Annotated in this window: 41 protein-coding genes (2 of these 41 running past the window's edge); 28 read left to right on the top strand and 13 right to left on the bottom strand. The window is 54.0% G+C overall.

All coding sequences use genetic code 11. From position 1 onward, the window contains the following. The 20 genes from O1Q74_RS16440 to O1Q74_RS16345 form a co-directional block, all read left to right on the top strand. Window positions 1-841, top strand: the 3' portion of a protein-coding gene (locus O1Q74_RS16440; RefSeq protein ID WP_271874677.1) for a sensor histidine kinase. 674 nt of this gene lie to the left of the window's left edge; only the last 841 of its 1515 coding nucleotides appear in the window; its start codon lies off the left edge, out of view; it ends in the stop codon at window positions 839-841. 312 nt (window positions 842-1153) lie between these two features. Next, window positions 1154-1375, top strand: coding sequence for a Flp family type IVb pilin (locus tag O1Q74_RS16435; protein ID WP_010285252.1), 222 nt, complete (start codon window positions 1154-1156; stop codon window positions 1373-1375). 7 nt (window positions 1376-1382) lie between these two features. After that, window positions 1383-1934 carry an A24 family peptidase gene (locus O1Q74_RS16430; protein WP_334311414.1) on the top strand — a complete coding sequence of 184 codons (552 nt, stop codon included), beginning with the start codon at window positions 1383-1385 and terminating at the stop codon, window positions 1932-1934. A 46-nt stretch (window positions 1935-1980) separates the two neighbouring features. Beyond that, a complete protein-coding gene (gene cpaB, locus O1Q74_RS16425; protein ID WP_271874675.1) occupies window positions 1981-2925 on the top strand; it encodes a Flp pilus assembly protein CpaB in 945 nt (314 codons plus the stop codon). 80 nt (window positions 2926-3005) lie between these two features. Further along, entirely contained in the window at window positions 3006-4445 is a 1440-nt protein-coding gene (locus tag O1Q74_RS16420) for a type II and III secretion system protein family protein (RefSeq protein ID WP_271874674.1), read from the top strand. A gap of 20 nt (window positions 4446-4465) precedes the next feature. Then, entirely contained in the window at window positions 4466-5152 is a 687-nt protein-coding gene (locus O1Q74_RS16415) for a CpaD family pilus assembly protein (RefSeq protein ID WP_271874673.1), read from the top strand. Between the two features lie 14 nt (window positions 5153-5166). Continuing rightward, a complete protein-coding gene (locus O1Q74_RS16410) occupies window positions 5167-6366 on the top strand; it encodes an AAA family ATPase (RefSeq protein WP_271874672.1) in 1200 nt (399 codons plus the stop codon). Window positions 6367-6444: 78 nt separating this feature from the next. Next, window positions 6445-7848, top strand: a complete 1404-nt coding sequence (locus O1Q74_RS16405) for a CpaF family protein (RefSeq protein ID WP_271874671.1) — start codon at window positions 6445-6447, stop codon at window positions 7846-7848. An 18-nt stretch (window positions 7849-7866) separates the two neighbouring features. Beyond that, window positions 7867-8847 carry a type II secretion system F family protein gene (locus O1Q74_RS16400; protein ID WP_271874670.1) on the top strand — a complete coding sequence of 327 codons (981 nt, stop codon included), beginning with the start codon at window positions 7867-7869 and terminating at the stop codon, window positions 8845-8847. Window positions 8848-8861: 14 nt separating this feature from the next. Next, a complete protein-coding gene (locus tag O1Q74_RS16395) occupies window positions 8862-9821 on the top strand; it encodes a type II secretion system F family protein (protein WP_271874669.1) in 960 nt (319 codons plus the stop codon). A 115-nt stretch (window positions 9822-9936) separates the two neighbouring features. Continuing rightward, window positions 9937-10788: a tetratricopeptide repeat protein gene (locus O1Q74_RS16390; RefSeq protein WP_271874668.1), complete on the top strand. Its 852-nt coding sequence runs from the start codon at window positions 9937-9939 to the stop codon at window positions 10786-10788. After that, on the top strand, window positions 10788-11348 hold the full coding sequence (locus O1Q74_RS16385; protein WP_271874667.1) for a hypothetical protein: 561 nt from the start codon (window positions 10788-10790) through the stop codon (window positions 11346-11348). Before O1Q74_RS16390 ends, O1Q74_RS16385 begins: the two co-directional genes overlap by 1 nt. Beyond that, a complete protein-coding gene (locus O1Q74_RS16380; RefSeq protein ID WP_271874666.1) occupies window positions 11341-11973 on the top strand; it encodes a TadE/TadG family type IV pilus assembly protein in 633 nt (210 codons plus the stop codon). The genes O1Q74_RS16385 and O1Q74_RS16380 overlap by 8 nt, the downstream gene beginning before the upstream one ends. Before the next feature lie 178 nt (window positions 11974-12151). Then, window positions 12152-13783 carry a Tad domain-containing protein gene (locus O1Q74_RS16375; RefSeq protein WP_271874665.1) on the top strand — a complete coding sequence of 544 codons (1632 nt, stop codon included), beginning with the start codon at window positions 12152-12154 and terminating at the stop codon, window positions 13781-13783. A 58-nt stretch (window positions 13784-13841) separates the two neighbouring features. Then, complete coding sequence (locus O1Q74_RS16370) at window positions 13842-19253, top strand: beta-propeller fold lactonase family protein (RefSeq protein WP_271874664.1); 5412 nt, start codon at window positions 13842-13844, stop codon at window positions 19251-19253. Window positions 19254-19367: 114 nt separating this feature from the next. Then, entirely contained in the window at window positions 19368-21131 is a 1764-nt protein-coding gene (locus O1Q74_RS16365) for a TolC family protein (RefSeq protein ID WP_271874663.1), read from the top strand. After that, on the top strand, window positions 21131-21886 hold the full coding sequence (locus tag O1Q74_RS16360; RefSeq protein WP_271874662.1) for an efflux RND transporter periplasmic adaptor subunit: 756 nt from the start codon (window positions 21131-21133) through the stop codon (window positions 21884-21886). The genes O1Q74_RS16365 and O1Q74_RS16360 overlap by 1 nt, the downstream gene beginning before the upstream one ends. Next, window positions 21883-23238 (top strand): efflux RND transporter periplasmic adaptor subunit, encoded by a 1356-nt coding sequence (locus tag O1Q74_RS16355; protein WP_271874661.1) that lies wholly within the window; start codon window positions 21883-21885, stop codon window positions 23236-23238. The genes O1Q74_RS16360 and O1Q74_RS16355 overlap by 4 nt, the downstream gene beginning before the upstream one ends. Then, the gene (locus tag O1Q74_RS16350; RefSeq protein WP_271874660.1) at window positions 23238-25355 is read left to right on the top strand and encodes an HlyD family efflux transporter periplasmic adaptor subunit; all 2118 of its coding nucleotides are present in this window, start codon (window positions 23238-23240) and stop codon (window positions 25353-25355) included. The genes O1Q74_RS16355 and O1Q74_RS16350 overlap by 1 nt, the downstream gene beginning before the upstream one ends. A gap of 329 nt (window positions 25356-25684) precedes the next feature. Then, complete coding sequence (locus tag O1Q74_RS16345; RefSeq protein WP_271874659.1) at window positions 25685-27415, top strand: polysaccharide lyase family protein; 1731 nt, start codon at window positions 25685-25687, stop codon at window positions 27413-27415. Between the two features lie 217 nt (window positions 27416-27632). Here O1Q74_RS16345 and O1Q74_RS16340 read toward each other — a convergent pair whose 3' ends face one another. The 4 genes from O1Q74_RS16340 to acs all read right to left on the bottom strand — a co-directional run bounded on the left by O1Q74_RS16340 (window position 27633) and on the right by acs (window position 32761). Further along, window positions 27633-28541 carry an Rpn family recombination-promoting nuclease/putative transposase gene (locus O1Q74_RS16340; protein ID WP_271874658.1) on the bottom strand — a complete coding sequence of 303 codons (909 nt, stop codon included), beginning with the start codon at window positions 28539-28541 and terminating at the stop codon, window positions 27633-27635. Between the two features lie 166 nt (window positions 28542-28707). Continuing rightward, window positions 28708-30366 carry a cation/acetate symporter ActP gene (gene actP / locus O1Q74_RS16335; protein ID WP_271874657.1) on the bottom strand — a complete coding sequence of 553 codons (1659 nt, stop codon included), beginning with the start codon at window positions 30364-30366 and terminating at the stop codon, window positions 28708-28710. Further along, entirely contained in the window at window positions 30363-30674 is a 312-nt protein-coding gene (locus tag O1Q74_RS16330) for a DUF485 domain-containing protein (protein ID WP_271874656.1), read from the bottom strand. Before O1Q74_RS16330 ends, actP begins: the two co-directional genes overlap by 4 nt. Before the next feature lie 125 nt (window positions 30675-30799). Further along, window positions 30800-32761 (bottom strand): acetate--CoA ligase, encoded by a 1962-nt coding sequence (gene acs / locus O1Q74_RS16325; protein WP_271874655.1) that lies wholly within the window; start codon window positions 32759-32761, stop codon window positions 30800-30802. Between the two features lie 902 nt (window positions 32762-33663). Between acs and O1Q74_RS16320 the strand changes: the two genes are divergently transcribed. From O1Q74_RS16320 to O1Q74_RS16300, 5 genes are all read left to right on the top strand, one after another. After that, complete coding sequence (locus O1Q74_RS16320) at window positions 33664-34056, top strand: transcriptional regulator (RefSeq protein ID WP_271874654.1); 393 nt, start codon at window positions 33664-33666, stop codon at window positions 34054-34056. A 728-nt stretch (window positions 34057-34784) separates the two neighbouring features. Then, window positions 34785-37178, top strand: a complete 2394-nt coding sequence (locus tag O1Q74_RS16315; RefSeq protein ID WP_271874653.1) for a TonB-dependent siderophore receptor — start codon at window positions 34785-34787, stop codon at window positions 37176-37178. A gap of 353 nt (window positions 37179-37531) precedes the next feature. Beyond that, on the top strand, window positions 37532-38053 hold the full coding sequence (locus O1Q74_RS16310) for a sigma-70 family RNA polymerase sigma factor (protein WP_271874652.1): 522 nt from the start codon (window positions 37532-37534) through the stop codon (window positions 38051-38053). After that, the gene (locus tag O1Q74_RS16305) at window positions 38050-39000 is read left to right on the top strand and encodes a DUF4880 domain-containing protein (protein ID WP_271874651.1); all 951 of its coding nucleotides are present in this window, start codon (window positions 38050-38052) and stop codon (window positions 38998-39000) included. The genes O1Q74_RS16310 and O1Q74_RS16305 overlap by 4 nt, the downstream gene beginning before the upstream one ends. A 182-nt stretch (window positions 39001-39182) precedes the next feature. Next, window positions 39183-40193 (top strand): AI-2E family transporter, encoded by a 1011-nt coding sequence (locus O1Q74_RS16300; protein WP_271874650.1) that lies wholly within the window; start codon window positions 39183-39185, stop codon window positions 40191-40193. Between the two features lie 360 nt (window positions 40194-40553). Here the strand turns inward: O1Q74_RS16300 and O1Q74_RS16295 are convergent, their stop codons facing one another. Further along, window positions 40554-42080, bottom strand: coding sequence for an MFS transporter (locus O1Q74_RS16295; protein ID WP_271874649.1), 1527 nt, complete (start codon window positions 42078-42080; stop codon window positions 40554-40556). Window positions 42081-42463: 383 nt separating this feature from the next. Between O1Q74_RS16295 and O1Q74_RS16290 the strand changes: the two genes are divergently transcribed. Continuing rightward, window positions 42464-42838, top strand: coding sequence for a hypothetical protein (locus tag O1Q74_RS16290; protein WP_271874648.1), 375 nt, complete (start codon window positions 42464-42466; stop codon window positions 42836-42838). Here the strand turns inward: O1Q74_RS16290 and O1Q74_RS16285 are convergent. Further along, on the bottom strand, window positions 42831-44318 hold the full coding sequence (locus O1Q74_RS16285) for a mannitol dehydrogenase family protein (RefSeq protein ID WP_271874647.1): 1488 nt from the start codon (window positions 44316-44318) through the stop codon (window positions 42831-42833). The genes O1Q74_RS16290 and O1Q74_RS16285 overlap by 8 nt on opposite strands. Window positions 44319-44640: 322 nt before the next feature. Between O1Q74_RS16285 and O1Q74_RS16280 the strand changes: the two genes are divergently transcribed. Further along, window positions 44641-45918, top strand: a complete 1278-nt coding sequence (locus O1Q74_RS16280) for an O-acetylhomoserine aminocarboxypropyltransferase/cysteine synthase family protein (RefSeq protein WP_271874646.1) — start codon at window positions 44641-44643, stop codon at window positions 45916-45918. A 75-nt stretch (window positions 45919-45993) separates the two neighbouring features. On the opposite strand, the gene O1Q74_RS16275 is transcribed toward O1Q74_RS16280, so the two are convergent. The 4 genes from O1Q74_RS16275 to nifJ form a co-directional block, all read right to left on the bottom strand. Further along, on the bottom strand, window positions 45994-47064 hold the full coding sequence (locus tag O1Q74_RS16275; RefSeq protein WP_271874645.1) for a L,D-transpeptidase family protein: 1071 nt from the start codon (window positions 47062-47064) through the stop codon (window positions 45994-45996). A 184-nt stretch (window positions 47065-47248) separates the two neighbouring features. Beyond that, window positions 47249-48046, bottom strand: a complete 798-nt coding sequence (locus O1Q74_RS16270) for a deaminated glutathione amidase (RefSeq protein ID WP_271874644.1) — start codon at window positions 48044-48046, stop codon at window positions 47249-47251. Between the two features lie 25 nt (window positions 48047-48071). Beyond that, complete coding sequence (gene cybB, locus O1Q74_RS16265; RefSeq protein WP_271874643.1) at window positions 48072-48608, bottom strand: cytochrome b561; 537 nt, start codon at window positions 48606-48608, stop codon at window positions 48072-48074. A 287-nt stretch (window positions 48609-48895) separates the two neighbouring features. Beyond that, the gene (gene nifJ / locus O1Q74_RS16260; RefSeq protein ID WP_271874642.1) at window positions 48896-52429 is read right to left on the bottom strand and encodes a pyruvate:ferredoxin (flavodoxin) oxidoreductase; all 3534 of its coding nucleotides are present in this window, start codon (window positions 52427-52429) and stop codon (window positions 48896-48898) included. Window positions 52430-52943: 514 nt separating this feature from the next. Here nifJ and O1Q74_RS16255 point away from each other — a divergent pair. Continuing rightward, window positions 52944-53369 (top strand): hypothetical protein, encoded by a 426-nt coding sequence (locus O1Q74_RS16255; RefSeq protein ID WP_271874641.1) that lies wholly within the window; start codon window positions 52944-52946, stop codon window positions 53367-53369. A gap of 105 nt (window positions 53370-53474) precedes the next feature. Here O1Q74_RS16255 and O1Q74_RS16250 read toward each other — a convergent pair whose 3' ends face one another. The 3 genes from O1Q74_RS16250 to O1Q74_RS16240 form a co-directional block, all read right to left on the bottom strand. Beyond that, a complete protein-coding gene (locus tag O1Q74_RS16250) occupies window positions 53475-55043 on the bottom strand; it encodes a glycoside hydrolase family 43 protein (protein ID WP_271874640.1) in 1569 nt (522 codons plus the stop codon). A gap of 52 nt (window positions 55044-55095) precedes the next feature. Further along, a complete protein-coding gene (locus O1Q74_RS16245; protein WP_271874639.1) occupies window positions 55096-56532 on the bottom strand; it encodes a glycoside-pentoside-hexuronide (GPH):cation symporter in 1437 nt (478 codons plus the stop codon). Between the two features lie 357 nt (window positions 56533-56889). Then, window positions 56890-57671 carry the 3' portion of a LysR substrate-binding domain-containing protein gene (locus O1Q74_RS16240; protein WP_271874638.1) on the bottom strand. Its footprint extends 151 nt past the window's final position, so 782 of the gene's 933 nt are visible here — the last part of the coding sequence; the start codon falls outside the window, past its right edge; the stop codon is at window positions 56890-56892.

Below are 57671 nucleotides of genomic sequence, written 5' to 3'. Positions count from 1 at the left end.
CGTCAGCCGCCATTTCAGCTTACGCAGTTTACGCAGCGTGGAGAAAATCCGTGCGGCGCTGCATCGCTACAGCAGCGGCGAGCAACAGGTGCGTATGCCACTGTCGCCTTATGACGATGATTTTGACAGCCTGAGCGCTGACATTAATCAGAATCTGGAACGGATTGAGCGCCTGATGGAGCAGGTGCGTAATACATCAAGCCACGTCGCGCATGAGCTGCGTACGCCGTTGACGCATCTGCAAAACCGATTGTTCAACCTGACGGAGCGGGCAGGGTTGGATAACGACGTTCGTGATGAGTTGAATCTGGCGGTGGACGAGGTGCACAAAATTCTCGGGCTGTTCCGTACCGTGATGCGCATCGGCGAAATCGAAAGCGGGCGCTGCGTGCACCAGTTTGAGAATATTGAGGCACGCCAACTGCTGGAAGAAATTGCCGAGTATTATCAGCCGCTGGCGGAAGAACGCGGCTGTCGCTTGAAGATTGAAATCAAAGCCGGTATCCAGCTTTTTGGCGACCGGGCGCTGCTGTTTCAGGCGCTGGCCAATCTGGTGGAGAACGCGCTGAAATACGCGGCACAGGGTAAATATATTACCTTGAGCGTGACGCTCTATCGCGGCTGGATCGCGCTGAGCGTTGCTGACCGTGGTCCGGGTATTCCGCCCGCACTTCATGCCAAGGCGCTACAGCGTTTTCAGCGGTTGGATACCTGGTTTCAGTCCGGCTATGGGCTGGGGCTGTCTTTGGTACAGGCGATTACCGACCTGCACGGCGGCAAGCTCTATCTGGACTCCTCTGAGCCGGGCCTGAATGTCTACCTGTGCCTTAATCGCTGTTAATACGCTTTTCTTACGATGAACAGACGCGTGGCGAGCGATTTTCCCCCAGCTTGCCACGACACGCCTCTCTCGATTTCTTATGAATATCCCTTCAAAAAATATGAATATCTATTAATTTTCACTGTAACGGAATTTGTGTTAATTATTGATTTATATTGATAATTTTTTGCATGGAAAGATTAACGAATATTAATGTTCTGCTGCTTGCGACGCTTGATAATAAGTCTCATTATTAATCTTATTATCATCATGGCGCCCCCGAATTCCCGAGTAGGCCATGATTTCTTTGGCTGCGAATTAGAGGCTCTTCCCATGAAAAACATGAAAGCAAAATTACGTTCTTTCCTGCGTGACGAAAGCGGTGTAACGGCAATCGAATACGGCATTCTTGCAGCGGCAATGGCGGCTGCAATTGGCGCTATTTTTGGCGGCGACGGTATCTTCGTGAAAGCGCTGAATGAGAAATTCAGCCAAATCGCCGATCAAATTACCGGCACGGGCACCAGCGGCGGTACCTCCGGCGCAGCGAAATAAGCACACGATGGCGGATTATGTGCACTGGCCGCAGACGGCGCTGCTGATGGGCTGCCTGCTGTGGTGTATCAGTACCGACCTGTTAGTACGCAAAATTACCAATCGGGCGGTACTGATTTTATTGCTGGGCTGGCTGTTCTTCAGCGCTTCACACGTCCTGCAATCCGGTGCGGTAGATATGTTGGCACTACGAAAAACGCTTTGGGCGCTGCCTGGTGCGGCGGCAGTACTGGTTGTGGGGTTTTTGCTTTTCCTCACCGGCAGACTAGGTGCCGGGGATGTGAAACTGATGAGCGTGCTGTGCCTGTGGGTTGGGCAAGGGCACCAGATCGTTTTCGTCATGGTGACGGCGCTGGCTGGCGGTGTTTTGGCGCTTAGCCTGCCGCTGCTCAATACCGTACCCACAGCGGTGGCGATGGGCATTCAAACCACCAACCGGATATTCAAGAGTCGGTTGCCTATGCCACCCGCGTTGCCCGCCGATCTTTCTCAAGGCATACCTTACGGCGTCGCCATTGCGTTTGGTGCGATGTATGTCCTGATTTTTCCCTTGTTTTAATTCTGTCGCAGCTTTAAGACACACACGCTAGGGTAGGCAAGTTGAAATGAAAGTGAACTCTACATACGTACTGTCAGGCGCGCTCGTTCTGGCAGGCATTGTTGCGCTGGTGGTACGTAGCCATCTCTCTTCGGAACCTCCAGCGCCGCCTCCTGTAGTGGTTAAAGTACCGGAAAAAACCGCTATTTTAGTGGCGGCTAAAAACCTGCATCCCGGTGATTTTCTTGACTCCTCCTCTCTGCGTTGGCAGGAGACAGATGAGTCGGTTTCTCGTTCCTTTAACTTTGTTCGCGGTAAAGACAGCCAGTCGCTCCTGTTCGGCGCAACGCTGCGTGAAACCGTCGCGGAAGGTGCACCGTTGACCAGTAACGTATTGGTTAAGCCTAATGAACCGGGCTTTGTTGCCGCTGTGCTACATAAAGGGATGCGGGCTATCTCCGTTCCCACTAGCGCCATTGCGAGCAATGCAGGGCTAGTATCAGCAGGTGATCGTGTTGATGTGATCCTCAGCATGAGACGAGACGATCAGTCGGAGTTACCCGCAAGCCGTAACCAACCTGTCGTGATGCCATTGCTGGCGTCACAAACCATTGTTCGCGATTTACGCGTATTGGCACTGAATGACAGAACCGGTACGCCGGTATACCCACGTTTGGATGCGATGGAAGATGGCGCGGCGCTTGATGCCACGGCCAAAAGCCGTGAGCCCGCCGTGCGCTCCCGTCCTGCCACCTATCAAACTGTGACGCTGGAAGTCACGCCTCAGCAGGCTGAAGCGTTAGCCGTTGCCAAAGAACTGGGCATTCTGCATTTGGCGCTACGCAGTGCTGATTTGGATGATGTAGTCGATCCAGCGACAGGGCGACCCCATGTGACCACGGTTCCGCGCGCGACCGATATCTACGGGGTGCTATCAGCAGGATCCGGTGAACGCAAAGTGAAAATCTATCGCGCTGAGCAAAAAGACGTGGTGACGTTCCCCTCCCGATAAGACGAGTACGCCATCTGACAGCCTGCGGGGAGCCGCGAGTTGCTCATGGAAAAATGAAGCCCATTACGGAAATTAAGTAAATGACGATGTTTTCGCTGTTTTTGAAATCGGACTTTCGGGATACGTGCAAACGGTTGCTGATCGCTGGCCTGTTTAATGTGGTATTGCCTGTCACGCTGACGACGATGATGTTGCCTGCGACCACGCTGGCTGCTGGCGTCTCTGTTGCCCCTGTCACGGATGAAGTGCGCTTGACTGTGAATCAGGGACGGTTGTTACATCTCAATGCGCTGCCGGACAGCGTGCTGGTGGCCGATCCGAATATCGCCAGTTTTGAACTGCCTTCACCGGGTAACCTGTTTGTCTACGCCAAAAGTGTCGGTACCACCACGCTCTACGCGATGGATGAAAATGGCAATGTCATCAACGCGATTCGTTTGGTGTCCGAGCATGATTTGAAAGCGCTGGGTGAACGCATGAAGCGTGAATTCCCCGGTGCGGATATCCAACTGGAAGCCTCGATTCCCAGCGGTGTGATTGTACGCGGTAGCGTCGATACCCCGCAGGATGCCAAACGCGTTATCGACAGCGTGCAGGCTTACATCAGCGCGTCCTCAAACGGCGGGCAGGGCGGCGGTGGAGGTGGTGGCGAAAAACTGCCAGGCTCCAGCGAATCGTCCGGCAAGGTGATCAACCAACTCAAAATCAAAACGCCTTCGCAAATCAATATTCAGGTGCGTGTGGTGGAAGTGTCTCGCAAGCTGACCAGTGAACTGGGCTTCAACTGGGCGGCGTCATTGAGCACCGGCAGCGGCAACATGACCGCAGGCAGCGGATCGCGTCTAAACCTGTTTAATGCCACGACCGGAAGATTTTCTAACCCAACGGATGCGGGTTTCCTGAACTTCGGACGTTCCAGATTGAGCGGACTATTAACTGCTATGAACCAACAGGGCATGGCAACGGTATTGGCTGAACCTAATCTGACGGCGATGTCCGGGGAAACGGCGGCGTTTGCCGCGGGTGGTGAAGTCCCCATCGTTCTGGTCACCAATAACAGCGTCAGCATCGATTACAAATCCTACGGCGTGATACTGCGTATGACGCCGACGCTGCTGTCTGCCAATCGCATCAGCCTGCACATTGCGCCGGAAGTCAGCGAACTCACGGATGTGGGTTCCGTACAGTTGGAAGGCGGATCGCGCATTCCTGCCTTAACGGTACGTCGTGCGGATACCACGGTAGAGCTGGCTAGCGGGCAGAGCTTTGCGCTGGCGGGGATGCTGCGTAGTGCGGGTAGCCAGACGATCAACGGCGTGCCGGGGCTCAGTAGCGTCCCGATGTTTGGTCGCCTGTTTGAAAGCGAAGCCACCAGCCAGGAAGAAACGGAACTGGTGATTATCGCGACCGCCTATGTGGTTGAGCCAGTTAATGCGGGCGATCTTCAGACGCCGGGGCAAGGCGTGAAAATGCTGGATGCCTCCATGCCGCGCTCTGCATCTGTCGGCTATCTCTACTAAGTCCACGAGGGGCAATGAATATGACCACGATTAACAACAATCAGCCTCCGTTCCGCCCGCTGCACCTGCGGGCAGCGATGCTTACCGCCGTTTTTCTCCTGGCAGGATGCGGATGGAATAAGCCGATTAACGATGTACGTATGCAGCGCTTTGACCAGCCAGGGCTTCAGCCCATCGCCGTCCAGCCTTCATCGGTGTCCGTACCGTTATTGGCCGCGCCGAACGGACGGGGGTTCCTCCCTGAGTCGTTGAAGCAGCTCAATATCATGTTGAAGGATCAAGGGCGGCTATCGGCACAGACGCTGACGCTGATTCCGCACAGTGCGAGCGGTGAACAGATGGCCGGGCGATTGGCGACCGTGCTGAAAAATGCCGGCGCGAATCCACAGAATGTGAAACAGATGCGCCGCTCTACCGCGAGCGGTCAGAACGGTGATCTGGAAGTGATCTCCGAGGCTTTGGTGGTCAAAACCACCCGCTGCACGATCAATGACCCCAATCAGCTAATGGTGAAGCCCTATGAAGCCATTGGTTCTCTCGGCTGCGCCACGCAAAACAATCTGGCGATGATGGTGTCTGAACCACGCGATCTGATTCAGGCGAAAGCGCTGGACGATGCGGATGGTGTCGCGGCGGTCAATAGCATCGAACGCTATCACAAGGGTGAAGTGAAAGAGCTCATCGACATTAACTTTGAAGAAGATTAAGGGCGTGACATTCCATGAGTGAAATTACCCCTAACGACGGTGAAGAACTGGCGCTACCGCTGGTGGCGTTTGCCAATGACGCGCGCGATGTGGCCGATATCAGCGATCTCTTCACCCGTCTGAAACAGCCCGATGTTCCGGTGATGTCCGGTGGTATTACTGCCGCTCGTCAATGGTGCGAACTGAACGTCCCTCCACGTATTTTACTGGTGGATCTGGAGGCAGAGCACTGGCCGCTTCCCGCACTGGAAGAGCTGCTGAGCGTCTGCGGCCCCACCAGCCAGGTGATTGCTATCGGCAAAGAGCAGGATGTCGGCTTATACCGCGCGCTGCTTCAGGCTGGCGTGGTGGACTATCTGGTGAAGCCGTTCACGCTGGATCTGCTGGCGGCAACGTTGGCGAAGTGTGAAGGCCAACAGGCTGGGCCGGAATATGCCCGTATGGGCAGGACGATTGCGGTTGTCGGTGCCAGCGGCGGCAGTGGGGCAAGCACCGTGGCGATGGGGCTAAGCCGCCTGCTGTCCGGCGAGCGTCATTTGCCTGTCGCGCTGGTGGATTTTGACCGCCGTAACGGCGACCAACTGCTGCTGCAAGGGCAAACCGATGACGCGGGGCTGGCGGCGGTGTTGGGGACACAGGAGCTGGATACCCGACTATTACAGCGCGCCATGCTGCGCGTGGATACCCGCCTGCACCTGCTGGCGCAGAAGCCAGAGCTGGGCGAGTTGAGCCCGGTTGAGGTAGATAACGTACTGAACCTCGGTGGTGCGCTGTGCCGTATGTTCAATCAGGTGATCTGGGATCTGCCCAGCAGCTACCCGACCGGGGCGCTGGACGTGCTGACTTACGCGGATCTGCGCATCATCGTGACGGAGTTGACGCTTCAGGACGCGCGTAATGTACGGCGTGTGCTGAATGAGATCGGCGACGAAAGCGAAGGGCAACGCCTGTTGCTGGTGCATAACCAGAGCCGTTTTGCCACAGCCGCGCCGCTCAGTCGCGATCAGTTCGAACAATTTACTGGCCGGAAAATTGATGTCGTATTACCGAATGCGGGTCAGGCGTTGGCGCAGAGCCTGACGCTCGGCGCACTGAATCTGTCTGCGGCACCTGCTTTCCAGCAGGGCTTGCGCCAGTTGGTCGATCTGGCCTGCGGCGTGCGCGCCAGACCGGCGGAAAAACGCTGGTTCTCACGTTGGTTAAAACGCGCCTGATGATGTTCAGCGTGCGCCGTTTTTCAAAGATGAACGGATTATTTTAGGGTTACGGACTGTTTTTTGAGGTTCAGGATTATGTTGATTCGCAAGAATAACCTGCAAAAAAGCGAAGCAGGAAAAAGCACGCCTCAGCCTGCGCCTGCTGCCAACGTGGCAGAACTGAAAACGCGTCCGGCTGCGGAGAATCGCACACAGCCTGCGGCGAATGGGGCTTCGGGCACCGCTCCGGCTGCCCGCCAGACGGATAATCGGACCAGCCAGCGCCGGATTATCCGCGCACAGCTCTACGATCAGATCGATGCCGGTAAAGCGGCGATGATGGGGCGTGACAAGCTGCTGGTGCAGATCGAAACGGTGATCCGCCGCATCTGTGATGAGCAGCGTTTGCAGCTTTCCCGGCAGGAAGAGGAAGCCATCGCCGCCGAAATGCTGGATGAAATGACCGGGATCGGGCCGATCCAGCCGCTGCTGTCGGATGACACGGTCAACGATATTCTGGTCAACGGCGCCGGTCAGGTGTTTGTCGAGCGTTTTGGCAAACTGGAGCTGTCGTCGATTACCTTCATTGATGAAGAGCATGTCTTTAACACCGCGCAGCGTATTGCCGCGGCGGTGGGGCGCCGTATCGACGAAGCCAGCCCGATGGTGGATGCGCGTCTGCCGGACGGCAGCCGCGTCAACGTCATCACGTATCCGCTGGCGATCGACGGCACCACGATTTCGATCCGTAAATTTATGCGCCGCAACCTGTCGCTGGAAATGCTGGCAGAGCGTCGCTGCATGTCCTACGCGATGGCGGATGTCCTGAACAAAGCGATGCAGGCGCGCGTCAACGTCATTGTCTCGGGTGGAACGGGCGCGGGGAAAACCACCTTGCTGAATGCGCTGTCGCAGAAGATCGGCAGTACCGACCGCATTATCACTATCGAAGATGCCGCCGAACTGCAATTGCAGCAGGAGCATGTGGTCAGGCTGGAAACCCGTCCTGTCAGCGCCGAAGGTACTGGCCGCGTCGATCAGCGCGATCTGATGCGTAACGCCCTGCGTATGCGCCCTGACCGCATCATTCTGGGTGAGGTGCGCGGCGGCGAGAGCTTTGACATGTTGCAGGCGATGAACACGGGCCACGACGGGTCGCTGTGTACGGTACACGCCAATACCTCGCGCGATGCGATACAGCGTCTGGAAAACATGGTGATGATGGCGAACATGCAGTTACCGCTGATGGCGATCCGCCGTCAGATCGCCAGCGCGGTGCACCTGATCGTGCAGATCGAACGTATGCGCGACGGCATGCGCCGCGTGGTGTCCATTACCGAAGTGTGCGGCATGGAGAACGAAGTGATCCAGCTTCAGGATCTGTTCAGCTTCAACATTCAGGGGATGGATGGACAGGGCCTGTTGACGGGGGAATATGTGCAGCACATCCAGCGTCCGCAGTTCTACAGCGACAAATCGCACCTGTTTGATGCGCCGTGACGGACGAAGGAGACGCCGATGAGTGACGCACGTCTGAACCTGATTACGCTGCTGGTGTTTTGCAGCGTGCTGATGCTGCTTCTGGCGGTCAACGCCTGGAGAAAATCACGGCAGCAGCGCACGCAGCGTGAACAGCGCTGGCAGCAGATTTTGAACGAGGTCAGCCCGTCGGCTGCGGCGGTGGCGTCTGATTCGATCCTGCGTGATGAGATCAAAACGCCGCTGATGGGCATTCCTGTCATTGGGCGCTGGCTGGCGATCCTCTGGGCGCAGATGGCGTTCATCGGCTGGAAAAAGAACCTGCTTCAGCGTTCTCTGGCGCTGGCGGCGGTCTGCCTGATCCTCGGCATGATTCTGGGACAGCGTACGTTGCTGCCGCTCACGATGGGTCTGGTATTTACGCTGCTGCTGTTTATCAGCATCGGCCTGCTGCTGTTCCGTTCGACGTTGCAGAAACACCTGAAAGCGCTGCGCGAGAGCCTGCCGGAAGCGATTGATGCCATTACCCGTAGCTGTCGTGCCGGTGTGCCGGTGGCGAATACGTTTGCAATTGTTGCTGAACATCTGGCTGGGCCGCTGGCAAATGAATTCAAGACGATCGATCACTGGCTGCGGCTGGGTATTCCGTTGCGTCAGGTGATTCAGGCCTCGGCTACGCGGGTACCGATGTCCGAATACCGTTTCTTCGTGGTGATTCTGATCATCAATCAGGAAGCCGGTGGGCGACTGGGCGAAACGCTGGAGCGTCTGTCTGCCACGCTGCGTGAACGTCGTGAGCTGCAACTCAAAGTGCAATCCAAGACGTCCGAGGCGCGGGCATCCGCCAAGATTGTCGCCGCGCTGTTCCCCGGCTGTCTGGCCTATCTGTACATGAAGTCACCGGAAGATTTCAGTTTCTTGTTCTCCGATCCAGTGGGAACGTCGGTGCTGATTTATGCCTTATGCAGCGTCTCGGTCGGCATGTTGATCACGCACGTTATGGTTAAGCGAATTGGGTAAAGGGAGAGCCATTCATGACTGTTTTTGACGATCCCTTACTGCTGCTGGCGCTCGTGCTAATGGTGGCGGGGATTTATCTGGCACGTATGCAGCATAAAACGCAGCAATACAAGCAACTGGAAATTCGCATGCGCGGGCATTTGCCCACGGCCTCTATAGAGGCGGCCTCTCAGGAAAACATCCTGAGAGGCCAGGGAACCACATTATCTCCCCTGTTGGAAAAGCTGTTGCAGCCGCTGGCCACACAGGGCGAGCGCCTGTCGGGATCGGAGCGCGATCGCCGCAATCTGCGCCGCCTGCTGGATCTGGCGGGGATCCGCCGCAACGAAGCGGTGGGCTGGTTAGTGATGGGGAAATTTGCCGCCGGAGCGCTGCTTGCTATCGCGCTGGTGTGGGGCTGGTTACCGCCCGCTGATCGTGCGGGGCTGACAGGTGTTGCTGCGGGATTGATTGGTTTCTTTGTCGGTACCATGGTGCCGGAGTGGTGGCTGAAATGGCGTGCGGCAAGCCGGGGCGAAAAGCTGGCGCGCGCGGTGCCGGATGCACTGGATTTGATGGTGGTCTGTGCCGAAGCCGGTCTGCCGATTGGGCGCGTGTTGCAGGTGGTATCGAAAGAGCTGGGACTGTCTTCACCGGAAATGGCGGATGAATTGCACTACACCGCCGCAGAATTGCAGATCCTGTCAGATCGTACGCTGGCGATGAAGCATCTGGCAGAGCGTACCCGCGTCAGTGAGATTGAAAGCATGGTGGCGACGCTGATTCAGGCAGAGCGCTACGGTACGCCGCTGTCTCAGGCACTGCGCACGATAGCGGATGAAAGCCGCAAGACGCTGATTCTGAGTCTGGAAGAGAAAGCAGGCAAGCTCCCTGCGCAGTTGAGCGTGCCGTTGATGGCGCTGATTCTGCCGCCGATTATCGCCATTATGGCGTCGCCTGCGCTGGTGCGGGTGGTTCGCCTGTTGGCGCAGTAGCTTGTTATTTTCAGGGCATTGATTTTGATGTTGTTTGAAAAATATCGATTTTAAAACATCGATTCCCGGTATGTACCGGGAATCACCAGGGTTACAACCGATGGAGTGAGCGAAAATGGTCGATCTGGTAGCAAAACTTAAGCGCGGTGCGTCCATGCTGGCACTGCTCATTGTCAGTACCGTGCTGGTGGGGTGCGGCAGCTCGATGGCGATTAAAGGCAGTAAGGATGAGGGGCTGCGTCTGGCACGCCTGCTGCGCGATCAGGGGCGTGTTGAAGCGGCAACGGAAGTGTATGCGCGTCTGGATAGCCGTGATGCATTGAAAGGTGCTGAGATACTGGAGTATGCCAGCGTGGCCGCTCTGGTTCGCTCGCCACAGCAAACGTTGGAGCTGTACGGACGAGCACGCCAGGCGTTGGGCGGCGATGCCAGCAAAATGACGCCAGAAGAAGCACTCGCGGTGTGTCTGGGCATGGGGCGCGCGCAACTGGCGTTAGGACGTAATGCGATGGCGCAAACCGACTTTTCCTGTGCGTTGAAAGCACAGCCGAACGACGCGGGCGCTCTCAATGGCATGGGCGTGGTGATGGATGCTTCCGGTAAGCACGCCGAAGCACGCCAGCTGTTTGAAAAAGCATTGCAGGTGAATCCTGCCGATGTGGCGGCACTCAATAATCTGGCGCTCTCCTGGTTGGCAAGCGGCAACGCGGACAACGCCATTTCTCTGCTGCGCTCGGTGGATGAGAGCAACGCGACCGGTCGGCTGAATCTGGCACTGGCCTACCTCTCCGAGGGCAGAGACACTGACGCGCGTGCGGCGCTGGCGACCATTGCCCAGCCACAGCGTATTGATGGTCTGATCGACGAACTGAACCAGCGTTTACAGCAGATGCAGCAGGATAAATCCCGTGGTGAAGCGCTGCTGTTATCCAGCCGTCAACGCCTGCAATTGAGTGCTCCTGAGTAATGGCGTGGCTTCGTAATCTCGGCCCGTGGCGTGATAGAGGCATCGTGCAAAGTATCGTACCGCGCCATGAACGCCACTGGCGCAGCACGTGCGGTGTGATCGCGACGGAAGTGGCGTTTCTGGTACCGGTGGTGCTGGTCGGGGTGATGATGCTGTTTGAACTGGCGCGCATCGGGCTGGTGATTGCCGCCGGAAGCGCCGCGCTGGATAAAGCCGTGCAGGCTTTCCGCCTCGATAATCTCGCGTCGGACAGCGCGGAGCAGATGAGTACCCGCCTAAAGGCGCGGATGGTTGAAGCGGGGTATGGCTACCTCAAGGAAGACGATTTAACCGTCAGCGTGTTGCACTTCGACAATCTGAGCCAGCTTGGCGGGCTGACCAACGGCAATAGCAGTCAGGACAATCCCAATGGCGAGGAAACGACGACGCTGCCAGTGTGGTCCGTGACGGTGCAGATTAAAAAGGCGTTTATCACGCCGCTGCCGGAAGTGTTAACGCTGGGAGACACGTTCCGCTACCAGTACAAACATGTGTTTGGGACGGAACTGCGCAATGACTGATGTTTTACTGAAAACCCGTCGTTCATGGAAACCCCGTCGTTTACTGAATGGGCTCCGCCGCTTCTGGTTTTCTCGCGGCGCATCTACCGCAGTAGAAACAGCGTTAGCGTTTCCTATTGTGTTGGCGATTGGGTCGCTATGTGCGGATCTCTATACCGTCGGGTTGGAGCGCACGCGCATGGAACAACGTGCGGGTGCCATCGCGTCAATAGTAGCGATGCAGCAGAAGCTCGATGAGAAAGGCTTGCAAGGGCTGCTCGATACGGTGTTGCCAACGGAAGGCGCAGGAAACTACCAACTGTTAATCAGCAACGTGCGCCAGACCGGTGAATTGTACTGGCAGTTGAGCAGGGGCACGGTAGAAGCGCTGTGTGCGGAAAGTGAAACGCTGTCGGGTGAAGAATATCTTCCTGAACTGCCGGAAAGAGACCGCGAAGAAGGCAGCAAAAATACCACTATGATCGTGGTTGAGATTTGCCGTCAGGGGAAAGATGTAAGCCTGCTGGGCGGCCTGTCGTTGGGTGGCCTGCTGCATGCCTCGTCAGTCAATCGGGTTGCTATCAACGCGGTGGAACTGGATGAGGTACTCCGAAAAGAGGCCGGTCTGGAAGAAGAAGATCAATAGTTACGGGCTTTATACAAGACACAGAAGCGGCAAATAGACCGTAAACGGCGGCGAAAGTCTTGTTGCCGGAATAACGAAACGATTAAGACAAATAACGTGTGAGCCATGTCGTTTTTATTTTCCCGTTTTATGGGTGGGTTAAGTTCGCGCTGAATCCAGGAATACAGGATAGGAAAGGATGAGAAAAACCTTACAGAACAGAAGAGTAAAAAAAGACGCTACCGGAATCACTCTGTTCTGGCATGAACGCCTGTCCGCTTTTATTCAGCAGGAAAATGGCGCAGGCACGGGGTTTTATGTGCTGGGTGCGATGGCGTTATTGGTGACGGCGGCTTTTATCGTGGATACCTCTACGGCCACCGGCGATGCGACACAAATCAAACGCGCGACGGATGCTGCCGCGTTGGCTGTCGGGCATCAGGCGACCATTAACGGTGAAGAGTACAGCCAGGAAGACACTACGAAGCTGGCGTATGAGTACGTTAAAAATAACCTAGGAATGAATAAGGCCCTGAGTGAAAAGCTGGTGGTCGGTGATGTGTCCGTCATGGAAGGGCAAAACAGCGCTACGCGTAAAACCTATACCGTCACCGTCGCCTTTGAAACTAAGCCCAGCCTGCTGAGCCTCGGCGCAAGGAAGCAGGAAGTGTATTCGACGTCAGAGATCGTCAACCGTCCGACGGAAGTGGCTTTTGTGATGCCAGTAACGGGGGATATGAGTGATGCCGATATCAGCTCGCTGAAAAGCGTTAGCCGCAGCTTCGTTGAGCGCATGCTAAGCAGCGCGGACGGTAAACGCGACAACCTGTGGCTGTCGCTGGTGCCGTACAGCCAGTCGGTGAACGTGTACGACGCGGAAGATGCCAACCGCATTCGTCGCTGGTCTACGCCGAGTGCGCTGAACCCGCCAGAGCTGCGTTCGCTGTTTGCCAGCGGTGTGGTGAGTAGTCTGGCTGACCGTCGTTTCCCCGATCGCCGGGCGAATTTGCTGTGCATGTACCGTGGGCTGGGACGGGAAGAAAATTTCTTCTGGGATGAGCCGCCCGCTGGGCAATTTCGCGTGTACTACCGCCACGATTTGCCGCAAAACGGTAGTCCCGGCGCGCCGCCGATTACCTGGCGTGGCCCCAACCCCGATCTCTACCCGTGGGATAACAACTCTGATGCTGTAGATACCCGCTTTATCGTCGCGGATAGAGGGTGCCCGAACGCGGCACTGATGCCGTTGACCAATGAAGAAAGCAAGCTGAATCAGCGCATTGGTCAGTTACAGCCACGTTTCAATACCAACTATGCCATCGCGATGGGGTGGGCAGGCGCGGCGCTGTCGCCCAATATGCGCGGTTCAGACGGCTGGGGAGATGCGACCCTGCCGCTGGACTTCAATCTGGATGGCAACGGTGACGGGCAAAAGGTGATCGTCATGATGGCGAATACCATCGGTAACTGGTTCGACACCGACAGCTACAACTTCAATCGTAACGAATTTCGAGGTTCGACCGGCTCGGATCCTGCCCGTTCCTTTGCCGCACAGCGTTTTCGCGATCTGTGCTCCAGCTTCCGCGCGCGCAACATCAAATTTTATTTTATCGGCATTCGTCCCGGCGACCCTGAAGACTTTGGCCGCAACCTGTTCGACAGAGAAGCGACGCCGGGTCTGCTGATCTGCACCGAGGGCGAAAAACGTATGAGCTTTATCGATGGTGCAGGCTTCAGCGCAGAGGGCGTTGAGGATCAGTTGATTCAACGGTTGGATCGTATCGCCGGCCAGATCGAAACCGAGGGCGGTTACGTGCGGCTGGTTGAATGACCGCGGAATGTAGCCAGGAATGACGCGATTTGCCCCTTTCATTACAGGACATGACACGATGACTTTTTCCCGCTCAAAATCTGGTTCAGGCTTAACGCGCGCGCCGCGTCAGGCGTGGGTATTGGAACCGCGCATGATGTTTGATGCTGCGGCTGTTTCCACGGCGGTGGATGTGGTTGCGCACGTTGCGGCAACAGACACAGTATCTGGTGATGATGCCACGATGTCTCAACTTGCTGTGGTTTCATCAGTGCCTGCGATCGCGGGGGAATCTTCAGCATTGGAAAAAGATCAGTCTTTACAAGAGAGGTACAGTGACGTTATTGGACGAGATGTGATGATAGGCGTGCGAGCTTCTGCCATTTCTGCTGATGGTCAGTACCTGTATGTTGTGAGTTCACTTGATGGTGGTTCATCGGCGTTAAGCATTTTTGTCCGTGATGCGTCAGATAAATTTACCCTGTCGAAAACGTTCACATCAGAATCCACAGATGAAAAAATAACGCCGATCAAGTCACTGGCGGGAGCGTCAGACGTGGCATTGTCCACTGATGGACAATATCTCTATGTGGTGGGCAGTGAAGGTAATGCCGTCACGATCTTCAGCGTGGGCAGCGAGGGGAAACTGACGCAAGCCGCTGTGCTTGATCAAGCCGCGCTGGGCGGTCATTCGCTGGACGTACGTTCCCATCTTGTTTCGCAGGGCGATTATCTTTACATGACTGCGGCTCAAACTGACAGTAATAATGACAGCCGCAGCGTACTGGTATTTAAACGCGGAACGGACGGTAGTCTGACGTCGGTGTCTCAGACCGATAATCTGATCGGCGCTAGCCGTCTTGTGCTGGATCCGACTGGGCGTTATCTGTTTGTGTCGGGTTTAGGCGATACGGTTGGTGTCACCGGGTTCAGCATTGATGCTGAGGGCAAGCTCACCCAGGTTTCCCAGATTCGTGCTGAAGGCGAAGACCTGTATTACATCAATTCACTTGCCTTATCCCCTGACGGCAAAACGCTGTATGCGATTCATGCCGATGTGGGCAATTACACGCTCAATACGATAACGGTAGGTGCCGATGGTGCGCTTACGCTGGTCTCGACAGTGCCGTTTGCCAATGATGGTGGCGATTCCGGCGAGGCACTGGCGACCGATCTGGTCGTTTCTGCCGATGGCACGGCCCTGTTTGTGATCGGTAAGAACATTTCAATCTTCTCCCGCGCAGAAGATGGCAGCCTGACGCTGAAATCCACCATCAGTGGTGACTGGAATAGCCCGATCGGCATTTCTTTCTCCGATCTGCAAAAGGTGGAACTGAGTGCTGATGGTAAGCAGCTTTACCTGATTGGTGGCGATAAAGTCCATGTTCTGAATATCGGCATCGCCGGTGCAAGCTATACCGAAGGTCGTGACGCCACGGTGCTGCTGCCGTCTGGTCGTCTGTCCGATCCGCAGCTTGATGCGTTAAATAATGGCGTGGGCAACTATAACGGTGCGAGCATCACCGTTAGTCGGGAAAAGGATGGGCTACCGGAAGACACCTTTGGCTTTAAGGCGGATAACGGCTTAACGTTGGACGGTAACACTCTCGTTAAAGACGGCACGGCGATCGCCACCTTTACGCAGGTGGAGGGCGTGCTGACAGTGACATTTACGGCGGCGGTGACCAAAGCCGATGCGCAGAATGTGCTGCGCCAGATCACCTACCACAACACCAGTCAGGATCCCGAACAGGCAGGATCGTCGCCGATATTCACCTTCAGGATTAATGACGGCGACAATAACATTGCTAGTATGGACATCACCGTTAATCTCGTTGGCGTGAACGATCCTGCGATATTGACGACGACGGTGCTGAATCCACAGATTCCGGGCAACAGCGAGTTCGTTAAGCTGTTTAAAGATACGCATATCGACACCATTGAGCGCGGACAAACCATCTGGCAGGTGGTACTGACATTTGATGTCTCAGGCCCTAACGAAGTTATTAGCGTTGATGGCAGCACGATTGTGCTCGAAAAATCCAGCGGTGTTCCCCGCACCGCCAGCGGCTTGCAATACTCTGTTGATGTGAAGGACGGTAAAGCGACGGTTCTCCTGTATGTCGCGAGAGACGCGAGTGGAACCGCCGCGATCATTGACAGCATTGGCTACAATTATCTGGGCAGCGAGTCCAGCGGTGAACGCCATGTCACCCTGATGATCAAGGAAAATAGTTATAACGGCAGCGCACCGGAAACCAAACTAGAACAGGCGATTACGCTAACGCTGGCACCGGCGGTAGAAACCAATACTGCGCCAGTTATCACGATTCCTGTCACCACGCCGACGTATACCGAACGTGCCGATCCTATCGTGTTGGCACCGGAGGCGACGGTGTCCGACGCGCAGATGGACAAACTCAACGGCGGCAAGAGCAACTATGACGGCGCGACGCTCAAGATTACACTGGGCGATGGCAAAACGGCGCTGGATAAGCTGGGCTTCAGTGCAGGCAATGGCCTGACGCTGTCGGGCGATACGCTTCAGAAAAACGGTGTCACCATTGGTCAAATCAGTAACCAAGACGGTGTGCTGACGATTCGCTTTAATGCGAATGCAGGCACGATTCCAACCACGGAAGATGTGCAGAATACGCTGCGCCAGATTACCTACGCCAGCGACAGCCATACGCCAGCCGCACAGGTTGTGGTGACGGTGACGCTGGCCGATCGCTATCTGGTTTCTCAGGATTCGGTTGTAACCATAGGCATCACACAGATTAATGATGTTCCAGTTATCAACAACGATCCTGTTCTGTCATTCGGCGATTTAGATCGGTTACAGACTCTGGAATTGTCGACATTTGGGCTGACTGGCTCAACGAGCAGCACGGTGTCTGCTGACGGTAGCCGCGTATATATTGCTGACCAGCAGGGTCACATTGCGTTATTTACTCGCAATGCCGATGGCACGTTGACGCACATGCGGACGAGCGCTATTGCCAGCGGTGTCATTCAACTCCAAATGACGTCTGATGGTGCGAATTTATACGCTCTGCAAAGAAATAGCAGCGAAGGGATTATTGTTACTTTCGCTCTTGATAGTGAAGGCAATCTGACAGAGCAAAGCTCTCTCAAACAGATCTGGGATGCGGCGCAGATTACGCTGTCGGATGATGGGAAAAACCTTTATCTGATGGATCGGACGACGATTATCGTTTATGGGCGAGATACCACGACTGGCGCACTGACCCATCTTCAAGATCTCCAGAGCGATATGTCATCACCGCCTTATTTGTGGTCTCCGACGGAAGTTGTCACGCAGGGAGATAAGGTTTATGTGGTGACCAACCCCAGCAATGGTTCATCACTCATTGTTTATCAACGTAATAGTGAAACAGGTCAGTTGACCCCGCTGACGTATCTCCATTCTGGGGAAGCAGACAGCACCGGCAAAGTCGTAGATCTACAATATGTGCAGCATTTATCAGTCAGCGCCGATGGAAAAACGATCTTTATCGCCAATAGCCGTACCAGTTCCTTTAACGGATGGACAGGGGAAAACACGGTAACTAACCACCCATTGAAAATAGATGCTTTCCGACTCAACGCTGCCGGGACATTAACGCATTTGGGCACGCTCAATGGCACCGCAACGGTGGAAGACATTTCACTGTCAGCAGATGATAAAACGCTGTACGTCGCCTTGTCCGATGGTTCTCTGGCTTATTATTCTGCGGACACGTTGGAACGTATTGATACCCAGAATAATCTGGCGGATGCCCAGAAAATTACGGTATCACCACGAGGTGAAATCATTATCCTTGCCGATGCGCTGGTGGTGATGCGCCAGACTCCGCTAAGTGCTTTCTATACCAATGGGGGATCTGCGGTTGCAGCGGTGCCGACATTGATACTCAGTGATGCGGAATTAGATGCTGCAAATGGCGGGGCAGGGGATTACCGTGGGGCATCTGTTGTGTTTCAGCGCAGTGAATCTCCGTCATCAAACGATCGTTTTGAGATGATTGCCGGCAACGGTTTTACCGTATCGGGTAACGTTATCAGTAAAGATGGGCAACCGGTGGCAACGTTGGATCAGGCTGATGGCCGGGCTTCTGTAACGTTTACCGCGAGCCTTTCCCGTGATGAGGCCACCGCTCTTGTGCGCCAGATGGGGTGGCGCAGCACAGTCGTGGTTAATGAAAGTTCTGTGGCACTCCGTGTGATACTGAATGACGGAGAGCAGGATTCCACGCCTTATGAGGCGACGGTGACGATTTCCGATAGTGTTAACCTGCCACCTGTTGGTCACGCTGAGTTGTTCACCCCGCCTACGGCTCAGGTTGGCTCTAACTGGTCTTATGCCTTGCCCACTGGTTTGTTTAGCGACCCAGAGAATGACACGCTAACGATAACCATTAACGCGGCACAGTTGCCTAACGGTGTGAGCTTTGATAGCGCAACCCGTACTCTCAGCGGCATGCTGTCAACGGCGGGAACGTTTAACGTAACGATTACCGCCACGGACAGCGCGGGGAACGCGACGGCGCTGACTGTGGCGCTGACGATTAATGCTGCCTCAACGCCAGTCGATCCTGTTACGCCGGTCGACCCCGGCACGCCGACGGAGCCGGCCAATCCTGATAACACCTCAACAGCGGCACCGGTGATTCTGGTGCAGCAGGGCGCAAGCCTGCCCGCGGATGCGGATGAAAGAGAACGCGAGCAGCCGTTAGGCGCGATTGTCGCCGATCTGTCTCGTCCAGACGCGCAACCACAATCGTTACCCACCAGCACCACCGCTGAACCTGCACGCCAGCGCGCTGCCGATACGACACGACCATCGGATGCGCCTTGGGTACTCGACCCCGTGATGTCACAGCTGATGCCGACGCTGGAGCAGGTCAACTTCTCTTCACGTGCTGAGGCGGCGATACGCGATAGCGCCGCCGTGCGCTCGACGGATTCCAACCTGTTCCTGAGCGTACGTGGTCAGACAACAGCGCTGGAATCGGCGTTCAGCAGCGTGCAAGGCGCGTTGCTGCCGGATGCCTCCGGCGAACTGGCCTTTAGCCTGCCGCAGCGCATGTTCAGCGTGCGTGAAGGCAACGCCATGCTGACGCTGCAACTGGCGAACGGGCGTCCGCTGCCTGCGTGGGTGCAGTTTGATGCTCGCAGCGGCGTGGTGCGCATTACCGATGCCAGTGCGGTGCAGGTTAACCAGATCCAACTGGCGTTGAAAGCGCAGGCCGCAGACGGTACTAGCCGGATCGTACCGATTACGCTGCAAACCGGGCAGGGCGCTGGTGCAGAAATGGCGACTGATCGTGGCGCAATGCAACGGTCTTCATTCCCGACGGAAAACCGGGAGGCAGAACGATTAGCACCAATGGGAAAAACCGCCTTTACTGAACAACTGCATCAGCACCAGCCTGAACAGGATGCGCTGCTGGCGGCGCTCAGTGAACTTAGCAGCCTGCGTGCGTAAGCACGCCGCAGATCGAGACGAGATTTTATTCCTTAACCACACACACCTAAGCGCTTGCAGGCCACCGCCTGCAAGCCGAAGGGAACAGACAAATAGAAGATGGGGAGAACCCGGGTGAATCAGCACATAGCGCATTTCTGGGATAGCCAGCAACACGACAGTCAGCAGCAGCACGTTCAACACGAGGCTACACCACGTACCGCAGGTTCCCGGGTGTTACGGATCGCCGTGACCCTTGCCTGTCTGGGGTTGGCGGGCTGTGCCGTCAAGCCTGAGCCGATTACGGTTGAGCAGCAGGTTGCCCAGGCGCTGAGCGACAGAACGCAGATGTTCGCCAATCAGGAACCGGTACGCGGTACGATCACGCTGGATGAAGCGATTGCCCGTGCGCTGAAATATAACCTGCAACAACGAGTCGCGCTGATGGAACAGGCGATGGAAGACGACCTGTTGGGCGTACAGAATCTGGATATGCTGTTACCGAAACTGACCGCGCGTGCCGGGCTGCAAACTCGCGATAACGTGGCCGGTTCCAGCAGCCAGTCGGTGACCACGGGAAGACAATCGCTGGAAGCGTCTACCAGTCAGGATCAAACCCAGCGCACCGCCGATCTGACGATGAGCTGGAACGTGCTGGACTTCGGTATCAGCTATTTCAACGCCAAAGTGCAGGCGAACAAATCGCTGGCGGCGGAAGAGCGTCGTCGTCGCGTCGTGGCGGATATTACCCGCCAGGTGCGGACGGCCTATTGGGAAGCGGCCACCGCACAACGTTTGCAGCCGGAAGTGACCACGGCGCTGACGCAGGCGCGTCAGGCGCTGGAATATGCGCGCCAGACCGAGCAACAGCGTTTGCTGGCACCGGTTGAGGCGCTGCGTTTCCAGAAAAATATGCTGGAGATGGTGCGCCAGTTGGAAATCGTTGACAGCGATCTGGTGGTAGCAAAATCCCGTCTGGCGGCGCTGATGAATCTGCCACCGTCGAGCAAATACGATGTCGTCGTGCCGAGCGAAAGCAGTCTGGTTGCGCCGAAGATGGCCTATTCGCTCGACGATCTGGAAAACTTCTCGATGGTGAAACGCCCGGAAGTGCGCGAAGAGAGCTATCTGGCACGCAACAGCGTACTGGAAACCCGTAAATCACTGCTGCGTCTGCTGCCGGGCGTGTCGTTGTTTGCTGGAATCAACGGTGACAGCAACAGCTATCTGGTCAATCACCAGTGGGCAAATGCCGGCGTTCAGGTCAGCGGTAACTTGCTGAACGTGCTGTCGTGGTCATCGGTGAAACGCGCCGGACAGGCGAATGAAGGTCTGGCGGAAGTCCGCCGTCAGGCGCTGCGTATGGCGGTACTGACGCAGGTAAACGTCGCCTGGCAGGAATACCAGCAGAGCACGCGGATGTTCGGTCGCTATCAGGAACTGGCGCGGATTCAGCGTGGCATCCTCAATCAGACCACGCTCAGTGTACAGCATCGTGCCGAAACGCAGATGGAACAGGTGCGTGTCAGCACGGAAACCATTCTGACCACCCGCGCGCGTGACCGCAGCTTTGCCGACGTGCAGAACGCGCTGGGGGCGGTGTATCAGGCTGCCGGACTGGATGTGCTGCCGGATAACGTGAGCGATGTCAGCTTGGCGGCGCTGAGCAGCTCGATTGCCCGCACCACGGGTAACCTTGAGAAAGGCGGCGTTGCTGTACCGCGTCTGTCCCTGTCAACACCGGCTGTGCCAGCTACGACAACGGTATCCGTTGCCCCAGTGGTGAAACCGGCAGCATCGTCTGTGGTCACACCGTCGACTAACGGCAAGCCTTACCGCGTGGTGAACACCGATATGTGGGATAACCTGCAATCTCTACAAGCGGGAGGTTCGCGTTAATGACCTTCGGCATCATGCGTCCGCTGTTGCTCGTGAGTTCGTTGAGTCTGCCCCTGTGGGGGCAGGCTGCGACAACCGGTGACATTCGCGTGCAGCTTAGCGCGCAGCGCTATACCGTGTTATCCAGCGAAATTGCCGCGAAAGTGACGGATATTGCGGTGAAAGAGGGCGAACAATTCAAGCAGGGCGATACGCTGATCACGTTTGACTGCACCGTGCTGCGCGAAAAGCTGAACTACTCAAACGCCGCGGAAAATGCCGCGCGTAAGAAGCTGGCGATTGCCGATCGGTTAGACAAGCTCAATTCGATCAGCCTGTCGGATGTCGATCAAGCGCGATCGTCGGTGTCGATGGCGCAGGCGGAAAGCGGCGTTAACCGCGCGATGTTGCAACGCTGTGCTATCAAAGCCCCGTTCTCCGGCCGCGTCACGGAAACCAAGGTGAAACGCTGGGAATCCGTGCCGGAAGGTAAAGAGCTGTTGGCGATTTATGATGACAGCGCGTTCGAGCTGGAAATGATCGTGCCGTCGCGCTGGCTGGTGTGGTTAAAGCAGGGCAGCGCTTTTCAGGTTACGCTGGATGAAACGGGCCTGAGCTATCCGGCGGAAATCAGCCGGCTTTCTTCGGCGATCGATCCGGTTAGCCAATCGGTAAAAGTCTTTGGCCGCATAACCCAATCCACCGCCGGATTACTGCCGGGCATGAGCGGCGTGGCGCAAATCGTGCCGCCTGATGCAGGCCGCGTGTCGCCATGACCGAACGGAACACGACAGCAGCACAAACTGAACAGGATACCCGGCTGGCGCTGCTGGCCGAGCTGTTACAACTGCAAAGCCGTGCCAGAGCGCGTGAAACGCTGGATGAGCTGGCGTTTTTTATCGTCAACGAGACGCACAACGTAGTGAAATATCGACAGGCGCTGCTGTGGGACTGCGATAAACAGCGCTTGCAGGTGGCTTCCGGGCTGGCCTCGCTCGATCACAATGCGCCGTTTTGTACCGAGTTTAGCCGCCTGTGCCGCCAGTGGCAGGCAGAGGGGCGACAAACGCAGGCGCTGCAATGCCGCGAGCTACCCGTCGATGATCAAATCCTGTGGCAGGAACATCTGCCGGCGTTTTTGCTCTGGCTACCGCTGCGTTTATCGCAGGGCGATACGCCACTGGTGCTGGTGTTAGCGCGGGACAGCGCGTGGCTTCCTGCCGAGATCGTGCTGCTGGAAAAGCTGGCAGAAGCGTATGCCCACGCGTGGGCGAGTTTGCAAAAACCACGTCGGCGGCAGACGAATACCAACCCGAAGAAACGCCGTTTGATTCTGGCAGGGATCGTGGCGCTGGTGCTGATCTTATTGATCCCCGTTCGCCAGTCGGTGCTGGCACCGGCAGAGATCGTCGCGCATCGTCCGGTGATGGTGCGCGCTCCGGTGGCGGGCGTGGTGGATGACATACTGGTACGCCCTAATCAGACCGTTAGCGCCAATCAGCCGCTGGTACGGCTGGATGTGCGCGAGCTGGAAAATCGGCTGGAGTCAGCGCGGCAGGCGTTTGCCACCGCCGATGCTCAGTATCGTCAGGCACAGCAGCAGGCGCTGTTCGATGCCAATAGCAAAGCCAGCCTGGCTGTGCTGCAAAGCCGCCGTGAGCAGGCGCAGAGCGACATGGATTTTCTACAACGCCAGCAGGAACGCATGCAGCTTGTTTCCCCGCGCGACGGCGTGGCGATTTTTGATGATAGCAACGACTGGATTGGGCGCTCGGTGGCGGTGGGGGAACGTATCATGATGATCGCCGATCCGCACGATGTTGAACTGGAGATCCAATTGCCTGCGGCGGACGCGATTGCACTGGAAAACGGCGCGGATGTGCGCCTGTTCCTCAATGTGGCACCGAATTCGGCACAGGACGCACGGCTTGAACAGATTGGCTATCGCGCTGCGCCGACGCCGGATAATGTGATGGCCTATCGGCTTCGGGCGCGCTTTACGCAAGATGACCCGCAGCTGCGCGTGGGCCTGAAAGGAACCGCTAAGCTGTACGGGAAACGCACGGTGCTGTTCGTTTACCTGCTGCGTAAACCGCTGGCTTCCCTGCGCGTCTGGCTGGGGGTGTAATGCCGTCGCCTGCCATACTCAGCCCGCTACGGGATGAACTGATCCTGCACGCCGGGCCGGCTAACCGCGACGGTTCGCCCAGTTGGACGCTGGAAGATCCGATACGTGGTCTCTATTTTCGTATCGGCTGGGCAGAAATGGCGATGCTCTCGCGCTGGTCGATCGGGGATGCTGCGCAGATCGTGGCCGAGGTTAACCAAACTTCTGCGCTCACGCTGGATGACAGCGATGTGCAGTATTTCAACCGCTTCTTGCAGGCCAACAGCCTGACGCGCGTGTCCGGCGATGACGCGCTGGCGCAGTTTTCTCGTCAGGTGGAACAGTCACGCGTTTCCATTTGGCGCAAACTGTTGAAGAACTATCTGTTTTTTCGCATCCCTTTATGGCATCCCGATCGTTTTCTGGGGGCGACGCTGCCGTGGGTCGCGCCGTTCTTCAGTCGGACTTTCCTCAAACTGACGCTGCTGGTGGCCGTGCTGGGGCTATTCCTCGCCGGACGCCAGTGGGAAACGTTCAAGCATACCTTTTTGCATTTCTTCACGCTGGAAGGTGCAGCGCTGGCAGGGCTGACGCTGTGCGTTACCAAGATCCTGCATGAATTTGGCCACGCCTACACCTGCAAGCGCTTTGGTGCGCGGGTCGCCACGATGGGCGTTGCGTTTCTGGTGATGATGCCGGTGTTGTATACCGATACGTCCGGTTCATGGAAGCTCACCCGTCGGCGGCAGCGGATGGCGATTGGTGCGGCAGGCATGGTGACCGAACTGGTACTGGCGGCATGGGCGACGCTGGCGTGGAGCTTTTTGCCGGACGGTATGCTGCGCAGCGCCGCATTTATGCTGGCGACGACCACCTGGATTATGACGCTGGCGATTAACCTCAGTCCGCTGATGCGCTTTGACGGCTATTTCCTGCTGTCCGATGGGCTACAGATGCCGAACCTGCAAAACCGCGGCTTTGCTATCGGCCGCTGGCAGATGAGGGAATGGCTGTTCGGCTTAGGGGATGCCCCGCCGGAGCGCTTCCCGCGCTGGCTGCAACGCACGCTGGTGGGCTATGCCTTTGCGGTGTGGATATATCGTTTTTTCCTGTTTACTGGTATCGCGATTCTGGTTTACCACATGGCGTTCAAGTTATTGGGGATGCTGCTTTTTGCCATTGAAATCGGCTACTTTGTCGTGATGCCGGTAGTGAATGAAGTACGTGAATGGAGTAAACGCCGTAAGGATTATCGTATGAACCGTAATATGACGACCACGCTAACGGTGAGCGCTGTACTTCTGCTTGTGTTGCTGATTCCCTGGAAGCGCAGCGTGTATGCACCCGCGCTTTTGCGTGCGGAACAGCAAAGCAGCCTGTATATGCCTGTGCCCGCGATGATTCAGCACATTGAGGTTCAGGTCGGTCAGCCGGTGCGCGCTGGGCAAACGCTATTTACCCTGTCGTCTGACGCGCTGGCGCATGAACGGCAGCAGTTGGAGCGACAGATCGCGACGCTGAAGTGGCAAAGTACCTTTCAGGTATTCAACAAGGAAGCGGTTGGCGATCACCAGCGGGTGAAGCAGGAGCATGAAGCGGCGCTGCAAAAGTTACAGGTCTTGCGGCGTCAGTCTGAACAACTGACGGTACGTGCGCCGATAGACGGCGTGGTGGCTGACATGGCAACGCCGCTGGAAACCGGCGAGTGGCTGGGGCAGGGTGAATGGCTGGCGGTCGTCACCAAGCCAACCGGCGGGCTGGTAGAGGCGTTCGTGTCGGAAAAAGACTGGCAGCGGCTGCACATGGGCGGAAAGGGCACATTTTATTTACAGGATGTCAGCCGCTCGTCGCTGCCGCTCACGATTGTGGACATTGCCAGCACGGCGACCCGCGATCTGAACGCTGCGCCAGAACTGGCTTCGGTGTATGGCGGGGATATCGCCACGCTGAGCGATGCGCAGCGCAAACTGCATCCCGAACAGGCCGTTTATCGCGTGCTGCTCAGTCTGCCGGACGATTATCGTGCTCAGCCGCAGGTGCTGCGCGGCACGGTGGTGATGGACGGTGAGGCGCAAAGTCTTTTGATTCGCGGTTGGAAAGTCGTGTTCGCCGTACTGATTCGCGAACTGTCATTCTGACCAGTTGTGATTTCTGCGATGTCGATCCTGACTTTCTTCCTGTCACTGCCAGCTTCCTGTTTCTGCTGGCAGTGACGTGAAGGAGGACGCTTATCCCTCTCGATTATGTTGTTCCTGTTATCTCCATTCTATCTGTTTAAAATAGCTGATTTTTTTACATTAGTGGCAAGGCAGCGACGTGATATCGAGATACACGGGGCTACCACGGTGCGAGGTGTCCCTGCGGGAACCTCATCACCGTGTTTCCCCTAATATCTGGCATTGACCGTTACCTTGAACCGCTGCGATGAAAATTATGATTTAACCGACTGAATACAAGAGGGCTGACTGTGAAGCGATCTGTCTTGTTGTTGGTGGGGGCCATGCTGGCGCCCTATGGCTATAGTGCGCAGGATAATGCGGTGTCGCTATCCGTTTCTGGTTTGCATACTGTGCTGGATAATGGCTTACTCAGCGTCGCATTTGGCGAGGATGGCAGCGCGGTGAGTATGGTGACAGGGGATAAGAATATTGTCACCAACCTGTCCGGCGCGGCGCGCGACCCAAGCAAAACGCGTAGCGCTTATCTCGATTACTATGTTAACGATGCTTATGTCAAAGGCGTCAAAGATTTTGTCCCCGAGCGGGTGGAGGTGCTGCGCAACGATCGTGATATGGCGCATGTCGCCTATATCGATGACCGGAACGGGCTGTTACGGCTTGAATATCACCTGATTATGCGTCGCGGCGTTAGCGGACTTTACAGCTATGTAGTGGCGGAGAATCGCGGCAGTCAGGACGTTAAAGTCAGTGAACTACGTAACGTATACCGCTTCGATCCTGCCCGGTTAGACCATCTCTATAACGGCGAACGTCAGGGTAAACCGCTGCTTTACAGCCAACTTGAAGCGGCACCGAAGGTACAGGATGAAACCTGGAAGCTACCGGATGGCAGTATCTACTCCAAATATGATTTTGCTGGCTATGTGCGCGCCGCGCCTTTCTGGGGCGTTTTCGGCAATGGCGTGGGCGCATGGCTGATTCACGGCAATCGGGAGTATTTTTCCGGCGATGCGCTCAAGCAGGATCTGCTGGTACATCAGGATGCGATCATTCTGAACTACATGACGGGTTCACACTTCGGTACGCCAGATATGGTAGCGCCTCCAGGTTGGAAAAAATTCTACGGCCCGTGGCTGCTGTATATCAATCAGGGCGATACCGAACAGATTCTGGCAGATGCACGGCGTCAGGCGCTGACGGAAGCCGTCAGTTGGCCGTACACATGGGTGGACGATTCCCGCTATGTGCGCGATCGCACACAGGTTAGCGGACGCATTGCCAGCCAGCGACCGGTGACGGTGGTGCTTTCATCATCATTGGATGAACCGTTTGATGTACAAACCCGTGGCTATGCATATCAGGCAACGACAGACACACAGGGGAATTTTGCGATTTCCCATGTCCGTCCGGGCAATTACCACCTTGCGGTCTACGCCAATAGCGGTACGCAGCCGGGGATATTGGCAGAGCAGACGCTGTCCATTTCCGGTGACAAGCAAGCGCTGCCTGTGATTGCTTTGCCCAAAGCTGAACCGGTTATCTGGGCCATTGGACAAGCCAATCGTCAGGCAAGTGAATTCCGCTTTGGCGACGAGGCACGCAATACCCGCTGGCAGCATGAGGTGCCTGCCAATCTGACGTTCGATATTAGCCGCAGCGACTATCAACGCGACTGGTATTACGCGCAGACCAAACCGGGAAAATGGGATATCCGTTTTGCCCTGCAACCTGAGAAGAAAACCTATTTCCTGAATATCGCATTGGCGGCAGCCAGCAATAGCGGCATGAGTGAACCGACCCTGCCGCAGCTAGCGGTAGGGGTAAACGGCAGGATGCTGGAAACACTGACTTACGGAAACGACAAAACTATTTATCGCGGTGCGCTACAAAGCGGTCGCTACCACATTGCCCGTATCCCCGTGTCATCCCGTTTCCTGAAAAACGGCAACAACACGATCACACTGCAATTAAAAGGCGGCAGCGTGATGTACGACGTGGTGACCTTAAGCGAGGAGTAAAACCAGTTTTAATCATGTGAAGCGTTGGATTTCTCTGGAGAGTGGGCAGGGATAGCCCACGATAAAAAAGAGCAGGAGCGATTTTCAACAACGCGAAGCGTTGGCCCGAAGGGGCGTGGGCAGGGATAGCCCACGATAAAAAAGAGCAGGAGCGATTTTCAACAACGCAAAGCGTTGGCCCGAAGGGGCGTGGGCAGGGATAGCCCACGATAAAAAACTATTTCTGTTCGCTGCGGAGTAGCGGCGCTATATCTTCATCGGATAATTGTGTAACGCGCTGAACTAATTCCAGCTCCATCTCGCTTTGCAGCAACTGGCGGGCTATGTTTAGTGCGCTGGCCTTCATCCCTTCTTGTAGCCCAGCTTGCATCCCCTGCTCAAATCCCCTTTGGTGTAATTGTTGTGCAATAGTCATTGTGTCCTCCTTATGCGTTGACAGGGGCTCTGCCACTGAATCAATGAACCTGTCTATGTCAGACGTATTGCCCACTGTCGCGACGTACAGTAATAACGCGTGCCGCAGTGGCAAAGACAGGTTCCAGTGTTCAAATAATAGCCCGATGTCGTGTGCCAATTCCAGCATATCCCGTGTTCTGATGTGTTTCTGCACGAGTTCTAGCAGTGCGGCACGGCGGTGCGTTTTGATCTCTTCATCTGGAATAACGGTCAGGTCTATTAGCGGAAAGTCATGGTGGTAGACCTGTGCAGCGAGTGTTGGATCGGTGAAATGATCTAGCCACTGCATACTATATGGATAAGGACTGCGTTTGCCGTGATAGAACAGGAGTGGAATAACTACGGGTAACGACTGATGGCCCTGGGATAAATGCTGCTGCATAGCATCAAGGCAATAGCGTAATAGCCGGAAGGCCATGAGCTTGTCGGGGCGACTTTGATGTTCTATGACGCAATAGATATATCCAGAACCAGAGTGGGTTTGCAGTGAGTACAGCATGTCTGACAGGCGAGAGCGTAAAGTGTTTTCGATAAACGATGCAGACTCCAACTGCAATGTACTAAAATCGCACCGCTGCTGAATCGCAGGTGGTAAATGGGCGGCAAGAAAATCTCTGGCGATATCAATATCGCTTAAAAACTGTTTGAAGATGGCATCGTGAGGCTGCATCGCATCCTTCCCTGTGATGTGTATGCCGATACCATAGCGGAACGTTCAGGGAAGAGCAGAAGGCCGATAACTATCGTGAAGCCGCCCCGCAAAAATCTTTCAACAGCGCGTAGCGTTGGATTACAGAGAAGAACTGACCCGCGAATGCGGGCCAGTGAGAGGAAGATTAGTGGGAACTGCCTTTTGAAGCGCCGACGCCGGTTTGTGAACGGACAAACTGCGCATGGAAGCGAGCGCGTTCCTGCTGCCCGGATTCGGAGCGATCGGTGATGGAGAAGAACCAGATACCGATAAACGCGACCAGCATGGAGAAAAGCGCTGGATAATCGTAAGGGTAAATGGGGGTGGCGTGACCGAGGATTTTCACCCAGATAGTCGGCCCCAATATCATCAAAATGACGGCCGTCAACAGACCTGCCCAGCCGCCAATCATCGCCCCGCGTGTGGTCAGTTTTGACCAGTACATCGAGATGATAATGATCGGGAAGTTACAACTGGCAGCGATGGAGAAGGCCAGCCCAACCATGAAGGCGATATTCTGGTTCTCAAACAGGATACCCAGCGAAATTGCCACGACACCCAGCACCAACACGGTGATTTTCGAGACTTTCAGCTCATCACGCTCTGTCGCTTTCCCTTTTTTGATTACGTTGGAGTAAAGATCGTGGGATACGGCAGACGCGCCTGCCAAGGTCAGACCGGCAACGACGGCCAGGATGGTGGCAAAGGCTACGGCAGAGATAAAGCCGAGGAAGAAGTCGCCGCCGACCGCATCGGCCAGATGCACCGCCGCCATGTTATTCCCGCCGATAAGAGCGCCTGTCGCGTCCTTGAACGCAGGGTTAGCGCTGACCAGCAGGATGGCGCCGAAGCCGATGATGAAGGTCAGGAAGTAGAAATAGCCCATGAAACCTGTGGCATAGAACACGCTCTTGCGGGCTTCTTTCGCATCGCTGACGGTGAAGAAGCGCATCAGAATGTGCGGCAGGCCAGCGGTACCGAACATCAGGCCTAACCCGAGGGACAGCGCGGATATCGGATCAGAAACCAGCCCACCGGGGCTCATGATTGATGCACCTTTCGGGTGAACCACCATCGCCTGTTTGAACAGCTCGTTAAAGCTGAACCCCACGGATTTCATCACCATGACAGCCATGAAGGTGGCGCCGAAGAGCAGCAGGACGGCTTTGATAATCTGTACCCATGTGGTGGCGAGCATGCCGCCAAACATTACATACATCACCATCAGAATACCGACCAGTATCACGGCCACATGGTAGTTGAGGCCGAACAGCAGTTCGATGAGTTTCCCTGCGCCAACCATCTGTGCGATGAGGTATAGGGCCACAACCACCAGCGAGCCACAGGCGGAAAGGCTACGGATCGGGCGCTGCTGCAAACGGTAGGAGGCGACGTCAGCAAAGGTATAACGCCCGAGGTTGCGCAGCCGCTCTGCGATCAGAAACAGAATAATAGGCCAGCCGACCAAAAAGCCGAGTGAGTAGATCAGGCCGTCGTAGCCGGAGGTATAAACCAGCGCAGAAATACCGAGGAAGGACGCGGCGGACATGTAGTCCCCCGCAATCGCCAGCCCGTTCTGGAAACCGGTAATGTTGCCGCCAGCCGTATAATAATCGCTACGTGAACGGGTTTTCTTCGACGCCCAGTAAGTGATATACAGCGTACCGCCGACGAACAACAGAAACATCACGATGGCTTGAATATTCAACGGCTGGCGCTGAACATCCCCCGTGAGGGCATCCGCCGCCCACGCAAGCACCGGCAGCGTCAAAAGTCCGAACAGCATCATAAAGCGTATTTTCATTGCTTTACCTCATCCAGTAACTGTTTGGTCAGACGATCAAATTCACCGTTAGCGCGGTACACATAAGTGCCTGTCAGGATGAAGGAGATCGCAATCAATCCCACGCCAATCGGAATGCCACGGGTAATGCTGGAACCTGGGCTGATGGGCGTTCCCAGCCAGCCAGGCGCAAAGGCGATGAGCAGGATAAAACCCACATAAAGCACCAGCATGATCAGCGAGAGAAAAACAGCGAAACGCTGCCGTTTGTTGACCAGTTCTCTGAATAAGGGGTTACTTTCAATCCGTTGATAAATGGCATCATTCATCGTAAGTCTCCAGTAATCTGTAGGGTTGAGTATTGCCGCGACGCCGCCGCCTGATTTATCGCCAGCCACATCCCCGCAAGCCACGTCATGGCTTACGGGGATGAAGAGAGCGGTGGGTCAGAGGGTTATTGAGAGGCGGTACTCATGGCCTGCTTTTCTTCGAGCAGTTTTTCGACGACGCCAGGATCGGCCAGCGTTGAGGTATCCCCCAGATTGCTGGTGTCACCGGCGGCGATCTTCCGCAAAATACGACGCATGATTTTGCCGGATCGCGTTTTTGGTAAAGAGTCAGTCCAGTGCAGGATATCTGGAGTTGCAATCGGGCCGATTTCCTTACGTACCCAGTTGCGAACCTCCGTATACAGCTCGCTGGACGGCTCCTCGCCGTGGTTCAGCGTGATGTAGGCGTAAATAGCCTGCCCTTTCATATGGTGCGGAATGCCGACGACGGCTGCTTCAGCAATTTTGGGATGGGCAACGAGCGCTGATTCGATTTCCGCCGTCCCCAGACGATGCCCGGAAACGTTCAACACGTCGTCAACGCGACCCGTAATCCAGTAATAGCCATCTTCGTCACGGCGCGCGCCGTCACCGCTGAAGTACATGCCTTTGAAGGTAGAAAAATAGGTTTGTTCGAAGCGATCGTGATCGCCAAACAGGGTTCGTGCCTGACCCGGCCAGGAATCCACGATGACCAGATTGCCTTCCGCGGTGCCTTCCTGCGGGTTGCCGAGGTTATCGACGAGTGCAGGTTGTACGCCGAAGAATGGGCGCGTCGCGGAGCCGGCTTTCGCTTCAATCGCGCCAGGCAGAGGGGTGATCATGAAGCCGCCCGTCTCCGTTTGCCACCAGGTGTCGACGATAGGGCACTTACCATTGCCGATTTTGTTGAAATACCACTCCCAGGCTTCCGGGTTGATTGGCTCACCGACAGAACCCATGATCCGGAGCGATTCACGCGATGTCCCTTCGATTGCTTTATCACCTTCAGCCATCAGTGCGCGGATGGCGGTGGGGGCAGTATAGAGAATGTTGACCTGATGCTTATCGACCACTTGCGCCATACGTCTGGCGTCCGGCCAGGTCGGCACACCTTCAAACATGAGCGTAATTGCGCCGCACGCCAGCGGACCATATAGCAGGTAGCTGTGCCCCGTGACCCAGCCAACATCTGCCGTACACCAGTAAATGTCGCCAGGGTGGTAGTCGAAGACATACTTGAAAGTCAGTGCAGCATAGACCAGATAGCCGCCTGTGGTGTGAAGTACACCTTTCGGTTTGCCGGTCGAGCCGGAGGTATAAAGGATAAAGAGCGGATCTTCCGCATTCATCTCTTCTGGCGGGCAGTGATCGTCTGCTTTTTCAACCAGATCGTGCCACCACAGATCGCGACCCTCCTTCCATTCACCGGTTTTACCCGTACGACGGAAAACGATGACGCTCGAAATGGTGGTGACGTTCGGGTTTTTTAGCGCTTCATCAATATTCTTCTTCAGCGGAATCACACGTCCGGCGCGTACGCCTTCATCGGCGGTAATAACCAGCTTGGCGCTGGAATCGATGATACGCCCGGAAATTGCTTCAGGAGAGAATCCGCCGAAGATCACCGAGTGAATGGCTCCGATTCTGGCGCAGGCCAGCATCGCTACGGCGGCTTCCGGCACCATCGGCATATAAATAGCAACGACATCGCCTTTTTTGATGCCCTGTGACTTCAGCACGTTGGCGAAGCGGCATACGGATTGATGCAGTTCTCGATAGGTGACTTTTTTGCTTTCTGTCGCGTTATCACCTTCCCAGATGATGGCGGTTTGATCGCCACGCTCTGCCAGATGGCGATCCAGGCAGTTTGCAGCCACGTTTAGCGTACCGTCTTCAAACCAGCGAATACTGATATGGCCAGGGTCGAATGAGGTGTTCTTGACAGTTTTATAGGGTTTGATCCAATCGACGATCTTTCCCTGCTCACCCCAAAAGGCAGCGGGATCGTCAACGGACAGCCGATACATATTTTCGTATTGCTGAGCATTTATCAGTGCATTTTCCGCAATTGCGGCGGGAATGGTGTGTTTATTATGTTGTGTCATAGCGCTTCTCCTTAAACATGTTAATGCTATGTCAAATAATGGTTAATTGTAGTTAACCCGTTATCTTTGTTTCTTTTTTGCGCGATTGATCACGCAATGCAGGAAAAGCAGTGAGGCGTTACTTAAAAGATAGTCTTTTGGTTCAGAAAACAGGCAGTTTTTTCGTGATAGCCAAAACGCAATAAGTGATGTATGTCACAATATGACGGTCAGCAGAATTATCTATGCTGTTATAATGTCATTAACGATCAATTCATTGTTTTCAATAGATTATATCTATTGTTATCAAGTTTTTGATCGCCCTTTACGATCAAAAGGCATAAAGATCCCGCTTATTCAGCCGATAGTAAAAACCCCGTTCAGAGTATATTTCTACGTGAGCCAGCTATTTAGCGCGTTCACCTGTGTTCCATCTGTTGAGATTTTGTTTCATTTGTTAATTATATGTAGGCTATTAATGAAATAGATTTATCTGATTATCAACGGGCAGATAAGTGTGAATAATCTACACTCTAAGTGGGTTCCACAGCACAGATGTGGGCCTTCTTAAAAAGGGTAAAGATGCCGTGTGCTAGCCGCTGACAAAAAGAAAAATGAAGTGTTATTTTTTGTGTCTTATTCAGAAATATCCGGTTTCCAAAAATAAATAACATACATATACCCAACATCACTGACGCTGACTAAGGCGGCAGGTGTTTGAGCCCCGGTAGCCTGAGGACGTATAAACCGTTTTGGTTAGCGAAATTCACTATTTTCATTAGGTGACTTTCTGGGGTGGGGAAGAACACTATTAATCCGGAAACCCTTTAAATTCCGGTAGGTTGATTGCTTATCAATGGTGTGCCGTAAGGTCATGGCGCGCTGTGAGATATCTTTTTACATAGCATGATGCAGAGGAAACAATGAGTCTGATATTTGGCCGGAATGAAATTTTAGGCATGCTTTCTCAACCAGTTCAGAACGATCGACGTGCTGTGGCGGTGATTGACGAAAAGTGTAAGGTCGTCTGTGCGAATTCTGCCTTCAACGCCCATTTTGGATTGCGTGCTGAAATGAACATGCCCGTTTCAATCGATGATGTGTTGCCTGTCAACGTGAAGTTCGCCTATCACGATTTTATGAAGAATTCCAATGCCTTGAGTACGCGTGTGGTCTCGGATTTGTTGTCTGATGGGTTTACTAAAAATCAGTTAAGTACGTTGTCTTTTTCTAAGCTAAACGTTGAAAACCGGGTGCTTTCTTTGCTGATCCTGAACCAGGATACGGTTGAGCCCTCGGCAAATCTAGCGTCATAAATTTGCATAATAGTCGATTATCTGGCCGGAAGACTAAAAACGCGTATTTTCTAGTTAAAAATAACAAAAAAAGAAAAATTGTTGCTATTAATAACGTTGTTATTGCTAATTTAGCATAGCTTTTTCAACGGCAACCGATTACGTAGGTTATTCTCTGCTTATTACTTTCGGCCAGTATGACAATAACGTCTTGTTGATTTTTCGTGAATGAAGAATAAAAGATGTTTTTTATTAGCTGCAATAATTTTAAAAGCTAATAAAAATAGAGGGTTATATATTATATTGCATATAATATGTTTCTTTAAAATAATCAGCGAAACGTTTCGATATCATCTTGCTTACCTTTATGTTTCTTCCCTTTTCCTTCTCGAAAATTATTTCCTTAAACACCATTGCTTATTAAATCTTGATAAGAAACTCTTAAAATTTTCTTTATTCTTAGCGTGCTGAAACTTAAAGGATGACAACTATATAAGTAGATTCTCATCTAATAATTATTGATTAGGCCAAACTGACATAGCTTTTGGCGGTGTATAGCACGTTTTGATAAAAATCATGTCAACTTTTTATTGTCATTAGTTTACTAATATTGACAGCGAATGTTCCTCAATAATTCTGATTCAGAGCGCATTATTTCAATTATTTTGCGACTCGCAGTTCCCCTTTTTATCCACTCGATTGGCATAACTTTTGAAAACAAGTGTTTCTTATGCGATAGGGGATAAATAATGGTCAAATTCCGTACCCACCTGTTGGCGCGTGCTTTACGTGCTGGGGTACCTGGGGCATCGTTTGCCTCAATGCTGCCAATAGCGGCAGTCTATGCTGCCTCTGCGGTGCCAGTCCAACAATACGCGGTGTCGTCCGGCCCGCTCAATCAGATGCTCAATCAATTTGCCCAACAGGCTGGCGTATTACTTTCTTACGATCCGGCATTGGTGGCGGGTAAACGCGGTGCGGGATTGCAGGGGAACTACAGCGTAGAGCAGGGCTTCCAGCAGATTCTCATCAACAGCGGCCTCAGTGCACAGTACAGTGTAGATGGCAGCGTGACGCTGGTGCTGCGTGTGGCGAGTGAGCCTCTGCCTGTTACCGCCCCTGCTCCTGCCAAAAACGATCGGATCGTTGTCACCGCCCCACCGAATACCGCGATGAAGCTGGATGTGCCGATTTCAGAAACGCCACGTGCGGTTGCGGTTGTCTCGGAGAAACAGATCGAAGAGCGTGGGGCACAAAAGATCGATCAGGCGCTGCGCTATAGCAGCGGGATTCTGGCTACGCCATACGGGCCGGATAATAAAGCTGAATGGGTGACCATTCGTGGATTTAGCGATCAATCCCGGTTCCAGAATGGTCTGGCGACGCTGAATGAAGACGGGTTCTACGGTCAGCAGATTGAACCGTTCGGTGTTGAACGTATCGAAGTCCTGAAAGGCCCCGCTTCCGTCCTGTATGGGCAAAACCCGCCCGGCGGTTTGGTTAATGTCATCACCAAACGGCCTACGCGTTTACCTCAGGGGAAAGTTGAGCTGGAATACGGTTCTAACGACTACCGCCATCTGGCCGTCGACAGCGCGGGTCCGTTAAATGATGATGGCTCGGTGTTGTATCGGGTTGTGGCGCTAGCGCGTGATACCTCGGGTGAGATGGACTTTTCGAAGAGTAAACGTTTCTATCTGGCTCCGAGCGTCACATTCCTCGGAGAAGACACGGAACTGACCGTATTAGCCAGCTACATGGATACGAAGTCCGACACGACCAACGGCTTTAAGCTGCCGTACGGTACACTACATGGCACGCCGTTTGGCAAAGTCGGCTATAAAACGTCGCTGGGCGAACCGGGTATGAACCGCCATGATACCCGCCAGTTCACTCTGGGCTATGAATTCACGCATCATCTGAACGACACCTGGACGTTCCACCAGAATGTGAATTACACCTATCTGAATTTGGATCTGCGTAATGCTTACGTGCTGGGGATGTATACCGATCCGGTCACGAATGTTGTCAGCGATCGATTAGCCAATCGTGGGTTGACCTACCGTGACGGTTTTGCGCAAAACTGGGCTACCGATAACCGTTTAGTGGGCGAATGGCAGTGGGAAGATATTGAAAACACGCTGCTGCTCGGGTTTGACTACCGCCGTGCCAATACGCAAAGTCGCGATGGAAACCTGTACTCCTTTGGCGACCCTATTGATATGTTTAACCCGGTTTACGGCCACTACACGTCGCCGGACAGCCAGCTATTTGATCACCGTTCTGGTCGCCATCAGACGGGTTATTACGTCCAGAATCAGATCAAGTATGACGAGCGCCTGATTTTCTTGCTGGGTGGACGTTACGACGTGGCGAAGTCTCGTGACCGTAATTTTTCATCAGGCGCGGATACGCGTACCGACGATACCAAATTTACCAAGACTGCCGGGGTAATGTACCTGTTTGATAACGGTCTTTCCCCTTACGTAAGCTACTCGGAATCCTTCCTGCCGGTGTCGGGACGCGATGGTTATGAACGTCCATATGTGCCGGAAGAGGGCCAGCAAATGGAAGTGGGCGTAAAATATACGCCGGAAGGCTTTAACGGTTATGCGTCTGCTGCCCTGTTTAATCTGGAACAGAAAAACGTTAAAACGACGGATCCTAAAAATCCGAGTCTGACTATTCAGGCGGGTGAAGCCCGTTCACGCGGTCTTGAACTGGAATTGAGCGGCGAGGTGTATACTGGTCTGACGCTGACGGCAAACTACACATACAACGAAGTGGAAACGACCAAATCAGGTACCGTCGGTGAAGTGGGGAAACGCCTACCGGGCCTCCCTGAACAGATCGTGTCTGGCTGGGCGACTTATGCCTTTAACGGCAAGCTGGAAGGATTAAGTATCGGCAGCGGTGTACGCTATGTAGGCAGCTCTTACGGTGATATTGCCAATTCGTCGGACATGAAGGTTCCTGCTTATACGCTGTGGGATGCGATGATCGCCTATGATTTCAGCAAGGACTGGCGGTTGCAGGTTAATGCAACCAACCTGACAAACCGTGAGTATGTCAGCGCGTGTAACTACTGGTGCTACTACGGTGAAGGCCGTAACGTCAGCGCGAATGTTAGCTATCGTTGGTAATCTCTCGTTTCAAACCGGACTGAAAAGAAGCCCTTGGGATTGAGGTTGCTGACAAAGTCCGTAGAGCGGGAGTAACGGATAGATCGTAAAGACGCTGTGAATACGTCCATGTACGCTCGGCTTGCGCCATCCCTGGCGCAAACGCTTTACTCTTCTATTCCGTTACTCCCGTTTTCATTCGGCAAATAGGTTCTTCAACGGTCTGGAGCCCTTGGGCTTCTTTCTTTTTTGCTCCACACGCCCCGCTATTTCCTTATTTTTACCGTTCTCGGCACGATAGACGTGAATAGTCGTTGACTTTACTTTTAATGATAATGAAAATCATTTAATTGCTGTCACATTGAGCGAATACCGTGAAGAGTCCCGCAGCAGTCTGCCCCAATCAGCCTGAAACCTTAAACGTTCAGCGGATTTATCATGACCATCATGCCTGGCTACAGGCGTGGTTGCGTCGGCGTTTGGGGTGTTCACAGCAGGCAGCGGATCTGGCACAGGATACGTTTCTACGGTTGATTTGCCAGCATTCGGTCGAGCGCATCCGTGAACCACGCGCCTGGTTAACGACCGTGGCTCATGGGCTGATGGTGAATCACTGGCGGCGTAAAGACATCGAAAATGCCTATCTTCAGGTGCTGACAGAGCAGGAGTTTCATTTTTCTCCCTCGCCAGAGCAACAGGCTATGGTGGTTGATGCGCTGTTGGCCATCGATCAGATGCTGGCGACGCTGCCCGGCAAAGTACGTCAGGCATTCTTGCTGGTGCAGCTTGACGGTTTGACCTATCGACAGGTTGCTGAACAATTAGCCGTTTCCGAGCGAATGGTAAAAAAATATATGGCACAAGCGATGATGCATTGTCTATTGTGTCAGGAATGATGATTTCTTCTATCACGTCTTCTATTCCCAAAGATGTTCTTTATGCTGCCGCTGAGTGGTATGCCACGCTGTATGATGAAGACTGCTCCGAGCACGATCGTCAGGCATGGCAGCGCTGGTTACACCAGAATGAAACCCATCGGCTTGCCTGGCAGCAGGTTGAACAGATTCATGCCCGTTTCCATGTGGTAGATAGCCAGTTGGCCTCTTCGGTGCTGAGTAAGCGCGGTGAGGAACGTCGCCGTATGCTCAAACTATTGGCGATTGCCTGCCTTACCGGGGGAGTGGGCTTTAGCCTGCCGTGGGAAAGTTATGCTGCCGATTACCGTACGGGCACGGGGGAAACGCGTGAGCTCAGCATCGAAACGGGGATGACTGTCTGGCTCAATACGGATTCGGCATTGAATCAGCAGGGCAACTCGGCGTTGTCTCAGCCGCTGATGTTGCAATTGATCAAAGGTGAGTTGATGTTGGACAACCAAACGGCGTATGCAGCCCGGTTGACCACGTCCCATGGCGATCTTGCCGCTTCTGCACATTCGTGCCAATTAGCGCTGCGTTATACGTCTGCACACAGCGTGCTCTCTGTTTTTAGCGGTGAGGTTTTGCTACAAACCGCAGTCCCCACGGTGCAGCGGGTGACGGCCGGGCAGCAGGTTATCTTTACCCGCAACAAGATCAGTGAACCGACCCCCGTTGAGAATTTCCGTCAGAGCTGGCGTAAGGGACAACTGGTCGCGGATAACATGCCGTTAGGGCAGTTCATTAATGAAGTTTCCCGCTATCACAATGGTTATTTTCATGTTGATTCTGCGGTTACAACGCTACGGATTTCGGGCGTTTTTCCGCTGCATGAAACCGATCGCCTGCTTGATGCCGTTGCGCGGACGCTGCCGGTGAAGGTGACCCGGCGTTTTTCCTGGTGGGTGGATATCCGGCCAAGTTAAAACACTGCTGGTATTTCGTCAGTAAAACACCAAAAATATTCTTCGTTTGTTATCTGGTTGGTTATCACTCGCAGACGAAACGCAAATCTGGCGCATATATATCAATCTGTTGATACCGAAAAAGGCGTAGCATACTCCACAACGAGTATTCTCGGCGTTGCCTCTTCATATGGGAAGTCATCATGCAGTTACTGAACCTGAAACAAGCTCGCCTGTTGAGCTTTTTCTTTATTATGGGTGGCCTGCTTATATTGCTGCCTTTACGCCTGCTGGCCTGTTTTATTGCCGGTTTTTTGGTGTATGAAATCGTGAATTTACTGACGCCTTATTTTCAACGGGTCATCAGCGGTAAGCGCGCCCGTTGGATTGTGGTCGCGGTGATCAGCACATTGGTGGTCAGCCTGTTGAGTTTACTGTTTGGTAGCTTGGTCGGGCTGTTGATGCAGGAAATGAAGGATACGGCGGCATTCAATGTGCGTATTGGCTATATCCTCAATGACATCCAACAGCAGGTCGCCCACTATCTACCGGGGTATCTGCCGGTCAGTGTTGAAGAACTTCAGCGCGAGCTGCTGCAATGGGTTCAGGCGCATATTGTGATGTTGCAGAATATGGGGAAAAGTTTCCTGCATGGATTTGTGACGATGTTAATCGGTATGGTGCTGGGGGCGATTGTGTCGCTTTATAACGTCGATCAGGACACCGAGAAGCCATTACTCAAAGCCGAGTTGCTGCGTCGGGTGACATTGTTATCGGCATCGTTCCGCAATATTGTTTTCGCTCAGGTGAAAATCTCTACGGTTAATACGGTACTGTCTGCCATTTTTATTCTGGGCGCTCTGCCGCTGTGTGGTATCTATCTGCCATTTGCCAAAACGCTGGTGGTGCTCACCTTCATTTTCGGTCTGTTGCCGGTGATCGGTAATCTGATTTCCAACTCGATTGTTTTTCTGTCGGGTTTATCGCTTTCGCTGCCGATCGCACTGGTTGCGCTGGTCTATTTGATGCTGATTCATAAGCTTGAATACTTTTTGAACGCGCAAATCGTTGGCACGAGAATCAAAGCTCACGCGTGGGAAATTCTGCTGGCGATGTTGGTGTTTGAAGCGGCATTTGGGTTGTCCGGTGTTATTGCTGCACCGATATACTACGCCTATCTGAAAAGTGAATTGAAAGAAGCGTCTTTGATTTAATGCTGCATTTTGACAGAGGATTGATGATGCAATCCTCTGCCATATCCTGCTCGCTCAGTTAATCAAAATATGAAGCGCTAAATGAATCAGCCCAATACGAGATTGGGCTGATTGAGGTTGCTGATAAAGGCCGCCGAGCGGTAGTAACGGATAGATCGTAAAGACGCTGTGAACACTTCCCTGTGCGCTCGGATTGCGCCATCCTTGGCGCAAACGCTTTACTCTTCTATTCCGTTACTCCCGTTTTTGTTCGGCAAAAAGGTTCGTCAACGTTCTGAGTCTACCCAATACGGAGTTGGGCTGATTGTTTTTAGTTGATACCTGTCTTCAATAAACCTCTGTATAAACGATCGTCTTCGATTAATGCTGCGCAGTAGCAACCTGCGGTTTCGCCTCTTCAGACTGAACGCCTAACGGGTTGTTGCCCCAGCATTTCTCATATTCCCAGCCTGTCAGTTCTTCCGCAACCGCACGTGCGTGAGGTGGGACATCGGCGATCGCGCCACCCGCTTTGATACGTGCAATTTCTTCCAGCAGAATGGCATGGTTCTTACGATCCAGCTTCATCTGCGTGGTGTAGTAAATAGCAACCAGCGCAAGACCGATAACACCCAGTGAGAACACGCCAACAATCGCCTGTACGGCTGATTCTGGTTGTACTGACTGCCCGGAGACAAAGCCGAATTGGCTTAGCGTCCAGCCCATTGCGAAGACAATCACCGAGCGCACCATTTTGCCGGCAAACGTCATGGCGCCCGCGTAGATCCCTTCACGGCGACGACCGGTCAGGACTTCATCCACGTCAGCCAGGAAGGTATAAACCGTCCAGGGAATGTAGTAAATGCCGCCCGTGCTCAGGCCAAATACGGCGGTAATGGCAAACAGAATAAAGATGGTCATATCTTCTGACCAGTTAGCGAAATAGAGCGCGGCGTAGGCTATAACGCTGACAATCACCACCATCAACGCCAGACGAAACGGTCGCGCAAAGCCCATCTTGACGCAGATACCGATGAAGGCCGCGGTAGAAATAAGCTGCATGACCGAGCTGAAGCTATTGAGGTGTGACACCAGCGCCGTGTTCTGCTTCAGACCGAAAACGATGAAGTAGGTGAATGCGGAAGCGAACAGCCACTCAGCACCAAAGCCAAACAGGTACATTCCCAGATGCTTGCGGAAAATACGCAGGCGGAAGGTAGAAGCCATATCCACGCTCAGCTTTTTCATCGCCTGCCACAGGCTAGAGGTGCTTTCACGGACGATTTCGTTGACCGGGCGCTCCCAGGATGTCATATACAGCGCGATCATCGCTGCACACATAATGGCGCCGTAGACCAGGCCGGTGTAGAAGAATGGCGTCGCGGAATCTTTACCGTAGACGGCAATAAACTGCCCGGGAATGAATGCCGCCAGGAAGTTGGCGATTTTGCCGAAAATGGCTTTAGAACCCGTCAGCTTGGAACGCAGTTTGAAATCAGACGTCATTTCGGTAGCCAGCGTTTCATACGGCACCATGATCGAGGTGTAAATCAGCTCGAACAACACGTATGTCGCTAGGTAGTACCAGAAACCAAAGCCATCAACCCACAGCATCGGGTAGACCAGAACCAGCGGGACACCCAGTAAAATAAAGAAGCGACGGCGGCCAAATCGGCGACCAACACGGGTGTTGTAGAAGTTATCACTGATGTACCCCATGATGGGGTTACTGATAGCATCAATGATGCTGGCAACGGAGAAAATGGCCGCGGCTTGAACCAATGTTAATCCACAAAATGTGGTGTAAAAGTACATCAGCCATGCGCCGCTGATAGCAAGCGCACCACTGCCAAGCAGGTTTGCACTGCCGTAGCAGAACGTATGTTTAAAAGAGATTGGTTTATTCATGATCAGCCTAATTACAAATATGAAACAATATTTCAGTTCGATTGAACTATCATTTCTTTATAATTTGCTCTATTGAAAAGAAAGTAAACTGACGATCACGCTTTCGCGCGCTTTTAATGACGATCTGTCAGGTAGATCATGAAATAAGATATTTTAATTTGCTTTTTATAATTTTCTGATCATGAGTTTATGTGCTTAAGTTATGATATATGTATATTTATTACATTTTAGCAGTATGCATGCAGATTGGCGACGAGCCGACATTGAGCGCTGCCCCACAAATCGATAGCGTGATATGAAATAACGCATTGACCTCAGAGAGGAAATATCGTCATCATCCCGCCCAGTTCAATCTACCGTCTTTTCTTATCAGGAGTCGCAACGTGAGTCATTTGATGATCTACGCCGTCATTTATGTGGTTTTTATTGCTGTGGTTGGGTTGTTTGCTTTTCAGGCCTGGTTACCGACTTCCGCGCCACGCGGGCTGAGAGATCGCGCGGGGATTCTGGTTGGGGTATTACGTTGCGTCACCCTGTTTCTCGTTGTCTCCGCAATGCAAATTTTGTTTCCCAATTCGCTGCTGGATAAGCTTGTCTGGCTGGTTGCCGCTGGGCTATTGCTGATCGCCGTGATTGGTGGGGGAATGAGTTGGTCATCGCTGCCGTGGCTGGATGCAACAAAAGGGAAAAGCCGCACTTTGGCTCTGGGAGTCCAAAGTGCGTTGTACCTGGGTTTGCTTGGATTTATCGTTATATAAAGTCTTGTACCAGTGCGGCCACGGTGTTCTTTGCGCCGTGATCGCGCAGCTTCAGATAAGCCTGTGCGATGGCGTTAAAGACATCGTGATTGGCAGGCAGATCCTCGCCGAAAATAGAACGAATATTGAGAAACGCACTGACCCGCTCGGCGCTGTCTGATGTTTCCTCCACGATGTTCCTGAGCTTGTCAGCCAGCGGATCGCGGATTTCAATCGGGTTGCCTGCGTCATCTTCTCCGCTGACATAACGCATCCAGCCAGCGATGCCCAATGCCAGACAGCGATAGTCTCCTCCATTGCTCACGTGCCACCGTAGTGATTCCAGCATGCGCTGAGGTAATTTCTGTGAACCGTCCATGGCAATCTGCCACGTCCGATGCTTGAGCGCCGGGTTGGAAAAACGGGTCAGTAGCTGGACGGCGTAATCTTTCAGATCGATATCCACGACGCTAAGCGTCGGCGCCTGTTCCAGCAGCATGAGATGAGACACGGCCCGGCGATAGTTCTCGTCATTCATACAGTCGCTGACGTGATCGTAACCGGCGAGATAGCCCAGGTAGGCCAAAAATGAATGGCTGCCGTTCAACATACGCAGTTTCATTTCTTCGAACGGCAGTACGTCATGTACCAGCTGTACGCCTGCTTTCTCCCATTCTGGGCGTCCGGCAGTGAAATGATCTTCGATTACCCATTGAATAAAAGGCTCACAGGCTATCGCACAAGGATCGGCAACGCCAAGGTGCTCGGCAATTTCCTGCAAGGTTTCCGGTGTTGCCGCAGGGACAATCCGGTCCACCATCGTATTCGGGAAAGAAACCTGTGCGTCGATCCAATCGATCAGGCTCTGATCGTTGATCCCCGCAGATTCCAGCACGGCGGCTTTGGCTGTTTTGCCATTTTCCGGCACGTTATCGCAGGAGAGTACGGTGAACGGCGCGATTCCACGTTCGTGACGCAGGCGTAGTGCTTCCGCCAGCAAACCAGGTACCGATGCGGGGTGACGGGGATCGATGAGATCCTGTTGAATCAGCTTATTGGTACGATCCAGCTTGCCGCTTGTACCGTCCATACAATACCCTTTTTCGGTAATCGTCAGGGAAACGATGGCGGTTTCTGACGCGGCAAGTTTCTCAATAATGGCGTTAATGCCTTCTATTTTAGCATGTAACGATTCACACACGGCCCCAACGACAATCGACTGATTGCCCGTCGCAGCTTTTTCCATCACGGTAAACAGATGACCCTGCTGGCGCAGCGCATTGATCATCGTATCGTCGCTGAAGAGTACGACTTCACAAATTCCCCAGTCTCCTCCCGCCCTATTGAGTACGCGATCGGTGAGCAGTGCCTGATGAGCACGATGAAAAGCGCCAAAGCCGATATGGACGATGCGCGGCTTTAGCGCCTTACGATCGTAGCGGGGAAATTGGACGCTGTCAGGCAATTCGCAGGTAGCGATATTTTTTATTTTATCAGTCATTTATTGCGCTTTCGGGTGGGGGGAACCATGACGTTAAAAGTAGCCGTGATTTGCAGGCGGTGCAATACAAGACGCGCAGATAGGTTACGGTGCGCACGTTTTTTTCTCCGCGCGAATTCTATCGCTTTTTCAGATTCGCTTCTTTGGCCACATGCGGTTTTGTGAGGGAGCTTCAGCCTAATGATGTAACGCTGAAATTTAGTCTTGTTTTTACTAACTTATCTCCATTTCTTCTACATCATCAAGTGCTTTTCCCGAGCGCAGTCTGCTATTTTGTGTCGATATTTTCCTCACTCCAACGAATAACAAAAAGGCCCGTAAGATGAAACTTGAATCCCTCGCGCTACATCATGGTTATGAATCTGAAGCGACAACGAAGTCCGCAGCCGTGCCGATTTACCAGACGACGTCTTACACATTTGACGACACGCAACACGGTGCCGATCTGTTTGATCTGAAAGTGGCAGGCAATATCTATAGCCGTATCATGAACCCGACGAACGCCGTGCTGGAGCAGCGACTGGCGGCGATTGAGGGCGGTATTGGCGCGCTGGTGCTGTCATCCGGTATGGCGGCGATTACTTATTCGCTTCAGGCGCTCACGCAGGTTGGGGACAATATCGTCAGTACCAGCCAACTGTACGGCGGGACCTATAACCTGTTTGCTCATACGTTGCCGCGTCAGGGCGTTGAAGTGCGGATGGCCTCTTTCGATGATTTTACGACGCTGGAGTCGCTGATTGACGAGCGCACTCGCGCCGTTTTTTGTGAATCTATCGGGAATCCGGCGGGAAATATTGTGGACATTGCCAACATCGCGGACATTGCGCATCGCCACGGCGTTCCGGTAATTGTCGATAATACCGTGGCGACGCCGGTGCTGTGCCGACCTTTTGAGCACGGTGCCGATATCGTCGTCCACTCGCTGACCAAATATATCGGCGGTCACGGCACCACGATTGGCGGTGTGATTATCGATTCCGGCAAGTTTGACTGGGTGGCGAATAAATTGCGTTTCCCGTTACTGAACGAGCCCGATCCCTCTTATCACGGCGTGGTGTATACCGACGCTTTCGGTCCGGCGGCCTATATCGGACGCTGCCGGGTGGTGCCATTACGCAATACGGGCGCGGCGCTTTCCCCTCACAGCACGTTCTTGCTGTTGCAGGGGCTGGAAACCCTCAGCCTGCGTATCGAACGCCATTGCAGCAATGCGGAAGCGTTGGCTGGCTACCTGAATCAGCATCCGCTGGTTACCTGGGTGAACTATGGCGCGTTGCCGGATAGCCCCTATAAAGCAAACTGCGACAAAATTACCTCGGGTAAAGCGTCTGGGATTATCAGTTTTGGCATTAAAGGTGGGAAAGCGGCAGGCGGCCACTTTATTGATGCGCTGAAGATGATCTTACGGCTGGTTAATATCGGCGATGCCAAATCGCTTGCGTGCCATCCTGCCAGTACCACGCACCGCCAGTTGAATGCGGAAGAGCTGGCGAAAGCGGGCGTGAGTGAGGATCTGGTCAGAATTTCAGTCGGCATTGAGCACATTGACGACATCATCGCTGATGTGGCGCAGGCGCTGGAAGCTTCGCAGAAGTAGGAAGAAGTAGTAAACGGTAGGGGAATGAAAGAAACGCGTTGGAAACCTGCATGGGTTTCCAACGCGTCATCGCGATTACGAACGGCTGGAGTCGGTCGCAGTAGTCGGCGGCTGTGATTCAACCGGTGCGGCATTTTGTACCGCACTAATGCTATCTTGCGGCTGTGCTTCTGGGGTAGCCGGTACCGCCGCAGATTCAACCGGAATAGCCGGGGGCTCTTGCTCGATCAGACCATTGATTTTGGTCGGCATACCAGAACGTATCTGGATTGCCTGAGCAACTTCGCTGGTGTTCACGCTGGCGTCGGCCAAGACTTTGCTTACGATGGGCGTGATGCTGATCGGTGCCGGAGATGGAGAATGGAATTCTTCTATCGTGCGGGACAGTGGATTGTGAACCTCAACATAGCGTGAACCATCTGGCTCCACGGTGGCTTTCACTGGCTCATTGATGAACTGAACGCGAGTACCGACCGGAACGTGGTCGAACAGATACTTGATATCATCGGCACGCAGACGAACGCAGCCGTGGCTTACGCGCAGGCCAATACCGAAGTTGGCGTTGGTGCCGTGGATCGCGTACAGGTTGCCGATGTACAGCGCGTACAGACCCATCGGGTTATCAGGGCCTGCCGGGAAAACTTTTTGCAGCGTCTCGCCGCGTGCTGCGTATTCGGCATGCATCTTGGCGGTTGGCGTCCAGGTTGGACCCGCTTTCTTACGTTGAACGGAGGTCGTCCAGTTGATTGGCGTATCTTTACCTAACTCACCAATCCCGATTGGCAGCACGACCACGGTTTTGGAGCCTTTCGGGTAGTAGTACAAACGCATTTCTGCGCTGTTGATAACAATGCCTTCACGCGGGGCATCCGGCAGAATCAACTGATGAGGAATCACCATTTTGCTGCCGGGAACGGGCAGGTAAACGTCCGCATCAGGGTTGGCTTCCAGCATGTTGCTCAGACCCATTTGGAATTGTGCGGCAAAATGCTCCAACGGCTGCGTGCTATCTTCCGGTACGGTGATTTCGATATTCTCGCCTATCAATCGGCTATTCGCCGTAGGCAGAGGATAAACAACGGCAAAGGCAGCCTGGCTGAATGCGGCGGCGGCAAGAACTACAGTAAAGATCGCGCGAATACTCATTTTCGTTTCTTTATTTGAGTGGTAAATGCACCCCCCGAATCAGGAGGCTGGTCTGCTAAGGTCGCGTTGGCGACCGGATGCGCATTATATGTGCAGAATGGCCTCCGAGGGAAACAACATGTGTAACTAATCACACTTTTTGGCGCACGAATGAGAAAGAAAGCGGCTTAGAGTGAACCGCCACTCAATTTTCCCCGTCTAGCGTGGGTTTCTGAAAGCGTCGATTAGCCAATACCGGGAGAGCCTGACGAGCGTACGCCAGCCGTTCCGGCTCAATGTCGGCATACAGCAGAGCTGGTGTTTCCGGTGCCTGAACCACAACAACGCCTAAAGGATCGACCACCATGCTGTTGCCGATATTCTTGACGCCGCATTCGCCAACGGCGACGAGATAAGTGGTGTTTTCCAGTGCTCTGGCGCGCACCAGCAGTTCCCAGTGCGCTTCTTTCAGCGGTCCTTTAATCCAGGCGGAGGGGAGAACGAGGACATCTGCACCGTCCAGCACAAGACGGCGGGCAAGTTCAGGGAAGCGAATGTCATAGCAGGTCATCAGCCCGACGTTTAACCCGGCGATGGTCAACAGCGGTGGAATGGCTTCACCTGCCAGTACGTTTTCCGATTCCTGTACGGAAAAGGCATCGTACAGATGCAGTTTTCGGTATTGCGCGACGATCTCGCCGTTGCGCAGTGCCAGTAGCGTATTCCAGACTTTCCCTTCGCCGTTTGGGATATGCACACACAGCATGGTCGTCAGGTTGTTGCCTTTGCTGGCTTCCAGCAGATGCGAAATAAACGGGCCATCAAGTGGCTGAGCGGCGGTAAGTACCATGTTGGGATTGGTGATATCACGGGCTAGCACGCCTTCAGGCAGCACCAGCAGATCGGCACCGTTTTGCTGTGCTGCCGACATGAATTCAGTGATGGTCGTGGCGTTTTGTTGCCACTCGCGGTCAACGGCGAATTGCCCCAGTGCGACTTTCATTCTTGCTTGCTCCTTCGTTGCCCGATTAATCGCGCTTGGCTGGCATCATGCGCAGCAGCGTGTTGTCTTTCATGACATAGTGGTGGAACAAGGCGGCGGCGGTATGCGCGGCAATGAGCCAGTAGCCTAACGGTGCCAGCGTTTCATGCCAGCCAATCAACGTTTCAGCAAGGTCGAAATTCGGCGTCGCGGCGGTTGGCATGCCGATACCAAAAAGCATCCAGTCCCGTCCGCTGTAATAGCGTGAGGCAACGCCCAATATCGGCAGCGTGATAAACAGGAGATAAATAACGGCGTGGGTGAGCGACCCCAGCGCACTTTGCCAGCGAGGGGGCTGTGGCGTAATAGCGGGGGAGGTGTGCCGATGGCGCAAGAACAGACGAGCCAACATAAGAACCAGTATGGTTACGCCACAGCTAAAGTGCGTCACCATCATCACGGTGCGCAGCAGCGAACCGCGTTCAGCAAATCCGCGTAGCTCGATGGTGGCATAGGTCACAACGAGCAACAGAAAAACCAGCCAGTGCAATGCAATCTGCGATGGTGCGAACTTTCCTTTCATGTTTCTTCCTCTGCGACTGTGAGAGCGGTTTGACGTGGTAACGGGCAAATAATCTCATAAAGTATAAGGTAACTTGCGTCTTGTCAGCCCCTCTTTACTGTGCCTGACAAACCGGGCGGTTTGCGCTGGGTTCTTCGGTATTCAGCCTCGTTTGGATAGGGGAAAACTGCCAATAAAAAATTTCCGGGAGAAATTTTTAACGTGGCATCAGCAACGGCCCGTAAGGGTGGTGGCCGGGGATGCCACGTCATAAAAAACCGGCCGAAGCCGGTTTGAAAGACGAGGAGTTATTCCTGCGGGTTTTTCTCTGCCTTGCCGGCCATCATGGTCAGGAAGTCAAAGCGGCGACGCAGATCCAGCTCTGCTTCTTCATAGAGCTGCGCGGTTTCTTCCGGCATCATGCTATTCAGGCGGCGGAAGCGTTGCTCTTTCAACAGCGTTTCACTCAGGCTGCTTGATGGCGGACGAGAATCGGTGACCAGCGCGGCTTTCCCCTCTCCGGCACGACGGGGATCGAAGCGGTAGAGCGGCCAAAAGCCCGTGGCCGTCAATTGGCGCATCTGATCGTGGCTGAATGCCAGATCGTAGCCGTGCTCTTCACACGGACTGTACGCGATAATCAGCGATGGACCTGGCCAGGCTTCGGCTTCCTGAATCGCTTTTACCGTCTGGTTCAACTGCGCCCCCAGTGAGATCTGCGCGACATACACGTGACCGTACATCATGACGTTGATGCCGAGATCCTTACGCGCTTTGCGTTTGCCTTTCTCGCCAAACTTGGTCACTGCGCCCAGCGGCGTCGCTTTGGATTGCTGCCCGCCGGTATTGGAGTAACACTGGGTATCAAGTACCAGCACGTTGACGTTTTCACTTAGGCTCATGACGTGATCCAAACCGCCATAGCCGATGTCGTAAGCCCAGCCGTCACCGCCGATGAGCCAGATGGATTTATCGACAAAGTGGTCGGATTCGCTTGCCAGCACGCTGGCGTCGGTATCATTGATGGCTGCCAGCAATCCACGTAGTTGTTCGATCTGCTGACGGCGCAGATCGGGCGCGATGGATTCTTCCTGCAATGCGTTCACCAGATCCGGCGGTAGCTGCGGTGCCAGCTTGTTGAGCAGGCGCACGGCACGCTGACGGTGCTGATCGACGCTCAGGCGGAAGCCCAGACCGAATTCAGCGTTATCCTCGAACAGCGAGTTAGCCCAGGCCGGGCCGCGACCGTTGGCATCGGTGGTCCACGGCGTGGTGGGCAGGTTACCGCCATAAATCGATGAACAGCCTGTTGCATTCGCCACCAGCAGACGATCGCCATAGAGCTGTGTCAGCAGCTTGATGTACGGCGTTTCGCCACAGCCGGAGCAGGCACCGGAGTACTCGAACAGCGGTGAAATCAGCTGAGATGTACGGATATCAATACGTTCCAGCGCAGATTTGTCGATTTCCGGTAATTGCAGGAAGAAATCGAAGTTCTCTTTTTCCGCCGCCAGATTATCCAGACGGGATTCCATATTGATGGCTTTGATTTCTGGGTTCTGACGGTCTTTAGCCGGACAGACTTCTACGCACAGGTTACAGCCGGTGCAGTCTTCCGGTGCAACCTGCAACACATATTTCTGGCCGCGCATGTCGCGTGCTTTCACATCCAGCGATTGCAGTGAGGCAGGCGCATTTTCCATCGCATCAGGCTGGACGACTTTGGCACGGATCGCCGAGTGCGGGCAGGCGGCGACGCAGTGGTTACACTGTGTACAAAGCTGCGGTTGCCAGAGTGGAATCTCTTCCGCGATATTGCGCTTTTCCCACTTGGTGGTGCCAGTCGGCCAGGTGCCATCGGGCGGCAGTGCTGAAACAGGTAGCGTATCGCCCAGTCCCGCCAGCATGGCGGCCGTGACGGTTTTGACGAAATCGGGCGCGGCGTCGGAAACCACCGGCGGGCGCTGCGGGCTGTCTGGGTTGACGGCATCCAGCGGCACGTCGGCCAGCGCGTCCAATGTGGCGCTCAGCGCCTGCCAGTTGCGTTCAACCAGTTCCTGACCTTTACTGCCGTAGCTCTTGGCGATGGCGGTACGCAGTTTTTCCACCGCCACATCGGCTGGCAGAATCTGTGACAGATGGAAGAACGCCATCTGCATGACGGTGTTGATGCGTGCACCCAGATGGCATTCACGGGCAATCTTGGCGGCGTTGATGCAGTACACACGGGCATTGCGCTGGTTCAGCTCTGCCTGCACTTCTTGTGGCAAGCGGTGCCACAGATCGTCGCTGCTATACGGTGAGTTGATCAGGAAAACGCCGCCGGGTTTCAGGCGTTCGACCATGCTGTATTTGTCGATAAACTGCCACTGATGGCAGGCGACGAAATCTGCCTGATCGATCAGGTAGGCTGAGTTGATCGGGTGCGGGCCCACGCGCATATGGGAAACGGTCAGGCTACCGGCTTTCTTCGAGTCATAGACAAAGTAGCCTTGCACAAACATCGGGGTGGTTTCACCGACGATTTTGATCGCATTCTTGGTCGCGGAAACGGTGCCGTCACTGCCCAGGCCGTAGAACAGCGCTTCGAGCGATGCGTTACCTGGGAAATGCTGTTCCGGCAGTGGCAGGGAAAGATGGGTGACATCGTCATAAATCCCTACTGTGAAGCGCGGTCGTGGGTTGGCGAGTGCTAACTCATTAAAGATCGCCTGTACGCACTGCGGGGTAAATTCTTTGGAGGACAGCCCGTAACGACCACCAATGACACGTGGCATAAGTGAACGCTCACCTGCGGAGAACGCCTCGGCCAGCGCGGTCATCACATCGAGGTATAGCGGTTCTGCCAGCGCTCCCGGTTCTTTGGTGCGATCCAGCACCGCGATGCTTTTCGCCGTTTGCGGAATCACTGCCAGCAGATGTTTGGCGGAAAACGGGCGGTACAGGCGGATTTTCACCACGCCGATTTTCTCACCGCGCATCAACAGTGTATCGATTACCTCTTCGCAGGTGCCGACGCCGGAACCCATCAGGACGACGATTTTAGTCGCCTCCGGGTGGCCGTAGTATTCAAACGGCTGGTACTGGCGCCCTGTCGCAGCGGCAAAATCGTTCATCGCCTGTTCAACATGCTCATAAGCGGCGTCGTACCAGCGGTTGGTTGCTTCGCGCGCCTGGAAGAAGGTATCTGGGTTTGAGGCGGTTCCACGAATCACCGGCCGTTCTGGTGTGAGCGCTCGCTCACGATGTGCATCAATGGCCTGCTGCGGTAGCAGTTGGCGAATCACCTCATCGCTCAGCGGCTCAATCTTATTGATTTCGTGCGAGGTGCGAAAACCGTCAAAGAAATGGATAAACGGCAGACGGCTGTTCAGGCTGGCGATTTGTGAAATCAGCGCAAAGTCCTGCGCTTCCTGCACATTGCTGGCGCACAGCATGGCGCATCCCGTCTGGCGCACGGCCATGACGTCAGAATGATCGCAGAAAATGGAGAGCGCATGCGTCGCAACCGTACGGGCAGCGACGTGCAGGACAAACGGGGTTAGCTCGCCGGCCAGCTTATACAGCGTAGGGATCATCAGCAGCAGGCCCTGCGATGAGGTAAATGTGGTCGCGAGTGTGCCCGTCTGCAATGCACCGTGGACGGTAGCGATCGCGCCGCCTTCCGATTGCATTTCCACAACGCGAGGCGTATCGCCCCATATATTCAGCTCGCCGTCGCTCGACCAGGCCGCAGCCTGTTCAGCCATGCTGGAACTGGGAGTGATAGGGTAGATGGCGATGACTTCATTGGTTCGCCAGGCCACGGAGGCGACGGCGTTATTAGCGTCGGTGGTGATCATGACTTATAGCCTTTTTGCTCACTAAGCCCCTCATTTTACATGGTCTTTTCGAGCGATGAAAATGACTGGGCATAAACGAAAATACGATTTTTATCGGAGGATTATCGCATTTCAGGAAAAAAGAGGGTGGAACGATGTAAGCGGAGTTGTATCAAACTGTGTTTTATCCCCGTCATACTTCAAGCTGCATGTGCGTTGGCTTTCCTCGCTCACCTCAGTCACTTACTGATGTAAGCTCCTGAGGACTCACTGTGTCGCCGCCTTCCTGCAACTCGAATTATTTAGGGGATACCCCGTCATACTTCAAGCTATCTTTCTGCGCGTGGCTTTCGTGATGAGAACGAACCTGCGTTTCTTAAAACAGGCCGTTATTATACACCTCAGAGCGGATTGATGTCTTTTTGTACCTATTCAAGGGTACCGCCGTGTGATTTTGTTTGCTCATTACTGCCATGACAGGTAGCGTGCTTATACTAAAATAACATCTGTAATGAATGTATGAAGGAACCGAACGATGGCAAATGATGAAATAAAAAATAAACTGGTTTCCGTACTGGCTTCACAACAGGCGCAGGGAAAAACGCCAGAACAGGCTGTCGATCATATCCTTCAGGCATTGGGAGGGCGAGCGGGGGATGTGTCCCGTATTTCGGTTTTGACGTCGACATTAATTGCCGATGTGCTTTACACCGTGTATCAGGAGACGATCACGCATCAGCAGATTGCAGTGATTTTACGCAAGTTGGGCTACGCCGCACGTGACATCGCTGTTGCATCACACACTATCTATCCGCAACTGAGCGTTCAGGATATCGGCCAGCTTTTGCAGAGCCCGGAGATTTATCCGACGATCGATCGTGCAGCGCTACTCGACGCACTTACCTACGCAAATTTTTCCAAAGTGGAAAGCGAGCAGGCTGCTGACGCGCTCGGCGTGTAATACCGGAACAATGTGATACCAGAGCAATGTGATACCAGAAAAACGTAATACCAGTACCGAGGATCTGACAGCCTGACGCGTGATTTTCCTATAGCCGCTATCGGGCTATTGATCGATAGCGGTGACTTTCACCTCTTTAACCTGAGCATGACTCCCGCTGTTTCCTGATGCTGTGGTCAGCGCGTACAGCCCCACTTTGGCGCCTACCCATTTGCCCGGTCCTGCGGCGAAGCTATCGTCAAGCACCGTATATTCCCCATTCTTGGTCCGCCAGGCGAACTGGCAAATTGCGTTCTGCCGCACCCTGACACGCAGGGTGATGTTTTGAGTTTCCGGCAACATCGCCACATGCCTCTGGTGCTGCTCCAACTGCTGTGCGTCGCTCATCCAACCAAATCCGGTGACCCATTCAAGACCTTCCGCACCTTTCTCAATGCCGAGGAACGCGAAACGCTCGCCATAAATAATCAGGCCACAGCGATCGCCGACTTGCTCCAGAACGGGCGTCAACTGCGTGGTGAACTCAAATTCCTCAGCCGGAAATTTTTGCATCAGCAGATTAGGCACGTCATACCAGGAAGACTCACCTTCACGGGTAGGCATGGGCTGACAGAACAGCTGAAGCCCCGGATGGGTAAGCGCTAGCCAGCGCTCGTCGGGATTGGCTTGCCACTGCCACTGCCGCCCCAGCGTAGCCGAAGAGAAATCGTCGGAAGTCGGTGGCTGCTGCACACTAACGGAGGCACTCACGCGAGGTTTATCCGCTTCCAGCACGGGTTGTCCTATTCCCTGCGCATTATGGTGTTCGCCGATCAGCGGCCAATCATCCTGCCAGCGCATTGGTTGTAGATGAACGACCCGACCATAAGCATGGCGATCCTGAAAATGTACAAACCAGCTTTCACCGTTGTCTAATTCGATCCAGCCGCCCTGATGCGGGCCATTAACCGATGTGCTGCCCTGATGCAGTACGATCCGGCTCTGCCATGGCCCCTCCAGCGAACGTGCACGCAGCACGGTTTGCCAACCGGTTGGAACGCCACCTGCTGGGGCGAAAATGTAATACCAGCCGTTACGCTTATACAGCTTTGGCCCTTCGATGGTTGGCTGTGTTGCCCGCCCATCGACCACGATCCTTCCGTCATCAAGCAGGGAACGACCATCTTCTGCCATTTTGCACAGTTGCAGCAGGTGTTTCTTACCGCTACGGCTGAAGGCAAAAGCGTGGATTAACCAGGCGGTGCCGTCGTCATCCCAGAACGGGCATGGGTCGATCCAGCCTTTAGCCTGCTTCAGACAATGCGGCGTACTCCATTCACCTCTGGGATCGTCAGCCTGTGACATAAAGATCCCGTCGTCGGGCGTGCTGAAAAACACCCAAAATTTTCCGGCATGATAGCGAATGCTGGGTGCCCACACGCCTTTTCCGGGCTGAAAGTGTTCGTATTCTGGCAGATTGAATCGGCTGAATACGTGGTTGATCAGCGTCCAGTTCACCAGATCCTGAGAATGCAGGATCGGTAGCGCGGGCATGTGGTTAAAGCTGGACGACACCATGTAAAAGTCGTCACCGACGCGCACGATGTCAGGATCGGAATAGTCGGCGCATAAAATCGGATTCTTATAACGTCCGTTGCCCAAATCTGGGTTCCAGGGAGAATGTGCTGTACTCATGTCATCGTCCTGAGAGTAAAGGCGGGCAGCGTGCTACCCGCAGGTCTTGCGATCAGGCTGCGCCTTTTGGCGTCAGGCCTTGATCGACAGGAAGTTCGCTTTCCGGCGCGCGGTCAGCCGTGCTGTGACGCTTCGCTAAATCAGCCTGAATGTTTTCCATCGTCTTATCGTCCAGCTTGTAAAAGCGTACCAGCCAATACAGAACCAGATAGGAGAGCGATGGCCCGATGCTCAGTAGGCCGATAATACCGGCGGTGGCGAGCGGTGTTTGCGTGGGGGAACCGGCGACATAGCCGAACCAGCCGAGTGAAAAGCCGACCAGCGCACCCGCAACCGCCATACCCAATTTCAGCGCGAACAGGTTGCCGGAGAACGACAGACCGGTAATGCGGCGGCCTGTTTTCCACTCGCCGTAATCGGCGGCATTCGCCATCATGTTCCATTTGAACGGTTGATACATCTGGTGGAAAAAGCCGATCAAAAAGTAGAGCGGGAAGACGACCGCCAGCCACTGTGGCGGCACCATAAACAGGATGACACCAACAAACACCAGCAGCAGGTTGATGTTCTTGAACAGACTTATGCTACTGAATCGCTTGCCAAAGTAGCCCGCCATCATTGCACCAATAATGGTGCCGACGACGCTGGTGGTAATAAATGCGGATTTCATTGCCGTTCCGGCGGCGCTGCCTTGGTCCGGCCCGACCATCAGGTAGGTTGCGTAATACAGCGTCGCCGCACCGCGCATGACGCCAGCCATGCTGGAAAAGAATGTAATGATGGCCACAATGCGCCACTGATCGTTGCTCAGCAGGTTTCTGACATCGTCCCAGACGTTCTGATTGTTATCCACCGCGGGGTTAATACGCTCCGTTGTGGTGAAAAAGCAGAAAAACAGCATCACGACGGCCAGGCAGCCCATGATCATCATGGTGCCCTGATAGCCCAATTGCTTGTTGGTGCCGCCAATCCAGTCGACCAGCCACAGCGTGCCGACCGACACCAGTAGCCCTGCTATTGAGGAGATGGTAAAGCGGTAAGACTGCGCGGAAATTCGGTCTTTTTCATCGCTGGTGATAACACCGCCGAGCGAACAGTAAGGGATGTTGATAAAGGTATAAAACAGCATCAGCAGCGTGTAGGTAATGTAGGCATAAACCAGCTTACCCGTGCCGTTCAGCTCTGGCGTGGTGTAGGCCAGCACGGCAATCACGGCGTAGGGGACGGCAAACCAGACCAGCCATGGGCGGAAGTGACCCCAGCGGGTTTTGGTACGGTCTGCAATGATGCCAATTAGAGGATCAACGATGGCGTCCAGCACGCGCGTCACCAGGAACATGACCCCCACCGCCGCGGCGGAGATGCCATAGATATCCGTATAAAAGTAGGTAAGAAACATGGTTACGGAAGAGTAGACGATGCCACAGGCTGCATCGCCCATGCCAAAGCCGATTTTCTCCGCAACGCTCAGCTTATTATTGTTGGTCATTGGAAACTCCAAAGATGATTGAGGAACTTCTTGCCAGGCTCGCGGCTATTGTTATCCCCTTGGTGGGGATTAACTATTGCGGATTTTATTAAGAAGGTTACGTTTCTTGGTATGTGTTAGACAGGTCACAAAAAAATGACAGAGGGAATAGCGTGAAGCAGACGATATGCGGAGTTATTTCCATTTTATATCAATAGATTAATATGGTCTTTTTGTTGTTTTATCTGTATGACAAGTTATCTTGCGGGTCTCTTTATCGGGAAAATAGCTCTCTACGGGCGTTTCTCTCGGCTCGTAATTGGGGTGATTTTGGGGTGAAAACGTGGCTATAGCTGTGTGAGATGGCAGTGCATCAGGCTAGCTAATGGGATGTATCACCAGGCTGTGTAACAGGTTTTTAATCCACTGGCTTGCTTCCGAACGGCTATTGCGGCGGTGATGATAAATCTTCACACGATAGGGCGGCACAGTGAAAGGCAGGGGGTGGATCCGTAACGGTAGGAGTTGTGCAAAAATTGTCGCGATATTGCGCGGTAATACCATGATCAGCGTTGAATCGGCGATGATAAATGGTGCGCTCATCATGGATGGCGTTTTCAGTGCGACATGGCGTTTCTTATTGAGTTGATCCAATGCATAGTCAATCACTCCACGGGATTCATTCCACGGCGTCACCACAAGATGCTGGGCGGCAAGGTAATCATCCAGCGTAAGCGACTCGCCTGACGGATAATCCGCGGCGGTGATGATGACATAGCTGTCTTCAATCCAGTCTATCTCCTCAATTTCCTGGTTCTCCGATTGCGTCATGTCGGTGAACCCTAAAGCAAAATCGATTTTCCCTGCCAGCAAATCCGTAATCGCGACTTTCTGCGGCGAATAGACCAGATTGAATGTGATATGGGGTGCCAGCTTCTCCATTTGCGCCATCAGCGTAGGAAAGACTGAAAACGCGGTGTAATCGGTGATGGAGAAGGTGAAACTTTCCGTACTGTGGGCGGGGTTAAAACGTGGACGTGGCATCAGACCTCGCGTTAGCAGTGCCAGACTTTCCGCGATCGGCTCCGCGATATCGTCCGCCAGGACGGTCGGGTGCATGGTGTTGCCCACACGAAAAAACAGCTCATCGGAAAACGTAT

Origin of the sequence: Pectobacterium sp. A5351, from assembly GCF_028335745.1 — a bacterium.
In the GTDB taxonomy this organism is placed as follows: domain Bacteria; phylum Pseudomonadota; class Gammaproteobacteria; order Enterobacterales; family Enterobacteriaceae; genus Pectobacterium.
Note: the sequence above shows the minus strand (reverse complement) of the source record. Positions and strands in the feature narration are given on the sequence as shown.

Excerpts from the sequence above, each read along its gene's own strand:
- acs (WP_271874655.1), bottom strand. The coding sequence starts at position 32,761 with ATGACACAACATAATAAACACACCATTCCCGCCGCAATTGCGGAAAAT.
- O1Q74_RS16355 (WP_271874661.1), top strand. The coding sequence starts at position 21,883 with ATGACCGAACGGAACACGACAGCAGCACAAACTGAACAGGATACCCGG.
- O1Q74_RS16385 (WP_271874667.1), top strand. The coding sequence starts at position 10,788 with ATGGCGTGGCTTCGTAATCTCGGCCCGTGGCGTGATAGAGGCATCGTG.
- O1Q74_RS16270 (WP_271874644.1), bottom strand. The coding sequence starts at position 48,046 with ATGAAAGTCGCACTGGGGCAATTCGCCGTTGACCGCGAGTGGCAACAA.
- cpaB (WP_271874675.1), top strand. The coding sequence starts at position 1,981 with ATGAAAGTGAACTCTACATACGTACTGTCAGGCGCGCTCGTTCTGGCA.
- actP (WP_271874657.1), bottom strand. The coding sequence starts at position 30,366 with ATGAAAATACGCTTTATGATGCTGTTCGGACTTTTGACGCTGCCGGTG.
- O1Q74_RS16405 (WP_271874671.1), top strand. The coding sequence starts at position 6,445 with ATGTTGATTCGCAAGAATAACCTGCAAAAAAGCGAAGCAGGAAAAAGC.
- O1Q74_RS16305 (WP_271874651.1), top strand. The coding sequence starts at position 38,050 with ATGATGATTTCTTCTATCACGTCTTCTATTCCCAAAGATGTTCTTTAT.
- O1Q74_RS16340 (WP_271874658.1), bottom strand. The coding sequence starts at position 28,541 with ATGCAGCCTCACGATGCCATCTTCAAACAGTTTTTAAGCGATATTGAT.
- cybB (WP_271874643.1), bottom strand. The coding sequence starts at position 48,608 with ATGAAAGGAAAGTTCGCACCATCGCAGATTGCATTGCACTGGCTGGTT.
- O1Q74_RS16250 (WP_271874640.1), bottom strand. The coding sequence starts at position 55,043 with ATGAGTACAGCACATTCTCCCTGGAACCCAGATTTGGGCAACGGACGT.
- O1Q74_RS16285 (WP_271874647.1), bottom strand. The coding sequence starts at position 44,318 with ATGACTGATAAAATAAAAAATATCGCTACCTGCGAATTGCCTGACAGC.
- O1Q74_RS16295 (WP_271874649.1), bottom strand. The coding sequence starts at position 42,080 with ATGAATAAACCAATCTCTTTTAAACATACGTTCTGCTACGGCAGTGCA.
- O1Q74_RS16280 (WP_271874646.1), top strand. The coding sequence starts at position 44,641 with ATGAAACTTGAATCCCTCGCGCTACATCATGGTTATGAATCTGAAGCG.
- O1Q74_RS16245 (WP_271874639.1), bottom strand. The coding sequence starts at position 56,532 with ATGACCAACAATAATAAGCTGAGCGTTGCGGAGAAAATCGGCTTTGGC.
- O1Q74_RS16360 (WP_271874662.1), top strand. The coding sequence starts at position 21,131 with ATGACCTTCGGCATCATGCGTCCGCTGTTGCTCGTGAGTTCGTTGAGT.
- O1Q74_RS16415 (WP_271874673.1), top strand. The coding sequence starts at position 4,466 with ATGACCACGATTAACAACAATCAGCCTCCGTTCCGCCCGCTGCACCTG.
- nifJ (WP_271874642.1), bottom strand. The coding sequence starts at position 52,429 with ATGATCACCACCGACGCTAATAACGCCGTCGCCTCCGTGGCCTGGCGA.
- O1Q74_RS16375 (WP_271874665.1), top strand. The coding sequence starts at position 12,152 with ATGAGAAAAACCTTACAGAACAGAAGAGTAAAAAAAGACGCTACCGGA.
- O1Q74_RS16320 (WP_271874654.1), top strand. The coding sequence starts at position 33,664 with ATGAGTCTGATATTTGGCCGGAATGAAATTTTAGGCATGCTTTCTCAA.
- O1Q74_RS16350 (WP_271874660.1), top strand. The coding sequence starts at position 23,238 with ATGCCGTCGCCTGCCATACTCAGCCCGCTACGGGATGAACTGATCCTG.
- O1Q74_RS16430 (WP_334311414.1), top strand. The coding sequence starts at position 1,383 with ATGGCGGATTATGTGCACTGGCCGCAGACGGCGCTGCTGATGGGCTGC.
- O1Q74_RS16255 (WP_271874641.1), top strand. The coding sequence starts at position 52,944 with ATGGCAAATGATGAAATAAAAAATAAACTGGTTTCCGTACTGGCTTCA.
- O1Q74_RS16300 (WP_271874650.1), top strand. The coding sequence starts at position 39,183 with ATGCAGTTACTGAACCTGAAACAAGCTCGCCTGTTGAGCTTTTTCTTT.
- O1Q74_RS16315 (WP_271874653.1), top strand. The coding sequence starts at position 34,785 with ATGGTCAAATTCCGTACCCACCTGTTGGCGCGTGCTTTACGTGCTGGG.
- O1Q74_RS16330 (WP_271874656.1), bottom strand. The coding sequence starts at position 30,674 with ATGAATGATGCCATTTATCAACGGATTGAAAGTAACCCCTTATTCAGA.
- O1Q74_RS16435 (WP_010285252.1), top strand. The coding sequence starts at position 1,154 with ATGAAAAACATGAAAGCAAAATTACGTTCTTTCCTGCGTGACGAAAGC.
- O1Q74_RS16395 (WP_271874669.1), top strand. The coding sequence starts at position 8,862 with ATGACTGTTTTTGACGATCCCTTACTGCTGCTGGCGCTCGTGCTAATG.
- O1Q74_RS16400 (WP_271874670.1), top strand. The coding sequence starts at position 7,867 with ATGAGTGACGCACGTCTGAACCTGATTACGCTGCTGGTGTTTTGCAGC.
- O1Q74_RS16410 (WP_271874672.1), top strand. The coding sequence starts at position 5,167 with ATGAGTGAAATTACCCCTAACGACGGTGAAGAACTGGCGCTACCGCTG.
- O1Q74_RS16420 (WP_271874674.1), top strand. The coding sequence starts at position 3,006 with ATGACGATGTTTTCGCTGTTTTTGAAATCGGACTTTCGGGATACGTGC.
- O1Q74_RS16370 (WP_271874664.1), top strand. The coding sequence starts at position 13,842 with ATGACTTTTTCCCGCTCAAAATCTGGTTCAGGCTTAACGCGCGCGCCG.
- O1Q74_RS16275 (WP_271874645.1), bottom strand. The coding sequence starts at position 47,064 with ATGAGTATTCGCGCGATCTTTACTGTAGTTCTTGCCGCCGCCGCATTC.
- O1Q74_RS16390 (WP_271874668.1), top strand. The coding sequence starts at position 9,937 with ATGGTCGATCTGGTAGCAAAACTTAAGCGCGGTGCGTCCATGCTGGCA.
- O1Q74_RS16380 (WP_271874666.1), top strand. The coding sequence starts at position 11,341 with ATGACTGATGTTTTACTGAAAACCCGTCGTTCATGGAAACCCCGTCGT.